At 50.9% G+C, this 57,671-nt stretch carries 37 protein-coding genes (1 of these 37 only partly in view); 15 read left to right on the top strand and 22 right to left on the bottom strand.

Annotated elements, in window-relative coordinates:
* The first annotated feature begins 481 nt into the window (after nucleotides 1-481).
* From AC6I7T_RS20830 to AC6I7T_RS20845, 4 genes are all read left to right on the top strand, one after another.
* Entirely contained in the window at nucleotides 482-3,745 is a 3,264-nt protein-coding gene (locus tag AC6I7T_RS20830) for a TonB-dependent receptor (protein ID WP_497789508.1), read from the top strand.
* A 99-nt stretch (nucleotides 3,746-3,844) separates the two neighbouring features.
* Nucleotides 3,845-5,062 (top strand): tetratricopeptide repeat protein, encoded by a 1,218-nt coding sequence (locus tag AC6I7T_RS20835; RefSeq protein ID WP_497789509.1) that lies wholly within the window; start codon nucleotides 3,845-3,847, stop codon nucleotides 5,060-5,062.
* 296 nt (nucleotides 5,063-5,358) lie between these two features.
* A complete protein-coding gene (locus AC6I7T_RS20840; protein WP_497789511.1) occupies nucleotides 5,359-7,608 on the top strand; it encodes a tetratricopeptide repeat protein in 2,250 nt (749 codons plus the stop codon).
* A 3-nt stretch (nucleotides 7,609-7,611) separates the two neighbouring features.
* Nucleotides 7,612-8,889 (top strand): hypothetical protein, encoded by a 1,278-nt coding sequence (locus tag AC6I7T_RS20845; RefSeq protein ID WP_497789513.1) that lies wholly within the window; start codon nucleotides 7,612-7,614, stop codon nucleotides 8,887-8,889.
* 159 nt (nucleotides 8,890-9,048) lie between these two features.
* On the opposite strand, the gene AC6I7T_RS20850 is transcribed toward AC6I7T_RS20845, so the two are convergent.
* Together AC6I7T_RS20850 and AC6I7T_RS20855 are read right to left on the bottom strand one after the other, a co-directional pair.
* Complete coding sequence (locus AC6I7T_RS20850; RefSeq protein ID WP_497789514.1) at nucleotides 9,049-10,212, bottom strand: hypothetical protein; 1,164 nt, start codon at nucleotides 10,210-10,212, stop codon at nucleotides 9,049-9,051.
* A 137-nt stretch (nucleotides 10,213-10,349) separates the two neighbouring features.
* Nucleotides 10,350-12,248, bottom strand: a complete 1,899-nt coding sequence (locus AC6I7T_RS20855) for an alpha-amylase family glycosyl hydrolase (protein ID WP_497789516.1) — start codon at nucleotides 12,246-12,248, stop codon at nucleotides 10,350-10,352.
* Between the two features lie 205 nt (nucleotides 12,249-12,453).
* Between AC6I7T_RS20855 and AC6I7T_RS20860 the strand changes: the two genes are divergently transcribed.
* The 3 genes from AC6I7T_RS20860 to AC6I7T_RS20870 all read left to right on the top strand — a co-directional run bounded on the left by AC6I7T_RS20860 (nucleotide 12,454) and on the right by AC6I7T_RS20870 (nucleotide 16,852).
* Nucleotides 12,454-14,664, top strand: a complete 2,211-nt coding sequence (locus AC6I7T_RS20860) for a winged helix-turn-helix domain-containing protein (RefSeq protein ID WP_497789517.1) — start codon at nucleotides 12,454-12,456, stop codon at nucleotides 14,662-14,664.
* A 161-nt stretch (nucleotides 14,665-14,825) separates the two neighbouring features.
* Nucleotides 14,826-15,743, top strand: coding sequence for a C40 family peptidase (locus AC6I7T_RS20865; protein ID WP_497789518.1), 918 nt, complete (start codon nucleotides 14,826-14,828; stop codon nucleotides 15,741-15,743).
* Complete coding sequence (locus AC6I7T_RS20870) at nucleotides 15,740-16,852, top strand: dipeptide epimerase (RefSeq protein WP_497789520.1); 1,113 nt, start codon at nucleotides 15,740-15,742, stop codon at nucleotides 16,850-16,852. The genes AC6I7T_RS20865 and AC6I7T_RS20870 overlap by 4 nt, the downstream gene beginning before the upstream one ends.
* Nucleotides 16,853-17,137: 285 nt before the next feature.
* On the opposite strand, the gene AC6I7T_RS20875 is transcribed toward AC6I7T_RS20870, so the two are convergent.
* On the bottom strand, nucleotides 17,138-17,713 hold the full coding sequence (locus AC6I7T_RS20875) for a chorismate mutase (protein WP_497789521.1): 576 nt from the start codon (nucleotides 17,711-17,713) through the stop codon (nucleotides 17,138-17,140).
* Nucleotides 17,714-17,856: 143 nt separating this feature from the next.
* On the opposite strand from AC6I7T_RS20875, the gene AC6I7T_RS20880 reads away from it, so the two are divergent.
* The gene (locus AC6I7T_RS20880) at nucleotides 17,857-20,667 is read left to right on the top strand and encodes a UPF0182 family membrane protein (RefSeq protein ID WP_497789523.1); all 2,811 of its coding nucleotides are present in this window, start codon (nucleotides 17,857-17,859) and stop codon (nucleotides 20,665-20,667) included.
* Between the two features lie 74 nt (nucleotides 20,668-20,741).
* Here the strand turns inward: AC6I7T_RS20880 and AC6I7T_RS20885 are convergent, their stop codons facing one another.
* The gene (locus tag AC6I7T_RS20885) at nucleotides 20,742-23,018 is read right to left on the bottom strand and encodes a nitric-oxide reductase large subunit (protein ID WP_497789524.1); all 2,277 of its coding nucleotides are present in this window, start codon (nucleotides 23,016-23,018) and stop codon (nucleotides 20,742-20,744) included.
* A 239-nt stretch (nucleotides 23,019-23,257) separates the two neighbouring features.
* Between AC6I7T_RS20885 and AC6I7T_RS20890 the strand changes: the two genes are divergently transcribed.
* A complete protein-coding gene (locus AC6I7T_RS20890) occupies nucleotides 23,258-23,617 on the top strand; it encodes a DUF488 domain-containing protein (protein ID WP_497789526.1) in 360 nt (119 codons plus the stop codon).
* 20 nt (nucleotides 23,618-23,637) lie between these two features.
* On the opposite strand, the gene AC6I7T_RS20895 is transcribed toward AC6I7T_RS20890, so the two are convergent.
* Together AC6I7T_RS20895 and AC6I7T_RS20900 are read right to left on the bottom strand one after the other, a co-directional pair.
* On the bottom strand, nucleotides 23,638-24,171 hold the full coding sequence (locus AC6I7T_RS20895) for a hemerythrin domain-containing protein (protein WP_497789527.1): 534 nt from the start codon (nucleotides 24,169-24,171) through the stop codon (nucleotides 23,638-23,640).
* 64 nt (nucleotides 24,172-24,235) lie between these two features.
* Nucleotides 24,236-25,570, bottom strand: a complete 1,335-nt coding sequence (locus AC6I7T_RS20900) for a hypothetical protein (protein WP_497789529.1) — start codon at nucleotides 25,568-25,570, stop codon at nucleotides 24,236-24,238.
* Nucleotides 25,571-25,723: 153 nt separating this feature from the next.
* Here AC6I7T_RS20900 and AC6I7T_RS20905 point away from each other — a divergent pair, with 153 nt between their 5' ends.
* Nucleotides 25,724-26,872, top strand: a complete 1,149-nt coding sequence (locus tag AC6I7T_RS20905) for a TIGR04053 family radical SAM/SPASM domain-containing protein (RefSeq protein ID WP_497789531.1) — start codon at nucleotides 25,724-25,726, stop codon at nucleotides 26,870-26,872.
* A 21-nt stretch (nucleotides 26,873-26,893) separates the two neighbouring features.
* Complete coding sequence (locus tag AC6I7T_RS20910) at nucleotides 26,894-27,205, top strand: cupin domain-containing protein (protein ID WP_497789532.1); 312 nt, start codon at nucleotides 26,894-26,896, stop codon at nucleotides 27,203-27,205.
* Here AC6I7T_RS20910 and AC6I7T_RS20915 read toward each other — a convergent pair.
* Nucleotides 27,193-27,570 carry a hypothetical protein gene (locus tag AC6I7T_RS20915; protein WP_497789534.1) on the bottom strand — a complete coding sequence of 126 codons (378 nt, stop codon included), beginning with the start codon at nucleotides 27,568-27,570 and terminating at the stop codon, nucleotides 27,193-27,195. The two genes, AC6I7T_RS20910 and AC6I7T_RS20915, sit on opposite strands and share 13 nt — an antisense overlap.
* 213 nt (nucleotides 27,571-27,783) lie before the next feature.
* Here AC6I7T_RS20915 and AC6I7T_RS20920 point away from each other — a divergent pair, with 213 nt between their 5' ends.
* Nucleotides 27,784-29,091 (top strand): anaerobic sulfatase-maturation protein, encoded by a 1,308-nt coding sequence (locus AC6I7T_RS20920; RefSeq protein WP_497789535.1) that lies wholly within the window; start codon nucleotides 27,784-27,786, stop codon nucleotides 29,089-29,091.
* Between the two features lie 48 nt (nucleotides 29,092-29,139).
* On the opposite strand, the gene AC6I7T_RS20925 is transcribed toward AC6I7T_RS20920, so the two are convergent.
* From AC6I7T_RS20925 to AC6I7T_RS20940, 4 genes are all read right to left on the bottom strand, one after another.
* A complete protein-coding gene (locus AC6I7T_RS20925) occupies nucleotides 29,140-31,743 on the bottom strand; it encodes a glycoside hydrolase family 31 protein (RefSeq protein WP_497789536.1) in 2,604 nt (867 codons plus the stop codon).
* Between the two features lie 179 nt (nucleotides 31,744-31,922).
* Nucleotides 31,923-33,812: an alpha-amylase family glycosyl hydrolase gene (locus AC6I7T_RS20930; protein ID WP_497789538.1), complete on the bottom strand. Its 1,890-nt coding sequence runs from the start codon at nucleotides 33,810-33,812 to the stop codon at nucleotides 31,923-31,925.
* A gap of 78 nt (nucleotides 33,813-33,890) precedes the next feature.
* Nucleotides 33,891-37,316, bottom strand: a complete 3,426-nt coding sequence (locus tag AC6I7T_RS20935) for a TonB-dependent receptor (RefSeq protein WP_497789539.1) — start codon at nucleotides 37,314-37,316, stop codon at nucleotides 33,891-33,893.
* A gap of 608 nt (nucleotides 37,317-37,924) precedes the next feature.
* Nucleotides 37,925-41,425, bottom strand: a complete 3,501-nt coding sequence (locus tag AC6I7T_RS20940) for an outer membrane beta-barrel protein (protein ID WP_497789540.1) — start codon at nucleotides 41,423-41,425, stop codon at nucleotides 37,925-37,927.
* 280 nt (nucleotides 41,426-41,705) lie between these two features.
* On the opposite strand from AC6I7T_RS20940, the gene AC6I7T_RS20945 reads away from it, so the two are divergent.
* Complete coding sequence (locus tag AC6I7T_RS20945; RefSeq protein WP_497789542.1) at nucleotides 41,706-43,901, top strand: winged helix-turn-helix domain-containing protein; 2,196 nt, start codon at nucleotides 41,706-41,708, stop codon at nucleotides 43,899-43,901.
* A 569-nt stretch (nucleotides 43,902-44,470) separates the two neighbouring features.
* Here the strand turns inward: AC6I7T_RS20945 and AC6I7T_RS20950 are convergent.
* The 3 genes from AC6I7T_RS20950 to AC6I7T_RS20960 form a co-directional block, all read right to left on the bottom strand.
* Nucleotides 44,471-44,782, bottom strand: coding sequence for a hypothetical protein (locus AC6I7T_RS20950; protein WP_497789543.1), 312 nt, complete (start codon nucleotides 44,780-44,782; stop codon nucleotides 44,471-44,473).
* Nucleotides 44,783-45,071: 289 nt separating this feature from the next.
* Nucleotides 45,072-45,257, bottom strand: a complete 186-nt coding sequence (locus AC6I7T_RS20955; protein ID WP_497789544.1) for an RNA polymerase sigma factor — start codon at nucleotides 45,255-45,257, stop codon at nucleotides 45,072-45,074.
* Between the two features lie 36 nt (nucleotides 45,258-45,293).
* Nucleotides 45,294-45,623, bottom strand: a complete 330-nt coding sequence (locus AC6I7T_RS20960) for an RNA polymerase sigma factor (protein WP_497789546.1) — start codon at nucleotides 45,621-45,623, stop codon at nucleotides 45,294-45,296.
* Between the two features lie 71 nt (nucleotides 45,624-45,694).
* On the opposite strand from AC6I7T_RS20960, the gene AC6I7T_RS20965 reads away from it, so the two are divergent.
* Nucleotides 45,695-46,528, top strand: a complete 834-nt coding sequence (locus AC6I7T_RS20965; protein ID WP_497789547.1) for a Tn3 family transposase — start codon at nucleotides 45,695-45,697, stop codon at nucleotides 46,526-46,528.
* On the opposite strand, the gene AC6I7T_RS20970 is transcribed toward AC6I7T_RS20965, so the two are convergent.
* The 5 genes from AC6I7T_RS20970 to cobG are packed head-to-tail and all read right to left on the bottom strand — an operon-like array spanning nucleotide 46,484 to nucleotide 50,881.
* The gene (locus AC6I7T_RS20970) at nucleotides 46,484-47,575 is read right to left on the bottom strand and encodes a YeiH family protein (protein WP_497789548.1); all 1,092 of its coding nucleotides are present in this window, start codon (nucleotides 47,573-47,575) and stop codon (nucleotides 46,484-46,486) included. The two genes, AC6I7T_RS20965 and AC6I7T_RS20970, sit on opposite strands and share 45 nt — an antisense overlap.
* A 36-nt stretch (nucleotides 47,576-47,611) precedes the next feature.
* Complete coding sequence (locus AC6I7T_RS20975; RefSeq protein ID WP_497789550.1) at nucleotides 47,612-47,746, bottom strand: hypothetical protein; 135 nt, start codon at nucleotides 47,744-47,746, stop codon at nucleotides 47,612-47,614.
* Between the two features lie 11 nt (nucleotides 47,747-47,757).
* Nucleotides 47,758-48,534 (bottom strand): uroporphyrinogen-III C-methyltransferase, encoded by a 777-nt coding sequence (cobA, locus tag AC6I7T_RS20980; RefSeq protein ID WP_497789551.1) that lies wholly within the window; start codon nucleotides 48,532-48,534, stop codon nucleotides 47,758-47,760.
* Nucleotides 48,531-49,184 (bottom strand): precorrin-2 dehydrogenase/sirohydrochlorin ferrochelatase family protein, encoded by a 654-nt coding sequence (locus AC6I7T_RS20985; protein ID WP_497789552.1) that lies wholly within the window; start codon nucleotides 49,182-49,184, stop codon nucleotides 48,531-48,533. The genes cobA and AC6I7T_RS20985 overlap by 4 nt, the downstream gene beginning before the upstream one ends.
* Nucleotides 49,181-50,881: a precorrin-3B synthase gene (cobG, locus tag AC6I7T_RS20990; RefSeq protein WP_497789554.1), complete on the bottom strand. Its 1,701-nt coding sequence runs from the start codon at nucleotides 50,879-50,881 to the stop codon at nucleotides 49,181-49,183. The genes AC6I7T_RS20985 and cobG overlap by 4 nt, the downstream gene beginning before the upstream one ends.
* Before the next feature lie 370 nt (nucleotides 50,882-51,251).
* On the opposite strand from cobG, the gene AC6I7T_RS20995 reads away from it, so the two are divergent.
* Nucleotides 51,252-52,406, top strand: coding sequence for an XRE family transcriptional regulator (locus AC6I7T_RS20995; protein WP_497789555.1), 1,155 nt, complete (start codon nucleotides 51,252-51,254; stop codon nucleotides 52,404-52,406).
* Between the two features lie 120 nt (nucleotides 52,407-52,526).
* Here AC6I7T_RS20995 and AC6I7T_RS21000 read toward each other — a convergent pair whose 3' ends face one another.
* From AC6I7T_RS21000 to AC6I7T_RS21010, 3 genes are all read right to left on the bottom strand, one after another.
* Nucleotides 52,527-56,186 (bottom strand): alpha-amylase family protein, encoded by a 3,660-nt coding sequence (locus tag AC6I7T_RS21000; RefSeq protein WP_497789556.1) that lies wholly within the window; start codon nucleotides 56,184-56,186, stop codon nucleotides 52,527-52,529.
* A gap of 507 nt (nucleotides 56,187-56,693) precedes the next feature.
* A complete protein-coding gene (tadA, locus tag AC6I7T_RS21005; RefSeq protein ID WP_497789557.1) occupies nucleotides 56,694-57,143 on the bottom strand; it encodes a tRNA adenosine(34) deaminase TadA in 450 nt (149 codons plus the stop codon).
* Nucleotides 57,140-57,671, bottom strand: the 3' end of a protein-coding gene (locus tag AC6I7T_RS21010) for an agmatine deiminase family protein (RefSeq protein ID WP_497789558.1). The gene runs 554 nt beyond the window's last position; only the last 532 of its 1,086 coding nucleotides appear in the window; its start codon lies off the right edge, out of view — the gene reads right to left on this strand; its stop codon occupies nucleotides 57,140-57,142. The genes tadA and AC6I7T_RS21010 overlap by 4 nt, the downstream gene beginning before the upstream one ends.

Here is a 57,671-nt window from a genome sequence, read left to right on the forward strand (position 1 = left end):
CTGTCGCTTCGCCGGCGACAAGGCAAACATGCGGACTACCGCTGTAGTAAGAGATTCAAGTCACGCAAAAAAGCAATAGCTCCAGAAGAGGACCGATTCGCCCCCGAGCTAGAGAGATAAATTTTGCATAATCGATTGCGCAAAGGATTTTTACACTTCCAGGTGGTCAATCGTCAACTCATTTGCGCCGCCTCTTCGTTGCGCAATCGATTTCTACAAGCTAAGCCTCGAAACGGGTGCACGGGATGAAGTAGACCGAATGCGGAATCAAATTGGGAACGTTTCTGTAATCCATTTAATATCAATGATTTGACGGTGAGGGCGAAGTGGATATTGTTAAGCGGATTAGATCGTGAAAACAAACGGTCAACGAAATTCTTGACAATGCACATGCGTGGCAAGTTAAATGTTTCCGCTTGCGCAATCGATTGCGCAAACCCTGGCGAACGATAGGATCGCCAGGTAAACGTTCGGAGAGAACATGAAAGAACATCTAAAAAGAGGGTTATTTGTTGTAGCGCTTTTGCTCGCCATTAGCTTGAGAGGTTGGTCCCAGAACGCAAATTCAGGAGACATTCGGGGTGTCGTTACAGATACGACCGGTGCCATGATTGCAGATGTAACCGTGACACTGACCGACCTCGATAAGGGGGTAACCAAACAGTTCCAAACGAATGAATCCGGTATGTACGATACAGGTCCGGTTGTCGCCGGTGTTTACAAGATCAGCTTCAGCAAATCAGGGTTCAGCCCCTATACCCGTAGTTCCATCACCTTGGGTGTCGGCGTTACAACGATCAATGCCGAGCTAAAGGCTGGTTCCGTAACCGAAGAAGTCGTTGTGAATACTGACGTGCCGCTCGTCCAGATGGAAACTGGCGAACGTTCTACGACATTGGCTTCGAAAGAGCTGCAAGACCTCCCGAATCAAGGGCAGGACTGGCAGAACTTTGTGAAGATGATTCCCGGTGCCGCAGCTCTGGGCGGTAATGCAAATTCCACAGGCCAGGTTCTCTCTGTGAACGGTAACCTGCCTTATAACGCAGTCTTGAACGACGGAGCCTCCTCCGCTCTCTCTCACTCCGGTAATGCCGATGTCTCGATTCTGGAGACGATTCAGGAAGTTCAGGTCAACACTTCGGCATTCTCTGCGCAGTACGGTGTTGGCGGCGTGGTCTTTAACCAGATCACAAAGGGCGGTTCAAACACCTGGCATGGTTCTTTGTACGAGTATGCGCAGAACGATTTCTTTAATGCTCGTAGCTACTTCCAGACATCGACTCCCTACGTGCGCTATCACAACTTCGGCGGCGCGGTGAGTGGTCCAATCCTTCGTAACAAGGCATTCTTCTTCTTCGATTACGATCACACCATCAATCAGTCAGCTTCAACCGGAACTACAACGGTTCCGACGCTCGCGATGCGCCAGGGAAATTTCGCTGGCATGGCTCCGATCTATGATCCGACAACCAGCGCGTATCAGACGGCAGGTGGAAAGACCTATGTTTCTCGAGCCAAGTTCACAGACAACAAAATTGCAAACATTGATTCTGTGGCTGCGGCTATCCAGAAGTTCTATCCACTTCCTAACCTGGCTGGTACTACGGACCCGGTCACTGGAGTAACCGGCAACAATTATTACTACGCATATCGGAACTCAAATCCGTATGACAAGTTCTTCGGTCGTTTGGATTACGATGTGACTCCCAACAATCGCGTCACGGCGTCAGTGACAAAACGAGATCGGCCGGCACAGATCAACAGCCCTATGGGATGTCCTGTTAATTGCTACGCAGGTGATGTGGATAGCGTTAACTCTCAGCTTACCGATGTTTGGAACATCAGCAACAAAGTCATCAATGAAGCACGCCTGGGTTATACCAATCAGCTCAACTTCTATAAGGCACAGAGTACGGGGAAAGGGTATCCCTCAATGTTTGGGCTCAAGTTCTCCCACTCCGATACCTTTCCTACGGTCGATGTAACCAATATGAACGAGCTTGCTCCTGGCTATAACGCAACCTACAAGGAGCACAACTTCGATCCCTCCGATGTTGTCACTATGATTCTTGGCCACCACGTGCTGCACTTCGGCGGTGAGTATCTGATCTTTGAGGACAACTCAACGGCTTGGGGCAACATGAATGGTGCCACAGTAGGCTTTACGGGTACCTACACCCAATGCACCTACTGCGTTGCCACCGGAGCAGCCAGTTCGACCGGTAATGCATACGCCGACTTCCTGTTAGGTGACATCCAGAGCTGGTCTGCCCAGTTCACTCCCGAATATGGTGCGCGTCAAAAGGCACCGCAGATGTTTGTTCAGGATGACTGGAAGATCACTCCGAAGTTGACCCTAAACCTCGGTCTTCGCTACCAGATTATGGAAGGTTGGACCGATGCGAAGAAGAACCAGCGGACCTTCGATCCTTTGGTGACAAACAGCGCAACGGGAACTCTGGGTGCGATGTGGTATGCCACCAATGGTGATCATGGCCGCAAGCAATTGCAGGACAATGTATACGATACTTTCCTGCCGCGCGTCGGCTTTGCCTGGCAGGCGAATAACAATACAGTAGTCCGCGGCGGCTATGGTATTTATGCCTATCTCTGGAGTCTCGATACTTATGGCAACGGTCAAGGATCTGCATTTGAGTACTCGGGATCTTTGACGGATACAAGTAACGGATTTACGCCGATTGGGTCATTGTCAGGCACGAATCCAAACTTTAGCTATGTAGCCAAGTCTTCGAACAATGCTGCTTTCAATGGGCAGAATGTTTCCTACAACCAGCAGAAGACACCAGTCGCGAAGATTCAAGAGTATAACGTAGCAATCGAGCGCACAATTGGTGCCAACATGGCTGCCTCCATCGCGTATGTCGGAAGCCATTCTTCGAACCTGATCTTCAGCCGCGATATTAACCAGGTTCCACAATCAAAGCTGTCAGTAAACGACCAGAGTTCGCGGCCTTACCCACACTATCTGAAGATTTCAGGTAGCACGTACAACGGGTATGCAAACTACAACTCTCTTCAGATGACTTTCCAGCGCCGTATGACGAACAACGTTTCTACGCAAACGAGTTATGCGTGGTCCAAGTTCCTCGACATCTACGACTCTTCAGGATGGGGTGGTTCCGGCGGTACGCAGACCTTCCAGAACTCCTATGACGCACGTTCGAACTATGGTCCTTCGAACTTCGACGTCCGCCACTCGTTCAAGACCAGTGTGGTCTACCAGCTTCCTTTCGGAAAAGGACAACGCTTCCTTAACCGAAACAGGTGGATTGACGAGGCGGTAGGGGGATGGAAGTTGTCATCGAATCTTGTGGCGCAATCGGGACACCCGTTCACGGTGGTCATGAGCACTAACAACTCCTATGCTTTATCGGGAAACTGGTATCCGAATCAGGTAGGGAATCCGCGCAAGTCGAATCGTACCATCAACAGCTGGTTCAACACTTCTGCATTTGCGGCACCAGATCCGGGTACTTTTGGAAATAACCATCGCAACAACGTTTACGGCCCCAAGCTGTTCTTGCTTGATATGTCGATGGGTAAGACCTTCAACGTGTACAAGGATCTGTATAAGTTCCAGTTGCGCATCGATGCGACGAATGCACTTAACCATCCGAACTTCGGACTGCCCGGTGCCACAATCGGATCGGGTAGCGCTGGAGTGATTAACAGCACTTCAACCAATGGACGTAACATTCAACTGGGCGGTCGCTTCTCCTTCTAGTCAGCGAACCCCACAATCTGTAGTACCCTAAGGCGCGAGTGGCTCTGTTTTGGCCACCCGCGCTTTAGCGTAAAGAGCAAAAAGGAAGGAAAATGTACCATGTTGTGCCTCTCGGCTCGTTTTCGTAGGACTGCTGTGATGGCGGTAATGCTGTTCGCTCAAGGTTATTGCTTTGGGCAAAGTACCCCTTTGTCCGTAAAGGATCATGAGCGTCGCGCAAACGAGTATCTGGTAGCCAAACAACCGGAAAAAGCGATTCCAGAGCTACAGGCAGTTGTGTCTGCGGAACCGGGCAATCTGGATGCGCAGGCTAACCTCGGTGTCCTGCTGTACTTTCAGGGACGAACCAGGGAGGCGGAAGATCACCTTCGTGCGGCGGTGCGACTGGGGCCAAATGAGGCAAAGATTCAAGCACTGCTAGGTCTTGCGGAATACCGGCAGGGAGAAATTCCGGCGGCGCATAAGGATCTGATGGAGTCGGTTGATAGGCTGAGTGTAGGCACTTTTCAGAAAGAAGTCGGGATGGTGCTGGTGCAGATTGGGGTAAGCCAGCGAAATCTGGCGGAGGCCTCTGCCATGATCGAGAAGCTGCGCGTTAGTAATCCCACCGATCCGGAAGTGGAATATGCTGCTTACCGTATCTACAGCGATCTGGCCAACGAGGCGTTACTGAGCCTTTCGCTCACAAATCCGAAGTCCGGCCAAATGCAACAGGCGATTGCTCATGAGATGGTGCGTATACGAAACTTGACCGACGCAACAGCTCGGTTTCATCAGGCAATTGAGATCAATCCGAATCTTCCCGGTATCCACCTTGAACTGGCTGAGGCTCAGCGCAATTCAAATGATGAGAGCGAAAAGGCCCAGTCGGAGAAGGAATACCGAATCGCGTTGGAAAAGAATCCCGGCGAGGTCTTGGCAGCTACCCGTCTAGGCGATATTCTCGTTCAGCGTGGCGATTACAAAGGTGCAGCAAATTACTATAAGCAGGCTTTAGCTATTCAATCTACAAATCTTGATGCTCAACTTGGGATGGCTCGCATTCATGAAGAGCAGGGCGATCTTGAGCAGGCGCGACAGGCACTCAAGGGCGTCGTGCAAAGCGACCCCTGGAATCTCATGGCACATTATCGGTTGATCGGCATTAATCGTAAACTGCATAGGCCGGATGATGCGAAAAGCGAATTGGCAGAATATTTCAAGCTTAAGGAAATGAAAGACCAGCTAGAGAAGACCTATAAAGCGATGCGTATTCAGCCGCCACATATGGCGGGTGAGGATCTTCCGGAAAACCAGAGCACAGACAAAAAGCAGTAGGCGGGAACGCGTCCGGAGTCCTTCGGCGAGGAGTTATCGATTCCGGTCAGTTCGGAGCGCTCAAGTCTTTGGGGTTTGAACGCATAGCTTATCTATGGGATTTTGTGCTTTTGACGCGGGGCAATCGGCGGAAAGCAGGTACCTTCCCTAAAAGACTCATAAACAGCTCCTCTACTTGAGAACCCCTCGATTCTCTTTCCGACACAAAGTGATGGATAATCTATCTGTAATTTCGACGTTGATTGCTGACAGGGCGGGGGATGTCTCCTGCCAATATCACACTATGGGTCGGGTTCGTGAAATACAAGCATCTACTCTGGGTTATCGCGGCGCTGTTTATCGTTTGTCTGACGTATGCGAATTCCTTTCACAATGATTTTCATTTTGATGATTCGCATACGGTTGTCGAGAATCCTTACATCCGCAGTCTGAAGAATATTCCCAAATTCTTTTCCGATGCCACGACCTTCAGCGTGCTTCCTGCCAATCGTACCTACAGGCCAGTGGTATCGACATCGCTTGCTATTGACTATTGGCTGGGCGGAGGATTGAATCCGGTCTACTTCCATTTAGGAACCTTCCTCATCTTCCTCCTGCAGATCGTTGCGATGCAGAGCCTGTTTTACGAGCTTTTTGAACGCACGATTCCCCAGGAGCAAAATTTCTTCGTGGCCCTCTTCGCCGCAGCTTGGTATGGGGTCCATCCCGCCATGGCCGAAACCGTGAATTACATTATCCAGCGCGGAGATGTATATAGCTGCTGCGGTGTGGTTGTAGCCATGGCCCTTTATGTACGCTTTCCGCGGCTCCGCAAAACTGGAATTTATCTGCTTCCCTTTTTGATGGCACTTCTGAGTAAACCTCCCGCCATTGTTTTTCCGGCGCTGCTGTTTGTCTACGTTGTACTTTTTGAGGCTCAGGATGGAAAGCGGGTGCAGCGTGCGGCAGTTCAGATCATTCCTGCCGTGGTGCTTGGCATTGCAGTCATGGCTTTTTCTTCTGCCATGACGCCTAAGAGCTTTGCTCCATCAACACTGTCAAATTACGCATATTGCATCACTCAGCCATTTGTTCTACTGCGTTACTTCGGGTCATTTTTCCTGCCGATACACCTGAATGTCGATACCGACTTGCAGGCATTTGATTCACTTACGGCCAATGCGCTTTGGGGCTTTCTGTTCCTTGCAATTTTGCTTGTCATTATTGTTCTGCTGATCAGAAGAAAGCAGATACGTCCTATTGTTTTTGGGCTGCTGTGGTTCCTGATTTCCTCGATACCGACCTCGATCTACAAATTGTCTGAGGTGGAAAACGATCATCGGATGTTCATGCCGTTTGTCGGTCTGGTTATAGCTGTTACCTGGGCTGCTTATTTGGTTTTGAAGGAAGTTGCGGTTATGAAGCCATGGAGACAGATATGGCGAGCAGTGTCGGTCGCCGCAGTGCTTCTTCTATCCTGCTATGCGTGGGGTGCTCATCTGCGCAATCATGTATGGCGATCCGAAGAGAGTTTATGGCTGGACGATGTAGAGAAAAGCCCACATAACGGCCGGGGCTTGATGAATTACGGACTCACCCAGCTATCACTGGGAAAGTATGATGTTGCACAACGATACTTCGAAGAGGCACTGCGCTATACACCCGCCTATCCGACGCTCGAAATCAATCTGGGCATAACCTACGATGCGATGGGAGAAAGCGGTCTTGCCGATCAACATTTCAGACGGGCGATTCTGCTGGATCCGGCGAACGATCAGGCGCATTTTTACTATGGGCGCACGCTCTACCTGAATGGGCGGCTCACTGAAGCGCTGTCTCAGTTGCAGCTTGCTTATCGGATGAATCCTTCCCGTTTGGATACACGCAGCCTATTAATGCAGGCATATGCAGAAAATGGGGATATTGATTCCGCGCGGCAACTGGCACAAGAGACTTTAGCTGCATTTCCGGGAGATGCCGCAGCTACAAACTTTCTGCATAATACGTTGGGTCCGAAGGTGGATTACTGGATCGATGTCTCCCTTCGTCAATACCAGCAAAAGAACTATAGCGCGAGTCTCGATGCTGCTCGTAAGGCAAAGGCGATTCAGCCAAACTCAGCAATTGCAGCGAATAACATAGGGGCGGCGTATGCAGGCTTGGGTCAGTGGGATCTAGCCATACAGGCGGAACAGGAGGCGCTTCGTCTGCAACCGGACTTTGTCGTAGCTCGTAACAATCTTAATGCCTATACCGAGCGGCAGTTGCGTGAGAAATCTTCTCCCGTGGAAAAGACACCTGAGGACTTCTTAACCGATTCTCTCCATTTGAATCAGGCAGGTAGATACAAGGAAAGCATTGATGCAGCGCGATCTGCACTGCGGCTTCGGCCGAATTACGCTGAAGCATGGAACAACATTGCGGCTGGTTATGCCTCACTCGGTCAATGGGACGAAGCTATTGCTGCTGCGAAGGAGGCAATTCGCCTTAAGCCCGACTTCCAGCTTGCCAAGAACAATTTGATGTGGGCAATGTCAGAAAAACAAAAATCGAGTGGGAAGCGGTAAATAATGGCGACGACGAAAAATGGGTCTCCTCCCGGCCAGAGAAGGATGCAACGATTCTACGTTGCGATTTTTGTTTTGTTGATTCTTCTAGGAGCCGCTCTACGCATTACGGATTTAGACGGAGTGGTTAATCGATCCCCCGATGAGCGAATCTACGCGTGGGAGAGTGCCGAAGTTGTCGATCATGGAGAACAGGGGATGCTTTCTTTGGTGGATCGATTTCGAAAAGATCCCTCGCTCTTTACTTGGCCCTCTCCCGCACGCGTCGGCTATCTTCGGCTCCTGAGCTGGATGCAACAGATCACAGGACATAAAGATCCAATGGCTGGTGCCATTCTCTCCTGTATCTCAAGCATTGGAGCTCTTGTTGTTCTTGGCATGATTGGCTGGCGTTTCCTTCATCCTTCAATTGCATGTATCGCGATGTTGCTCTATGGCGTGAGTCCTCCGGTTTTGGCAATGGCTAGACGTGCTTGGCAGGAGTCACTAGTTGAGTTTTTAGCTTTGCTCCTTCTTTGGTGTGTGTTGGAGTTCATGCGGAAAGAGGGCTTCTTGTGGTGGGCCGTTCTGGCTGGAGTTCTTACCGGGATTAGCATTACGATCAAAGAAATTGCGTTTGTTCATGCCACGCTTGTTCTTGTTTTAGCCGGGATTGCATTGATACGGAAACATGATTTGTGGCGGTTCTGCCTTTTAGCTGGTGCTGCAGCAATACCAGTAATTCTGTCGTGTCTCTGGTTGGCTCAAACTCTTGGAAGTCTTTCTACGTTTCTCGAATTTACACGCCAAAATGTCGCCGTAGCTGGAGCTACCGAATACGCGCGCACATGGGAATCCGGTTCGATGCTTACTTGGTTCTCCGCTCTTTGGTGTTGTGATCCTGTAATTTTTACTTTGGGAATTGTTGGACTTGGTATAGCTATCAAGTCTGTATTTCTATCTCGCTTTTCAGAGGAGAGCTATGTGTCGATTGCCGCGTGTGCGATTGTCATAGCTTTTCTGGTAATCCCAATTACGGGTGCCAATCATCTGAATGTCCGGTTTATCTGCCCTGTATTTGGTCCGCTGTGTTTGCTTTCAGCCTTAGCCATTCGGGAAAATTCCGTTATGATCGGCCGGCATCTCGAGAGCGGCGAGCGTCAGTGGATTAGCCGAATAGCTCTGGCAATCCTGATTTTTGCAGCTTTCATTAACTATCGTTCCTTTGAGGAGCGCTTTGTTCATGCTGATCTTCAGGATCTATCATTGCGAATGGTGCAGGAGGAATCAGTCCATCCCTAGAGGAGATCGGGATGGACTGCACAATGTTCAGCGGAAAGATGCTCTAGAGCGGAATCAGGGTTACTGTGTCCGATCCGGCAATGGTTAAGAGCAGCTTTTCTTGGCGGAAAAACTGCGCGATCCTCCGTGGCTTGCGGATACATCTACCCTGATTCCGCTCTAGCGTACGTCTTTCAGTTGTTGCTTCATGTCGACAAATTGGCGGATGCGGCGCAAATACTCTTCAGCGCTCTTGGGACGTCCATTCCAATCTGGATCGGGAACTTGTCGTTGTATCTTCGCCCAGTCTCTTCCTGTAAAAAAGTTTTCATCGACGGTACATCCTTCGTATTGGCTAAATGGTTTTTCGTAGATGTACCCGTCGGCGATTGTTGCCAACGTGAAATGTGGATACCCAGTGGCATAGTAGCTATTGCTTTCTACAAGGGAATCGAACGGCGATCCCTTCGTATCGAAACCGACGCGTTTGTTTCCGAAGGCTTCCATGGTTTCGTCTATGATTCCTCCCAGAGGACGGACCATCTTTGTCTTGTCCATTGAGTCCCAGGGAATATGAAGCATGATGGTGAAGTTTCGACCAGGGTGGCGTTTTTCGAGGAGATTCCCAAAGCCAACAGGGCGCATCAGGACAAAGCCGGGGGATAGATAGTCGTATTCAGGCGTGAGGTATTTAGTGAAGGCGTGAACAGTTCCCGTTAATATCAGTATCTTCTGTTGCTTCTTATAAATTTCCTCTTCAATTACGTTTGCTCGAAAGCTTTCGGTATCCCCTTTTATAAAGACTTTCTGCATCGTATACGGAGTCCGTGGTCCGTTCATGTTTTCCCATCGGTACTGATAACTCAGATTCAGGATTCGAAAGCGGGGACGTCCCGCTGGCAAGGAATGATTGAACTCCCAGGCTTTTCTATAGACATCTCTGTATTCTCTGTAAGCCCAGCCCACGTTATAGCTCAGCATGAGTCGCCGGGCGATTGCGTCATCGTACACGGGAGCATTTACCAGACGGTCAAGCTCCTGCTGGTCCTCTTGGGCTCCGAATTCCATGCCAATGTTGTATATGCCAGCCTTGTAGAGCAAGGGAATCATCCTCTGAACAAGTTCGAGGTTGTGTTTAATGCCATGGTGTTCTGCCAGTAGGACCACTTCGTGATTCTGGAATTTGCTCAGGATGTAGTCTTCAGGTGTTTGCCCATTTTGTTTTAGGTATTGGATTATTTGAGCCTTTTGCTCAGGCGATACCGACGGCTTTTGTAGTTGCTGTGCCGCTAGATACTGAACACAAACTGCAAGCAGAACGAGAGAGAATACAAACTTGCGCATAGAGATTGCCTTTGAGATGTAATTCGTCGAGAGGGAAGTGCGGGAGTTGCTTTCCGATAGCTACTCCCGCGGTTAATGAGAGAAACTTTTCCTAAATCCTTCGTCAGCTTCTGGATCTACATCCAAACCTGAATGCTCTAGCGAGCGCGATAGATGGTCACACTTCCCGGAGCCAGATGGAAAGAAACCTCGCCGGAGACAATCTGTGCTGGTTCGTTTCCTCCAAAAGATGGTTCCAGAACTTTGCATCCTTCCAGTGCCGTTTCATTTGTCGGGATGGTCAACTTCCGGTCCTTCTCTGAGTTGTTGGCGATGATAACGAGCCTCTCTGAGGCGGACGAATCGCCAGTACATCCTAGCGATTTGGAGGTTGTACGAACGAAGAGATAGGACGAGTTGTCAACAAAGAGATTTTCCTGTCGTCCACCCTTGAGCGCTGGATGCGTACTCCGGTATTTGACTAAAGAAATTAGATAATCGTGGATCTCTTGTTCCTGTGGAGTTCTTTGTGACGAATCGAAGGCATTTCGCGGATCACCGGGAAATCCACCGGGGAAGTCCTTGCGATTATCGGGATCGTCTCCTCCGTACATGGCTATCTCATCGCCGGTATAGAGTTGGGGGATTCCTCTGATCGTGGCAAGCAGTCCAAACCCGAATTTGAGCTTTTGTGGATTGTCGGATGCAGTGGCTAGAATCCGCTTGTTGTCGTGATTGCCAATGAAGGTTACTAGACCCTCGGGGCGAGGATAAAGCCAATCCTGGCGGAGGACATCCCGAATAGACGTCATGGGAGAGCCGTCACTGAGTATGGAGCGGATCGCTCCTGCCAGAGGATAGTCCAGCAGATTGTCCAGGTGTGTGTCTACACCTTCATGAGTCAATCCTCCTGCAAAGTAAGAGGTGATGCGCGGGTCAAGGTTGAGTGTTTCCCCAAAGGTAATGAGGTGCGGATAGATAGCGTGCAGTCTAGTATGAAAGTCGCTCCAGAAGGTCCGCTTCACATAGGGAAAGGTATCCAGTCGGAGTGCGTCGATGCCTGCGGATTCAATCCACCAGATTGTGTTCTGGATGAGATATTCGGATACCAGAGGATTTGCGGTGTTCAGATCAGGAAGGGTGTTCCCAAACCAGCCTTGGGTGATATCTCTCCTATCGAGAGGAGAGGCATAGGGATCCGTAAGTGGTGCAAAGTCTCCCTGTGCTTGCGTGTGATTGGCGACTGTTCCATTGAACCAATCGGGTGTTGGAGAATCGGTGGCCCAGGGATGATTGGGGCCAGTGTGATTCGGAACTGCATCGAAGATCAGTTTCATGCCCCGCCGGTGGAGTACATTCGAGAGTCCTTTGTAATCGTCTAAGGTTCCAAAATGATGATCGACTGCGTAGAAATCTGTTGTTCCATAACCGTGGTAGGATTCGTCTCCTGGAGAATTGTCATACACGGGCGTTAACCATATGGCTGTAGTTCCAAGCTGCTGGATATAGTCCAGATGGTTTTCGACCCCCTTCAGGTTTCCGCCATGCCATCCTCTCGGTTTCACACGCTCCTGCTTCATCTCGTCCGTTAGGGCAGGCTGGGAACTTGCGAAGCGATCGGGCATTAGCTCATAGATCACGTCAGCCGGGTTCACCCCTTTCGGATCGGAGGTCGCCTTGGACCGCTGACTCAGCTGGAAGGCGCTCTTGGCTACTCCCTCCTTTGAACTTGCTACGATCTGGATCGTTTGTGCCTTGGCGTCCTTGGTCTGCAGCCAGACGAAGGCCCAGTGTCCGTTCCGGGAAACCTGCACCTTTTTGACGGCTACACTTTCGCCCTTGATCGTAAGCTTTGCATCATTCAGGTTTTCACCACGTATGAGCAGCATGGGATCGGGAAGAGACACCCACCAATTCGGCGGGTCTACTTTCAAAATCTTTGGTGGGGCGGCTGCTGCGGTTTGACCCATTGCGGATAGGCCAAAGAGCGAAGCAACGACTATGATCAATGCGCAGAAAAATGTGCGCGAAATTGCGGCAGATCGCGAAATGTACATGCAATCTCTCCTTCACTAAGCCTCAAAATTCACTGTTCGGCATTGTGTTTGGGAGGGGATTGCAGTCGCAATACACCGAAGAGCAATTCCGTATCATTTTTCTCTCATCTGACTTAAGCCTTTTATTATCATTTTGTTGCGGTGGTGTGGGTGAGTCGGAAATCTACCGATTCGAAGATTGTTGATACCTTGATGATGAATTGAAATGAACAAGATCGACGGTAGGGATACGCCTGAACGGAAGAAAGGTGGCCAACGGCTTTCCTTTGGCGACTTTGTGGCCGATTTGCAGAGTGAAGAACTATGGAGAGGCGATGTCCAAGTCAAAATCCAGAGGCAGCCATTCCAACTGCTGGCTGCGTTGCTTGAGCGTCCCGGGGAGGTTGTAACCAGGGAGGAGCTTCAGCAGCGACTGTGGGGAGACAACATAAATGTCGATTACGATCACAGCCTGAGCGCAGCAATCAACAAGATTCGTGAGGCCCTTCAGGATTCGGCAGAGAATCCACGCTATATCCAAACTCTGGCGCGTCGGGGATACCGGTTCCTTCTTCCGGTGAAAGCTCTAGATCCTCCAGAATTGATTCCCCTTGCCTCGGATCAAGAAGAGTTCATCTCGGAGGTGTCCATCCCGGAGGCCTCTTCTCCTGCCCGGAGAGATCTTTCCCGCCTTATCCCGAATGCAAGAGTGACTGTGATCGTCGGTCTGGCACTGGTGCTCCTCATTTCTGTCTTTATGTACTGGATATCGAGCCGTGCAGATCTGAAGATTCCGAAGGTCGTTCAGCTTACCTTCTCGGGGAGAGTCTCCCCGGGGGCGGTGGTCTTTGAGAGCTTTCCGTCCATATTGACCGATGGCGCGAGGATCTACTATACGGAAGCGCGGAATGGGCAATCGGCACTAAACGAGGTCTCTATCTACGGAGGCGAAGAGGTGAAGCTGCCGCTTCCTCCCGAGGTGGTGGCTCCGGCATTAAGCGATATCTCCAGAGATGGAACGAAGATTCTTCTCCGCAATCATCTTTCTCCGGATGCAGAACAGGTTCTCTGGATTGTCCCGACCACGGGGAACACCGTGAGGCGTTTTGCAAATATCCGGGCTCACGATGCGACCTGGATGCAGGATGGTCTCAGAATTCTCTATGCGGCGGACAATGATCTCTACATCGCTGGCGAAGACGGTAATGACGTCAAGAAATTTGCCAGTCTGCCTGGTAGAGCCTTTTGGCTGCGCTGGTCTCCGGATTGGAGATGGCTGCGGTTTACTCTCGAAAACCCACGTGATCATACTTCGTCGTTGTGGGAGATTGAGGCAAACGGGAGAAATCTGCATCCGCTATTGCCTAACTGGTCCTCGCCCGCATCGGAGTGTTGCGGCAGCTGGACTTCAGATGGCAAGCAATACATTTTCCAGTCTGCGCATGATGGGCTTACCGCGATATGGAGAGTGGAGTCGAAATCCTTTTTCTCGTTGCGCCGCAATTCTGTGCCTGTAAAAGTCACGAGTGGCCCGCTTACCTATATCGCGCCCACGACCGGAAAGCTAGGACATAGAGTCTTTCTGTTGGGCATGGATAACAGATCTTCTTTGTTGTCGTACCAAGCAGAACAAAAGAAATTCGTCCCATTTCGCGGCGATCTTCGTCTGACCGGGAAAATTGAATATTCAAGGGACGGGCAATGGATAGCGTGGATCAGGCCCGAGGATGGAAGCCTATGGCGCTGTCGAGCAGATGGAACGGAGCGCATGCTGCTTGTTGCACCGCCGCTCGAAGTCTTCATGATGCAATGGTCACCGGACAATTCTCAAATCGCCATTATGGCTCGACAGCCCGGTGCTCCATGGAAGATCTACTTGTTGCCCTCCTCCGGTGGAGATGTGCGGCCTATTGCTACTGAAGAAGCGAATGAGGGCGATCCGGATTGGTCACCAGATGGTAAATCTGTCGTCTTTGGCAGGGTTCCGGATCTGATGGCTCATGATTCTTCCCCGAAATTCGTTTATCTGCTCAATTTGCAAACGAAAGAGATTTCTCCTTTGCCAGGCTCCGCGGGATTCTTCAGTCCTCGTTGGTCTCCAGACGGAAGATTCATTGCGGCACTCTCCTCCGACCGAAAGCTGATGCTCTTTGATACTGTTTCGAAGACATGGAGACTGCTTGCAGATAAAATTGCGACAGATCCTGCCTGGTCACGTGACAGCCAGATGCTCTACTTCCATGCCTATATGGATTCCGGATCTCCTATTTATAAAGTAGCAGTCAAAACAGGCGTCCTTGAGCGTATCGCCGGAGCAGAGCAGCTTAAGGATTTTGATATTGCAGATTTTTTCTTTAACGGGCTTGCCCCTGGAGATACTCCCCTTGTGCGGGCGCGTACTTCGACAGCGAATATTTTCTCTCTCGATTTTGATTGATTTCACGGAGAATGAATTTTTAAGAGAGGAGGTTGGTGGAATGCTTTGGGTATCGCAATTGGGTATTCAGGTTTATGCCGAAACCTAAATGCTCTGAGGGATAACCCAAGCGGCGAGAGCCTATCGTGGCGGTAGCACGAAATCCCACCCCTTAGCCAAAGATGCAAATTCATGTAAGAGCTTTTCGTTCAAAGGTCCTGGTCGTTTGTCTTTTACTTTGCATTTCCTCGCCCTTTGCACTTTCGCAGATCGCGCGTTTCGTGGTGAATGCTCCTGCAGTCAACATGTTCTCGAAGCCCTCTCATGACGAAGAGGTCGTTTCGCAGGCGCTTTATGGGCGGACGGTGGACGAGCTTGAGGAGCGCGGGGAATGGTTGAAGATCCGCACGCCAGAGGATGCCTATGAGGGATGGGTGCAGAAAACGAATCTTGTACCACTCAACTCCGGTAAGAGCTACGCGTCCGGGGGATCTCTTGTGGAGATCAGATCTTTACGTGCAAATCTCTATCGTGAGCCCGATGTCACCAAGCACGAGCCCCTAATTGTTCTGCCTTTTGAAGCTCGTTTGGAAGTTCTGCAATATAAGGAAAATGATGCCCGGTGGGTGCAGGTCCGGTTGCCGGATGGACGAGCAGCCTGGGTTCAACGTGGCGATATTGCCGTTTTACCTGCCACCGTTTCTGCCACTGATCCGGTTGCAAAGTTGAGCATTGACGAAATGGTCGTCTTCAGCCGGCAGTTTCTGGGTCTGCCCTATACGTGGGGAGGCCGTTCAAGCTTGGGCTACGATTGCTCCGGCTTCGTCCAGATGTTAATGCACGAACGAGGATACTCTCTGCCTCGCGACGCAAATGTCCAGGCTCGTTGGGAAGGCTTTGCGCCGGTAGATGTCAATTCATTAAAAGCTGGCGATGTCCTGTACTTTGGGCATAATGGAAAGATTACCCATACCGGAATGTTTATCGGCAATGGCGAGTTTATCCATGCCACCACACATGAACATCCGGTTATTCAGATCAGCAAACTAGATGAATTTTGGCGCAAGGCCCTGATTACCCAGAGGAGAGTGAAAGAGTGAATCGTCGCGAGTTGCTAAAAATGGCTGGACTTGCCAGTCTTGCACCTGCAGTTCCTTCCAGCTTGTGGGCTGTTGAACCCTCTGCATCTGTAAAGGCCGAAATTATCCGGCTGAAGTTGCGGCATACGTGGACAACTACGATGTCGGCAAGCGACTATCGCGATACGCTGCATGTTCAATATCAGCGGGACGGTATTGTCGGTTACGGCGAAGGAGCTCCTATTGTCCGTTACCATGAGAGTGCAGAAAGCGCTAAAGCAGCTGTTGCCTCTGTTGAGAAGAAGCTTGTAGCTGGCGATCCTGCTGCTTTTGACAAGGTTTTGTCAGGGGTGCTGAAAGATATCTCCGGCGAGTGGGCCGCAAAGGCAGCCATCGATATCGCCATGATGGACTGGATTGGGAAGAAGCTAAACGTTCCTTTGTACCGCTATTTTGGCCTTGATCCTCACGATGCACCCATAACTACCTTTTCGATTGGCATCGATAATCCTGAAGTTACCCGGCAAAAGACACGTGAGGCCGAGGCTTTCCCCGTCTTGAAGATTAAGGTCGGACTCGATAGCGACGAGCAGACGATTGCCGCCGTTCGCAGCGTTACTCAAAAGCCTCTTCGTGTCGACGCAAATGAGGGCTGGACCGATCGTGAGGTGGCGATCCGCAAGATCGAGTGGTTGTCGAAGCAGGGCGTTGAGTTTATCGAACAGCCGATGGCAGCAGCTCGCCTTGACGATATCCGCTGGCTGAAAGAGCGTTCTCCTATCCCAGTTATTGCCGATGAAAGCTGCAAACGGCCCGAAGATATACCGCAGTTGGTTGGAGCCGTCGATGGTGTCAATATCAAGCTGGATAAAGCCGGTGGCGTTCTACAGGCCTATCGAATGATCCAGATTGCCAAGGCGCTTGGGTTGAAGACAATGCTCGGTTGCATGGTGTCCAGTTCTTGTAGCGTCACGGCTGCTGCACATTTGTCCCCTCTAGTCGATTACGCCGATTTGGATGGCAATCTTCTTATTGCGAATGATCCCTATAAGGGCGTTACGGTCAAGAATGGAAAGCTGATACTTCCCGATGGTCCCGGACTCGGTTTAACTGTATTGCAGAAGTCCTAGAGCAAAACCAGCGTAGGTGTATCCCGAAGCACAACTCCCTACGCAGGTTTTCCGTCGAGAAAACCTGCACATCGCCGAATTGGGATGGGACATAGTAACGCTGGTTTTGCTCTAGTCTGCAGATTCACGAATTGCAGGACGGAAATGTCGTCTACTGCGTAACGTCAATGTTTGCAGATGCTGGTTGTGAGGCACGGTTGGAAGCCGTGCCTTATTATCAACATCATTTTCAGCTGTAGTGTGGCTCTATCAAAGCGCCGCGAGCATTTCTCTAGATTCCGCCGTCTAGAAATTGCAGCTACCTGCAACTGCCCGATCCAGGGCAATCGTAAATAATGGTGTTGCATTCTGGGGATGAACAACTACATATTCTCCCACTGCTTTTGCAACTTCATTCTTGCAGCTTGCGCCCATGCGAAGCTTTTGGGTTGCGGCCAGTTCGGAGAGCAGTGTCGTTTGAATGCGGTCCAACTCCGGCCTGATGGTCTTTACGAGATCGATAGAACTATGATCGGGAGCTTTCCCGGCCCTGCGCCAATCTGCCAGTAGAGAATACTGGATGATCTTGTTAGCCTCGATCTGGGCTTTAAAGAAGTCTTCTGTCGATTGCCGACTTAATCCGGAGGCTTCTCCAGCCTTAGCTGCACTTTCAATTACCTGTGCTTCTCGTTTTGGATCTTCAACATTGGCGTTGCTGTCCCACTTGGCAAGAGCAACTTCCTTTGCGAGGGAGAGCCTTTGGGCTGATGTTTCGATAAGTGGTCTCAATTGATCTGCGGCAGATTGTGCCTTGAGCGCCGTGGTGCTGCCTAGGAGAAATATAAGTCCTATATTGCAAATCCTACGGATTAAACCAGCCATCTTTGCCTCCCTAGGAGAATTATAGGTGTCATTGGGGAGCGATCTGGAGCTGCCGTAGCGAACTGCAACTTGCGCCCTAGGCGAACGGCGTACAATTCGGCATGAAAGTTCAGGAGTAGTCCTGGAGAAGGAAGGATAGATAGATGCCCGACATTATTGAATTGGAGACACGTCCGCCACGGTCTCGGCATCCTTTTCTGATTGTTGTTATTGTTCTTCTGGGAATTTTCATCGGAAGCCGGACAGCAATCTCATATTATGTAGATGCCCTTTGGTTCAGTTCGTTGGGATATGGAGAGGTCTTTCGCCGGACACTCGGATTCCAATGGGGTGTTCTCGCAGTTTTCTTTATTGTCAGCTTTCTTCTCTTGTACGGATGGATTCGTGCCCTACGACATGCATATCGTGCAGATTTGCCTGCTGATCATACGATTCTGATTAATGGACAGCCCGTCAAGCTTCCGGTTGCCCGCTTCCTCAATCTGGCTGGTTTCCTGGTTTCATTCGTGATTGCGGTGCTAATTGGTATTGCGATGATGGCGCAGTGGCAGGTGTTTGCGCTTTATCTGAAGGCTCCGCAATCCTCTACCGGTATCCAGGACCCCATTCTAGGTAAGTCACTCAATTTCTATTTGTTTACTCTTCCGGCCTGGCAGTATCTGACAGGCTGGCTGTTGGTTTTGGCTGTGATTACCAGCATTATTGCGGCTCTTTTTCTGCTCATAACTGGAAGCACGAGAGCTTTTACCCGGGGCAGAAGCGGATCGGATCCCTCTCCCTGGCGCGGGTTTTCAATCTCCTTTTCCTTCCTCTTATTAGTCCTGGCTGCACGTGTCTATCTCAGCCGGTTCGAACGGATATTTGAAGACCATACGATCTTTACAGGAGCTTCCTACACCGATGCACACGTGATGCTCATAGGGCTGCTTATCGTCAGCATTGCATTGGTGTTGGGTTCACTAGTGGCTATTGTGAATGCGGTGTCCCGGCCCAAAATTCGCTGGCTTGTGGCCTCTGTTGTCCCTGCTGCAGTTTGTTATCTGGTGTTACAGCTTCTTGGCTGGTATGTCTCCAGCTTTATTGTTAAGCCGAATGAGTTGGTTCGAGAGCGGCCGTTTATCACACACAATATCGAATTGACGCGTCAGGCCTTTGCTCTTGACCGCGTTACGCGGCATGAGTTTCCCGCCGAGAATACGGTCGAGGCAATTGATGCGGCGAACAATCAAGCCACACTGGAAAACATCCGCCTCTGGGATTGGAGAGCACTACAGGATACATTGCGCCAGATCCAGGAGATTCGCACTTATTACGACTTTCCTGGAATCGATATCGACCGCTATCGGATCGACGGCGCCATGCGTCAGGTGATGATCGGTGTTCGGGAGCTTAGTATCGAGAAGCTTCCCGAGAGCAGCAGAAACTGGATTAATGAAAAGCTCATCTATACCCATGGTTATGGCATCACCATGAATCCGGTGAATGGCTTTTCTCCTGAAGGGTTGCCAACTCTCTATTTGAGCAATATGCCGGTGCAAAGCACCGTGAACAGTATTGTTGTGAAGCGGCCGGAGATCTATTTCGGAGAACTGACCAACAATGATGTTTATGTAAAGACACGTCAGAAGGAATTCGATTATCCGCAGGGACAGACGAATAGCCTGGTTTCCTACGAGGGCACAGGAGGGATTCAGCTCGGTGGTTTTTTCCGCCGTCTTCTGATCGCCTTCGACCGAGGAGATCTCACCAAGCTTCCCTTCAGCGATGACATCAATGAGCAAAGCCGCTTGTTGATGCGGCGTAACGTGAAGGAGCGAGTGGCAGAACTGGCTCCTTTTTTGACCTATGATTCGGATCCGTACATCGTGGTCGGTGAGGATGGGAGATTGTGGTGGATGATGGATGCCTTCACCTCCTCGGACAGCTATCCTTATTCGCGCCATTATCGTTTTGGAGACAATTCCGTTAACTACATTCGGAATAGCGTTAAGGTGATGGTCGATGCCTACAATGGAGACACGACATTCTATGTCTTCGACTCTCAAGATCCGATCATTGCGGCTTATCGCAACATATTTCCGAGCTTATTCAAAGATGCATCGGCAATGCCGAAGGCACAGCGCGAGCACGTACGCTATCCAGAACAGCTACTAAAGATTCAAGCGGCTGTTTACGGCCTCTACCATATGGATAATCCCGAAGTCTTCTATAACCGCGAGGATCTTTGGACGGTAGCTTCTGAGGTGGGGATGGGCGACTCCGGAGAGCAGAAGACACTGGCAATGGATCCGAATTTTGTCCAGATGAAGTTACCCGGTGATAGTTCAATGGAGTTCGTCTCTATCCTGCCGTTTACTCCCGCAAACCGTAATAATCTGATCGGGTGGATTGCGGGACGAAGTGATGGCGCCAATTACGGCACCCTAGTCGCATATGATTTTCCCAAGACGAAGCTGATTGATGGGCCTTTGCAGATCGAAGCAAGAATCGATCAAAATGCTCAACTCTCAGGACAGCTGACACTGTGGAACCAGCAGGGCTCCCATGTGCGGCGTGGGGCTTTGCTGGTGATTCCCTGCGGACGTTCTCTCTTATATGCAGAGCCCATTTATCTTCAGGCTGAGCGCAGTCCAATGCCTGAGCTGCGTCTGGTTGTTCTTGCCTTGCAGGACAAGTTGGCATATGGAACGACATATGCCGCCGCCCTGAGTTCCCTCTTTGGAGGAGAAACGTCTTCCTTGAACGCAGTAGCTTCTTCAGGGACAGTTCAGAAAGTAACTGAAGCAACTACACAAATGAATCCTGCGGAAGAACAGAAAAGATTGATTACCGGTGCTGCCCGGGATCTTACCGATTATCAAAGATTAACAGCGGAGGGAAAGCTGGCAGAGGCAGGGCAAAAGCTCGAACAATTGAAGCACAAGCTTGAGGAGCTAAACACACGTCAAAAATAGTCAGTTGACGTGTTTGAAAAAGAATGGGGCTGCTGATCGATCCAGCAGCCCCATTTGCATGTAGGCGAAGGCGGTTAATCTGCGAAGGTCAAATCGTGAGATTCTTCTTTCTTTGCCTCGATTTGGTCTTTGTCAAAGGAATGACCTGTAATCAGCCCGATAACAAACCATCCTAGAATGGCGGCTCCGATAGAGAAGAGAATATCTCCCGGAACCCTCATCCAGCGCAGAATATTCATGCTATTTGTCTGCATGAATTCAGCGGAGCGTGCGTACCAGGTGCCGTGTTCTACGGAGGCCCAAGCTTGCAGCAATCCTATCGGAAGCATGCTGAGGACCACCATGAAGATCAGTCCGATGTTAATCATCCAGAAAGAGATTTTCAGTGGACGTTGTTTCCAGGGCATCTCCGGTTTTAGGGCACGCAGGCAGAAGAGGGTAAGTCCCAACCCAAGCATGCCGTAGACTCCGAAGAGTGCCGTATGGCCATGCACTGGAGTGGTATTCAGTCCTTGCATATAGTAAAGCGCAACCGGAGGATTGATCAGGAAGCCGAAAACACCTGCACCCACCATATTCCAGAAAGCTACGGCAACGAAGAAGTAAATTGGCCACTTGTAGTTACGGATCCATTTTGATTCTTCGGTACCACGGCTCAGGCGGAGGTTCTCCCAGGCCTCAAAACCGACGAGGGTAAGAGGAACCACTTCCAATGCGCTGAAGACGGCTCCGAGAGCAATCACAACAGGAGAGGAACCGGCAAAGTACAGGTGATGGAAGGTTCCAATGATGCCGCCTGCCAGAAAGACCGATGTGGAGAAGAGAACCGCTTTCGTGACGGATCGGATTTCGATCAGCTTCATCCGCGTAAAGAGGAAGGCAATCACTACAGTTGCAAATACCTCGAAGAAGCCTTCGACCCAGAGGTGAACTACCCACCAGCGCCAGTATTCGGCAGTGACCATATGACTGCGTTGCCCATACATCAAACCTGCAGCATAGAACAATGGAATCGCAATACTGGAAAGCAGGAAGAGGATCAGCAACGGACGGCTCTCATCGCGTTTCAGCAGTGCGGGTTTCAGCGCTCGGACCATGAGGAAGAGCCAGAGCAGCAGGCCGACAAAGAGGAGAATCTGCCAGATGCGACCTAGATCGACATATTCGTAGCCCTGAGTACCGAACCAGAACCAAAGATTTCCAAGCTTCTGCTGAATGCTCAGCCATTCCCCGGCAAGCGAACCTCCTACGACCAGAATGAGTGCGCCGAAGAGCAGGTTGACTCCTAGTCTCTGCCCCTTGGGTTCGTAACCGCTTACAGCGGGAGCGACATAGAGACCTGTGGCCAGCCAGGAAGTTGCGATCCAGAAGATAGCAATTTGCAGATGCCAGGTACGGGTTACAGCGTAAGGGAGAATCTTGTCGAGAGGGATGCCGTAAAAGCCTGCACCCTCGACTCCGTAATGGGCCGTGATGCCTCCCAATACAATCTGCACGATCCAGAGCAGAACTACGACGAAGAAGTACTTCATCGTTGCACGCTGAGAAGGAGTGGGAGTAAGCCCTAAGAAAGGATCCTTCGTGGGATAAGTTCCATGCGAGGCAATCTTTTCCTGTGAGTTGTACCACCAGACCAGCGCTCCGATTCCAGCCAATAGCAGGACCACGCTGATCACGCTCCAGAGAATTGCTCCGGCACTAGGTTCGTTGCCAACCAGCGGCTCATGGGGCCAGTTGTTTGTATAGGTAATATTGCTGCCGGGACGATCGGTGCTTGCAGCCCAAGCGCTCCACCAGAAGAAGGCGGCCATTTTGTGCAGCTTGACTGGATCGGTTAAAGCGCCTTGCGGAATCGCATATTCTTTCCTGCCACTAGAAAACACATCGGCATAGTGTTGGGAAAGCTTTTCAAAAGCTGCTGCTCGCTCCGTGCTTATCGTGACGCGATTGGTGGCTGTATCGTAGGTGTTGGTGTGAGTCTCGCGGATGAGTCTGGATTGAAGTGCTGCCTGTTTGTCCTGGTCGAGAGCTGCAAAGCTGGCGGCTCCTGCTTCTCTTGCCCAGCTATTCAGGACAAGCTCGGATTCCCGGTGTATCCAATCGGCGCTCCAGTCTGGAGCAACATAGGCGCCGTGTCCCCAGACTGTTCCGACCTCCTGTCCTCCGATGGACTGCCAGACATTTTGGCCGTCCATAATAGAGCTGCCACTAAAGAGCAGCTTGCCATCCGAGGTTTGAACGTCGGGGAGTGGTGGTGCCTGGCTGATCATCTTCCTGCCTACGCCCCCAAGGACGAGGAAGGAGCCCAGGATCACAATCGCTAGCGCGATCCAATGGCGCTTATAGGACATATATTCTCCTTGAAGAGGACCGGTGTCCAATGACGAACGGAGAAAACCGATACAAATCAGGAACACTCCGGAAACTGTCAGGCACCTTGTTTCATCCTTCTAGGAGGTACGTTAGTGATCGCGTCGTGTTCATGCAGGGACTTAAGTCACAGATTTTGTGATTTGAAGCACTAATTGTGTTGAGCGAGATATTCCTCTGGAATCATGGTGCAGAGGAAATTGGCGGTAAAGGAAGGCTTATGACCATTCGATTGAAGAGAGCGTATGAAGAGGTTTCGCAGGAGGATGGCAAAAGGTATCTTGTGGAACGGCTATGGCCCAGGGGAATCAAAAAAGAAGATCTTCCTCTGGAAGGATGGCTCAAGGAAGTAGCGCCGAGTACGGAGCTGCGAACCTGGTTTTCTCACGATCCTGCGAAATGGACAGACTTCCGCAAGCGCTACTTCCGTGAGCTCGATCAAAATCCAGATGCATGGCAGCTGCTTCTCGTGGCGCAGAAGAAGGGAGCCGTTACGCTGATCTATACCTCAAAAGATGAAGAACACAACAACGCAGTCGCCCTAAAGGATTATCTGAAGGAAAAGAGCTCTCACAAATGAAAGCTTCTTAGGTGACAGGATTACTTCCGGCGCTGTTGAAACTCTTGCCCGATGGCCTTGATGGCTTCCGGGGAAAGTTGGCGTGCGGCAAGCGGAAAGACAACACTCTCTTCCAGCTTGATGTGTTCGGTGTAGATCGACTGAAGTTGGTCGAGATTATCGCGAAGAAGCTGTTGATCCTTCGGTCTCAACTCATGGTTGGCAATCCAGGAAGTGAAGAGCAGATCCACGGAGTCGTGCAGATGCTCTGCATGATCGTGGTCTTTCTTCAGTCTATCGACATGAGCTAACTCTTCTGCCGCGGCATTGTTACGAAGCCGAGGGAACACAGATTCCTCTTCATCGGCATTATGTCTTGGGCCGGAGGTACGGAAGTAGCCGAGAGCGGCTTCAACGGCTTGCACTTCATCGTGCGTGAGTGCACGTTCTGCGACCGATCTTCCAATCTGGCAGAGGATGTCTAAAAAGTGTTCGATTCTCCGGTGACAATCCTGAAGCATGCCCAAAGGGTTATCAAATCCACTATCTGGTTTCGCTCCAATTTGTACTGCCATGCTTCGTTTCCGCCTCGCTCTTCAATTGAGATGATATTGCTGTTTGAAAGATTCTATGGACGTACTACTTTCTGGCGGCCAATTCCTTTACTGGAATCAGGGGAGATCCGAACAGAAAAGTCAGTCCAATATTAATCGCGAAAAGAACTACCGCCGTCAATTCAAGAACTCCAGAGAAGGGAAGTATATTCCATGCTGTTTGCGAAAATCCTTCGTACGCCAGGGGTTGCATCGATACTCGCAGGCTGCATCCCAGCAGAAGCGCTATTAACGTTAGCAGCATTAGGTGCTTGCTGAAAAGTTTACGGACACCACTGAAGTGTGGCAGAATACGGGGCCCCACAGACATCACCATCGTTGCTGCGAATCCTACCGTGAGGGCGTGTCTTGACGCTCCCCAGATGCCTCCATGCACATCGCTGGTGCTAGCCCAAACACTCATCGTTGCAGCAATTACCAGCCATACGTATGCAAGACGAAAGAATATCGGGTATTCGATATTTGCGGGATTGCGTTGGGGCGAGCTGGCAAGTTTTTCGAAAATGTGAATGCTCTGTATGGCGATAATCGACCCAGATACAAAAAACATCGTGGCGAGCAGGGGGTAACCGCTCACTCCCGCAAGTACTCCGCAGATGTTCAGAATCAATGCGTTACGAAGAGCTTTCGGTGTTACCGGTTTGCTGTGGATGAAGCCCGGCATCCAGCGGGCAGAGAATCCCCAGACCATGGGCACCAGAAATCCCCAGCCTAAAAGCACCAGATATCGTTGGTCTACATGATGGGGGAATGCTGGTCCCGTTCCATACAGAGCCAGACTGCTACAGACGATCAGATTCATGACCAGTGCAACCAGAAGAAAGGCGTTTCCGGTAAGAACGCAAATCATCCATGGTTCAATGGCTTGCTTGACTTTTTGGGGCGCTGCCGGGTCTGCGGTTTTCTTATGCGTTGCTGCCATGCGCAGAAAGATCAGAATTGCGGCGATCTCAAAGAGCGCGGTGAGAGGTAGCAGCAATCTCCAGTGCCAGAGATAGACATTGGCCGTCCAGCGCAATGCAACGGCAGAAGTCCAAAGCGCAAGTGCAACCCAGGGTAGAGGTCCGCTGCTCAAACGATTCTTCGGAAAGGAATAGAAACCGATCCCGAGAATGAAGCTTCCCATCCAGCCAAATACTTGGGCATGTCCATGGCCTTCAATCCACGCGGCCGAGAGTGCAGAAAGTCCATGATGGCTGCTGATTGCAAGTAAATTTGAAAATCCAAGAAGTGTTCCCGGCAGAACCATGAAGAATAGGCCGGAAAGAATCCATGCACGCAGCAAAAGACTTTTAGAATGCTCAAGTTGAAGTGGTTGGGAGATTAGTGTTGGTGCCGGTTGTACTGTGGCGGCGGCCATGGGGTTAGCCCTCCTCGGTTCCTTTCTTCACGGTAGAGCCCCTGGTGAGCGTCCAGCTATAACTTATGTCACTCGCCGAATCCTTTTCTTTTTAGGGCTGTTGACGACCAAAGTCACTGCAAGGTTTTGTGTCGAAGCGTTCTTATCCTAGACATGAACCCTCTCGTGAACACTATCGACTTCAACGAACGCCCGTTCATCGCCATCTGGGAAGTGACACAGGCCTGCGATCTGGCTTGCGTTCACTGCCGCGCCTCTGCACAGCCGGATAGGAATCCCCTGGAGTTGAGTACGGAGGAGGGGAAAAGGCTGATTGATCAGATCGGGATGATGAAGGTGCCGGTTTTCGTGTTAACAGGAGGCGATCCAATCAAGCGCCCCGACCTCTTTGAGCTAATTCGCTATGCCAATCAGATTGGAGTACGTGTCTCCTTGACCCCGAGCGCCACCCCGCTGCTGACTCGTGACGTGGTTGCACGATTGAAAGAGGCCGGATTGGCACGAATGGCTGTCAGCCTGGATGGGGCTATGAGTGAGACTCACGATGCCTTTCGGGGAATGAGCGGATCCTATGCGCGCACTCTGAGTGCAATCAAGTGGGCTAATGAGGTTGGTATTCCCGTTCAGATCAATACGACCTTCAGCCGTAGAAATATCGGGGAACTTGAGGCAATTGTCGCTTTGGTAGAACGACTGAAGATTTCACTATGGAGTGTATTTTTCCTCGTGCCTACGGGGAGGGGAAAACTAGCGGATCTGCTTTCGGCAGAGGAGTTTGAGGAAGTCTTTGCTCGTCTCTATACGCTTTCCAAGACGGCCAGCTTCGATATCAAGACTACAGAGGCACAACACTACAGAAGGTTTGTGCTTCAACAGCGAGTGGCGGAGAGGAAAGCCGGTAAAACCGAGCTTGTTCAGCCCGGGACTTCTCTCGATTCCATCGGAAGAGCACCTCGCGGGCTGAACGATGGAAAAGGCTTCATGTTTATTTCCCACACAGGAGAGGTCTTTCCCAGTGGATTTCTACCGCAGTCGGCAGGAAATATACGGCAGCAAGAGCTGGCTTCGATTTATCGTGAATCGTCACTCTTTCGCTCTCTTCGCGATACCGCGAATCTTGAAGGAAAATGTGGCGCCTGCGAGTTCAAAGAAATCTGTGGCGGCTCCAGGTCCAGGGCCTATGCTCTTACCGGTAATCCTTTTGGCGAAGAACCTTGCTGTGCCTATACTCCAAAGGGCTATGTGCGGCCTGCGGAAAAACCAAAACAAATAACCACGCTTCACGTTCTGCAGGGCGCATAGAACTGAGAGAGAAGGACAGATATGAACTACATGTATATTGAGAATCTTGTCAAAGAATTTGAAATCCCCGAAAAGGGAATCTTGAGCCGTGTGCTGCAGAAAGATGAGCATGTAAATATCACGCTCTTCGGCTTTTCTGCTGGACATGAGATTGCCTCTCATTCGGCCTCAACTCCGGCAACAATTCATGTGCTTGAGGGAGAGGCCGAGATTCAGCTGGGAGAGGATACGGTGCGAGCTACGGCAGGTGCATTGATCTACATGCCGCCTCAGTTGCCACATGCTATTTCAGCGAAGACCCCACTTCGTATGCTGCTTACTCAAATGAAATAGGCGATTAAGGGATTCGGGGCGGGCCAGCAGAAGCTCGGCCTAGAGCCTTTTCCGCAAAGATGTGGACGAAGACGTGGAGGCATATGCATCTTTCCGCCAAAAAGCTGCTCCTCGCTGTCCTCAGCAAGTCTATTCCTATGTGGGAAATGCTCTAGCTTGATCGGATTCAGCGAGGTGTCGTAATTGGTATGAGCGAGCCACGAATCGCTGCTTGTTGCAAGTAGATTGCAATAATAACCGTAATATGGCGAGTCGGAGTTGATGACAGAACCCTTGCAGTTGTCTTTTTGGCGAAGCACTGCAAGGGTCCGGAGATCGACAACTCGAAAGCTGACGATTGCTGTCAGAGTACAGTCAATTGGCATCCATATTCAAGGAATTGGCTGGAAGAAATGGATAAGCTCGTAAATTCTTCAGGACAATAGCTCTATGATGGCTGTATTTACATTCGCAGGCCTTCTTTCCTGGGCGAAAGATTCCTTATCTCTTTGTTGATCTCAGGCTAGAATTTCAGCAATCGCCTGAGATTTGCGAAGAGCAAGTCCTGCCTACGAAGGTAGACTGAGAGCAATAGTTCTATGCGTCCCTTCCACGTCATTACCAAGCCCATCGGCCCCCTCTGCAATCTCGATTGCAAGTACTGCTTCTATCTCGAAAAAGAACAACTTTATCCCGATACAAAGAAGTGGAGTATGCCGGAGGATGTTCTGGAGTCCTATATCCGGCAATACATCGAGGCTCAGGATGCTCCGGAAATTCATTTCGCCTGGCAGGGTGGTGAGCCAACGTTATTGGGTGTCGGCTTCTTTGAAAAAGCTGTTGGGTATCAGCGGAAGTACGCCAATGGCAAAGTCATTCATAATGCCTTTCAGACAAACGGGATTCTTCTGAATGACGAATGGGCAGCATTTCTGGCTGAAAATGAATTTCTGGTTGGGCTTTCTATCGACGGTCCGGCGGAACTGCACGATCTTTACCGCGTCGATAAAGGACAGCAGCCGACATTTCCACGTGTGCTTCACGGTATTGAATTTCTGAAGAAACATCAGGTTGACTACAACACATTAACGGTTGTCCATCGCAAGAATTCGTATCATCCGCTAGAGGTTTATCGATTCCTCAAAGAGATTGGAAGCGGCTTCATGCAATTCATTCCAATCGTCGAGCGGAAATCGAGTCTTGTGAACATTGCAGGGCAGGACAAGGCTCTGTCGTTCCCCGAAGATGCCGAGGTTACGGAGTGGTCTGTTGAGCCGGAACAATACGGGAAATTCCTTATCAATATCTTTGACGAGTGGGTGCGGAATGATGTTGGAGAATATTTCGTACAGCTCTTCGATGTCACGCTAGAGAGTTGGATGGGGCTGGATCCTTCGCTTTGTATCTTCCGTCAGACTTGCGGCAGCGCGATGGCTTTGGAACACAATGGTGATCTATACTCCTGCGATCATTTTGTCTATCCGGAGTATAAGCTTGGCAATTTGATGGAAACACCACTTACGGATTTGGCATCTTCGTCACAGCAAAAGAAGTTTGGTCAGGACAAGCACGATGCTTTACCTGCATATTGCCGCAAGTGCGAGTTCCGATTTGCCTGCAACGGGGAGTGTCCAAAACATCGCTTCCTGAAAACACCGGACGGAGAGCCGGGACTAAATTATCTATGTTCGGCGTACAAGGCTTTCTTCCGCCATGTGGATCCCTGCATGCAGTTTATGGCTAGAGAATTGAGGGAGGATAGAGCGCCAGCGAATGTGATGGCGTGGCTGGCAGGTAAGACGGATATCGCCCGAAAGACATCGGCTATCGGTGCCGAGCTGGGAAGAAACGATCCTTGTCCCTGTGGAAGTGGAAAGAAGTTTAAGAAGTGTTGTGGAGTTAATTGAATGAAACTCAATCGAGGTGGCCTCTTGCGAAGAGGCCACCTCGACTTGTTAGTTGGACTTCACTAACTCAAGATCCACGCCCGATCCTGAGTCATCGATTTGCATCGATAGGGAATGTTGTAGCGGGTTGTATTGAGATGCAATCTGTTGCTGCTTCCCGTTGAGTAGCACCTTTGCAGGGCTGGCTGTACCCCAACCATAGACTTCGACGCTGAACATCTTCCACCAGGGCTGATAGCTGCCTTGGTGATTACCAATATGAATCTGAAGATTTCCGTTCTTCTTTACTTCACAAGTGAAGTTCATCCGCAAGAAGTTTCCTTGCTGATAGCTCGTTGTTTCTCCATCATCCTGATAAAGAGTTCCTGCACAATTCTCGCCAGGATAAACGCGTAAGGTTAGCGGTCCAGCAGGTGTTTCCATGGTGCTCTGTACGAGCGGCTGCATCGGTAGAATCGTCCCTTCCCTGACAAAGACGGGCAGTGTGGCGAGAGTGGGATGAATGATGAGCGGCTGCTTCGATCCTACTTCCGGAGCATCCTTCATCTGTTCTTTGTCCTTGCTGCTGATTTGTCTTCTTTGAATCTCTTCGCCGGTCCAGTAGTTATACCAATTGACCGGAGGCAGGACGACTTCGTAGTCGTCCAGTTCGTCAGGATGCGGAGACGGAGCTACAAGCATATTCGGGCCAAAGAGGAACTCGCCGTCGGCATCAAGATCGACAGGATGTCCATCGGGAGTGGCATGGGGGAATTCCAGAAAGAGAGGACGCACAATAGGGAGACCTGTGCGTGACATCTCTTCTGCTGTCGTATAAAGATACGGCATCAGGCGATAACGCTCTTCAATATACTTCCGCCGAATTGCTTCTTGTTCCGGTCCATGTACCCAGGGCTCCTGGTTACCGGTTCCTTTGGCGGTATGGTCGCGATCGATAGGCTGAAATGCTGCGACTTCAAGCCATTTGGTAAGGAGATCTGGTTGAGGTGTTCCAGCGAATCCTCCAACATCGGCTCCACTCATTGCAAAACCGCTTAGTCCCAGGTTGAGCAGCATCGGCGTTGTTAAGCGCAGATGGTTCCATGTGGAGCTGTTATCTCCCGTCCATGTGGCGGCGTAGCGTTGTCCCCCGGCATAGGAGGCGCGCGTCAGCACAAAGGGACGAAGATTCGGATAGAGCGTTTGGAGTCCTTCGTAGGTGGCACGAGAGTTTTCCATGCCATAGAGGTTGTGAATCTCTCGATGGTTTGTGGTGCGAGTTTGAAAGCCGGGTTCTTCAATTCTATGTTGAACCGTATCCGGCATGGTCTTGTCCGGTCTTTCAAAGATAGCCGGCTCGTTCATGTCATTCCAAAAACCTGCAACGCCTTCTGCCGTAAATTCCTTATACAGAGTTCCCCACCAGTCGCGCGTAACCTTGCGTGTGAAATCTGGGAAGACCGAAGGGCCAGGCCATACCTTTCCCACATAAGTTGAGCCATCCGGGTTTTTTACGAAATGATCTCCCTTTGTTCCACTATCGTATGGAGCATATCCGGCATTAGACAGATGTGCGATATGCAGATCCGTGATGGCAACAATGCGAAACATCTGCTTCTTTAGGTCGGAAACCATCTCTGCAAAATGGGGGAACTTTTGTTCATCGACAGTGAATGGACGATTGTCCTTCTGATAGTCGATGTCCAGATAGATAACGTCGGCGGGAATCTTGTCGGCTCTTAGCTTATCTGCAACTTCGCGAACTCGTGATTCCGGGTAGTAGCTATAGCGAGATTGCTGGAAACCGAGCGACCAGAGCGGCGGAAGTGGTGTGAAGCCAGTCAGCCATGCATAATCCTGGACAACCTTCTTGGCATCGGGACCATAGAGGAGGTAATAGTCGAGTGGCCCGGCCTCCGCTCCAAAAGAGTAGGTGCTTGCCGACTTCTTCCCAAAATCGAAGCTCGATCTCCACGTGTTGTCGAGCAGTATCCCGATTGTTTTGTCTCTGCGTACTGCGAGGAAGAAGGGAATGCTTTTATAAATGGGATCGGTCGATTCCTGAAATCCAAAAGCATCTGTATTCCAGAGTGAGAAAGCCTGGTTCCTTCTATCAAGCGGTCCAACTTTGTCGCCCAAGCCAAAGTAGTGTTCATCCTCTGGCATGGTTGCGGTCACTTGAAATGATTTGCCATGGAAGGCTACAGGATCGGCAATAGAACTCTCTTGCAAGATGTTTCCTTGCAGGTCGGTGACTGTGAGTTGCATGGTCGATTTGGCAATTTTCACCTTGAGCTTTGCGGTGTGGAAGCCAACGCTGTCTTGTCCGTTATCCGGAGTTACCTGTACATGTTGTGTGCGTGCTTTGTCCAGGACCGCCCAGGAAGCGTCTTCTCCGAGATTCCCCTTGGGGCTGATACGAATGCGCAGGACATCGTCTCGCAACGCGAAGATATTCATCACAGCACTTCCACACCGGACTTCAATTCCGTACTCTATGGCACGGCTGGATGTGATTTTGTTCAACAGGATGACAGAGTCACTAGAACTTACTTTATGGCTTTCAACGGCAGGAGTACCAGATATTGGCTGTGCCGCGAGATGCAAGGGCCACAAGGAAGAAGCGAGAATCAGGGATGCAAGGAATTGTAACTTTGGTCGAGTCGATTGCATAAAGACTCCATGTGAATTCTTGATGGATGAAACCAGTTCAAGTGTGAAGAACGGAAGCCGAGACGAACCTGTTCAATTGTATGACCAGGGAACACTCTGCATTTGCAGCATGATGAAATTGGTGTGTTGGTTTGAAAGCGTAAGAGCCCAGCCTCAATGGTAGAAGCTGGGCCTTTTTCTTACTTCAGTTTGTATAGTTCGAAAGATTCTGGTGCCAGAGGGATATCGATGGCATTGCCATTCTGCGCCGCAGAAGCGGAGCTAAGTAGAGACTTTCCATCAATTCGGCAGCCATTTAGCTTCGTTTCTTTCAGATCGAGGTGAATAGTGCGTTCCTTCTTTGAATTGTTTAGCGCAACCAATATTGGACCATCACTCTCACTCGTTCCACTGGCGCATTTGTAGTCGCCTTCGATACGGGTAAAGATAAATGCCGAATCATCGACGAACAAATCCTGGAGCCCGCCTTCTCTAAGTACCGGATATTGTTTCCGCAGATGCAGCAAAGTGCTGACCCAAGTTACCATCTCCTGCTCGGAACTGGTGCGTCCGGTCTTGGTGTAGGCGCTGGCAGTGTCGCCAGCGAAACCGCCCGGGAAGTCGTGGCGATTGTCAGGATCCTCGCCTCCGGTCATTGCGATTTCATCACCCGAGTAGATCTGGGGCATTCCTCTGAGTGTCGCTATCAGTCCAAAGCCAAGTTTCGTTTTTTCAGGAGTTGAACCCGGCTCAGAAAGGAAGCGCACTGTGTCATGGTTTCCAAGGAAAGTCACTAATCTTTCCGGATGCGGATAAAGCCAATCTTGGCGTAAAACTCCGGCGAGCTTTGTCATCGGAGCATCGTGAGCCAAAGTCTGTCGCAGGGAGTTGAAGACAGGAAAATCGAAGGGAGTATCGAGTCCTGTATCGATTCCTCCATGCGAAACACCGCCTGCGAAAAATGCCGTAATGGTTGGATCTGGATTGAAGGCTTCTCCCACGGTCGTCAAGTGTGGATAGACAGCATGAATCTGGGCGTGAAAGTTATGCCAGAATTGACGACCTACAAAGGGAAAAGTATCGATTCGCAGACCATCAAGCCCTGCAATCTCAATCCACCAGATTGAGTTCTGAATCAGGTACTGGGAGACAAGCGGGTTTTCCTGATTGAGATCGGGCAGGATATTGGCAAACCACCCATTCGTCGTCTCCTGAATGAGTTCGGGCGAGGCATGCAGGTCGGCATTAGCAGAGAAATCGCCTTTTGCCTCGTGATGCTGTGCCAGCGTGCCATGAAACCAATCTGCGGTCGGAGGATCGAAGATCCATGGGTGGCGTGGGCCTACATGATTTGGAACTGTGTCGAGCACAATCTTCATGCCTTGGCGATGAAGTGCCTCGGCGAGATGCTGATAGTCTTCCATGCTGCCAAAGTGAGGATCGACTGCGTACATGTCCGTTGCACTATAGCCGTGATAAGACTCTAGCGAGGGGACATTCTTATAAACCGGAGTCGTCCAGATAGTCGTGACACCGAGTCCCTTCAGATAATCGATGTGCTTCTCGATTCCGCGAAAATCGCCGCCGTGCCAGCCACGAGCTTTGGTGCGGTCATACGGTGTTCCGGTGGAATTTTCTGTAGGACTGTTGTTCGATGCGTCTCCATCGGCAAATCTGTCGGTCATGATGAGATACATCACATCGGAACTATTAAAGCCCTGATAGCGTCCGGCTGCGGGCTGACGTTGCCGCAATTCGAAATTTGCGGAGGCTTCTCCTGCAGCATTCTTCGCATGGATCTTCAGTGTTTGAGCTGCAGCCTGCTTGGAATCGAGCCAGAGAAATGCCCAATGTCCATTCTCAGAGATAGAGGATTTGGTGATCGAAACTCCGTTTCCTGTAACGGAGAATTTGGCGCCATCAAGGTTCTCTCCATGAACGAGGAGCATAGGAGAAGGCAGTTCCGGCCACCAGTTCGGTGGATCGATTTTGGTAATGTGAGGCGAAGAAGATTGGGCGTAGAGGCAGACTGAGGACAGTAAGGAGACAACTAGGGCTAAGAGAAGGAATCGGCACGTACGCATCGTCATTACAGCTCTTTCAGAAGGATAAAGTGTTCAAAAGGGGCGGCATGACACGTTGCGTGTCATGCCGCTTTCGAGGGTGGATTAGAACATGAAGCGAACAGCGAGCTGCAGCTGTCGTTCAGTGGCTTGCCGTGTTCCAGTAATACGTCCAGCGGTAGACGTGTAGTTAAGCAGGTTACCGTCTGGGTTCTGGAACTGCGGGGTATTCGCGAGGTTATAGGCTTCCCCGCGGAGTTGGGTCTGTAGTCGCTCGGTAAGATGTATGCTCTTGAAGATCGAAAGATCGAGCTGAGCAGTGCCAGGTCCGAAGAATTGGTTCCGGCCTACGTTCCCAATTCCGGTGGATGGTCTTGCTGAAGGACTCAGGAAAGCAGTCGGATCGAACCAGTATCCGGAGATGCTTTTCGATTCCTTATAAGGACTAGCCAAGAAACCGCGCTGAGAGTAGTTGCCATTCCAGTCGTTGTATTGAACTGTGAATGGAGATCCGGTTTGGAATTGGAGCAAGGTATTAACCTGCCATCCTCCGGCTACTGCATCGATGGTGCGATTCCAATTCGCTCCAATCATCTTGCCTTTGCCAATAGGAAGCTCATACAAGCTGCTGAATACGAAGACGTGCTTTTGATCGAGTGAAGAGTTTCCATAACCAAGCTTGGTATCTGCAAGGTAGAGGGAGTTCGGTGTGAAGTAACCGAACATTCCGTCAGAATTGTCACGAGTGTGGGACCAAGTGTAAGAAGTCGTGAAGTTGAAGCCATTGGAAAAACGCTTATTCAGCTGCAACTGCAGGCTATCGTATTTGGAAACACCGTTATTGAGGTCGTAGTTCACCTGTCCTAATTTCGGGAAAGGTGCTGGTCCGCCCGTCAGTGTGCGGGTGTTGTAGTTGTAGGCCGTCGTTAGGTGGTCGACCTTGTTTCCAACATAACCAATGGTGAAGACATACTCTTTGCCAAGCTGTTGCTGGATCTGAAGATTATATTGCTGTACGGCTGGGATCTGATTGTGCCGGTTCGTCGCGATAACGTTCAATCCCGCTGGTGGGTTCTTGGGATCGAAGTTCGGATAACCGGGAAGTGGTAAAGGTGCGGTGGCCACTGTGTTGTTTGCGGTGTTCAAAGGTGCTTGCCCCGAGAAGGTTACGCGGTAACCATTGGCTGCTGTGTAGCCTACGCTGCCGCCATAAGGAGCCTGCTGTCCGAACTGGTTGTCAATGCCACCACGATCGAGGAAGTAGAAGATGCCATAGCCTCCGCGAAGCACTGTGCGGCCTGTTCCATAGACGTCATAGGAAAAGCCAATACGAGGTGCAAAGTTGTTGTAGTCGGTATCAACCAGACGACGGGGAACTCCGCCTACACCAGCTTGATCGATATAGCCGGTGAAAGGATTGAGTGCGGCCTGCCGGTTGTGCTCTTCCAGTGGGTAAGCAAGGATGTCGTAACGAATACCAAGATTAAGGACAAGGCGATTGGTGACTTTCCAGTCGTCCTGGCCAAACATACCAACCTGGAAATTGCGAGTTCCGAAGAATCCGGTTTGCGCACCGATATCGTATTCGTCCATGAAACCTGCAAGAAGCTCAGAGACGTCGTGTCCGGTGAAGTCACCACCACCCAGGTGGAAGTAACCCTTTCCGGAGATAGGACGGAAGAACGCTACGTCGCGGCGAACCGCCTGTTCTCCGAACTTGAAGGCATGGCGTCCGTGGATCCAGGTCAGAGCGTCTACGATTTCGTAGGTGTTCTGAGGAACAGCATAAGTGCCGTAGTCGCCGGTATATTCGAGCTCATTGCCCCAACCACCGATGAGAGCTCCACCACCCAGTTGAGCGGTGCGGTTGGCATTGACGATTCCCAGATTAGAGGCAATCGGCCGGTCGCTATAGACCGGAACGTTTGTCAACGTATAGCGGTTGTATCCAACGCGCAATTCATTAAGCAGGTCAGGCGTAATCGTGCGGGTGTAGCCGAGGGCGATACCACGGCCATGAACATTATTTGATCCGGAAGCAAAGCCAGCGGGCAATGCCGCGAATTTCGATGTTCTTACGAATTGGCTCTGGTCATAGGCAAAGCGTGCAAAGATTTGGTTCTTGCTATCAGGAGTCCAATCGACGCGGGTATCGAAATTGTTGTAGTGAGTAATGTCCTTACGAATCGTGCGGTAGTTGTTCTGAGTACCGTTGACAGTTCCTGTCAAATTGGGAAGAGGATAAGCCGAAAGGTATTTGACCGCGGCAGAATTCAGACGCGCCGGATTAATAACGTTCGGTTGATTGTTGTATGCGAACTGGCTGCAGGTAGTCGGATCGAAGATGGCACCGTTGGCCGGATTGGAAGAACTGACCACTGAGCCGTTGGCGAGTCTGTACTGCTGGCATCCGGTTACTGCGCTGCCGGCCGGGTTGATGACATCACTCTGCCCTAACAGTTCAGAGAAGTTTCCTTGCCGCATGAGGGCGGTTGGCACTGTGACGATTTCGGCGTTGAGAGGCTGATCTGCCCGGGTTCCTTGATAATCCCCAAAGATGAAGAGCTTATTGGGGATTATGGGCATTCCGAGAGAACCACCAAACTGGTTTCTCTTGAAGGGCAGTGCTTTTTGCTTCGATGCTCCCAAGAACTGGTAGTTCGGATTGGCATCGAAGGCGCTGTTACGGTGGAACTCAAAGGCAGATCCGTGAATCTGGTTGGTTCCGGATTTGATCGAGGACTGGACGACAGCTCCACCCGCCTGTCCGAATTCTGCGGGAGCTGTGCTGGTATTTACACGAAACTCTTCTGTCCCTTCGATATTCGGGAAGAAGACCAGTGTATTGACCAGGGCTTCGTTATTGTCGATGCCGTCGAGAATGTAGTTGTTCGCCTGTGGACGTAGACCGTTGCTGGAGAGAGAGCCGCCACCGCTGTCGCGGTTACGGAAGGTTTCTGCGTCACCGTTTACACCGCTAGCACCGTTGCCATAATTTCCACGGGTTACGCCAGGGGTGAGAAGAGCCAACTGGGTGAAATTGCGTCCATTCAGAGGTAATTCGGTTACTTGACGGCCTTGAATGACCTCTCCGGTTGAGGAGGTTGAAGTATCCACTAGTGGGGCGGCATCGGTGACCACAACGGAGGTGCTTACCGAGCCGGGATTGAGTTTAAAGTTGAGGGCTTGAACTTGTGAGACCTGAAGTGTCAGGCTCTGGACCTGGGTCTCGAATCCGTTTGCCTGGACCTGGGCCTTATAGCTTCCACGGACCAGAGCATTGACGACGAAATTTCCAGCTGCATCGGTTGTTACGGTTTGAGCAGCATTGGTGTCGACGTTTGTAATGGTGATCGTCGCGTTGGGGATTGCGGCGCCGGTGTTGTCGACTACAGTTCCCTGGATACGCGCGGTATCGGTCTGCGCGCTGAGATTTGTTAGTCCAAAGGAAAAGAGAAACATCAGGCAAGGCAGAAGGAGCCGGCCTATGAATCTCAGAATTGAACTCTGTTCTTTCCTATGGTTCTGCATTCTGGTCTCCACTAATTACTTCTCGCTTTCAGGAACTCTTTAGTTGGGGCAAAAACCCGAGTTCTCGTTAAGCCGAGACATACCCTGATCTTTGAATTGTGTTCAACACAATACACAGTCGTTCCTTTGTGTATCAATTTCTCATCTTCTACTAAGTAGTTTATATTTCAGCGATTTAATAGATCCCTTAACCTGAAACATGGAGAGAAACGGCGATGGAAACAAGGGGGGCAGGTCTTTTGGGCAAACGGATAATTCGCCACAGAGAGGATTTCCCCGGGATCAATTGATTCGACCCGGATTTTTGTAAAGACGTGATCGGGTTCCGGTGGGTGGGAAGGAAAGAGTTTTCCCTTGATGTCTCGGTCTATATCTTTACCTTTGCGGGAAGTCTCCAGGTCCTCAGCTGGTTCGTATCCTTAATGTCTTGTTCGTTTGTTCTATGCATACTTTAGATAATTTACCAGGGTAAAACAGAGTGTTGTGCTCGTGAATGATTTGGATCTTTCAGACACTCTAGACTCGGCATCTACGAAATCTCATTGAAATTGAAGCGAAGGATTTTGCCACGTGGACTTTCCAGTCCACGTGGCCGGAAGTTGTAGGGTTTAGAACTGCAACCGGAAAGCTAACTGCAATTGGCGTTCCGAGTGCGTCCGAGTGCTGTTGATTTGACCGAAGCTTCCGTTGTCTGTTCCGGACGTGCTTGTCTGGCATACTGCAACGGCTGAGCCGGGGCAGCTGTCGAGGTTGCCGTTCGGGTTGGCGAATGCTGGGGTGTTGGTCAAGTTGTACGCTTCTGCCCGGAATTCGGAGCGGAGGCGTTCTGTGATCTGGAAGTACTTAAAGAGGGAAAGGTCGACATTGCGATAGGAGGGTCCAAACAGCTGGTTGCGTCCCAAGGTTCCCGGACGTGTGAAGGTGCTTGTCTGGCCGTTGGGGGTAAGTACCGGTGGACGTACAAAAGATGTTGGATCGAACCACTGGTGCAGACTCTTGACGTAATGGACGGGTTTCACCAGGTCAGCGCGGTTATTGATACTGGCGCTGAGTTGAGCTGTTGCTCCATTGGGAGCGGTATAGAAATAATTGCCCGTTGTTACATCGAAAGGGGTTCCCGTCGACAGAGTGGTGACGGTATTCATCTGCCATCCGCCAATCACCTGATTGAGAGCCGTTGGGATACTGGATGCAAATTTCTTGCCCTTGCCGAAAGGAAGTTCGGCGAGTGCGCTAAAGACAAAAACACTCCGTTGATCTTGATCGGAATTTCCGTAGTTTGCCTTGAAATCCGGTCCCGTAGGCAGAATGAAGATGCGGGAACCTGCTCCGCTAGCCCCGGTTGAAAAAGCTCCGTTGGAATTGTCCATGGTATGCGACCAGGTGTACGCAGCCGTGTACTGGATGCCATGTTTCATTGCACTGTTCAGGTAGACCTGGAGACCGTTGTAGTTGGAGTTGCCGTTGGCAAGCCCCCGATTGATAGCACCGAACTGCTGGTACAACTTCGTATTCGGTGCTGTGTTGAGGATCTGATTATTTAAGTTGAACCACGTTCTCTGGTGCTGCGCCGAGGTTCCAACGTAAGCGATATTGATCGAGGTGTTGGACGTCAATTGCTGCTGAAGTTGTAGATTCCATTGCTGGATCATCGATGTCGGCAGGTGGGTATCTATGGAAATCAGATTGGAATTAATCGGATTCGCGCGATTGACGGTATTGCCAAAGGTTGGCAGGGGAAGTGACCCCGTTGCCGCTAGATTGTTGTTATTGCCAGGAGTCGCCTGACCGGTGAAGTTGATGCGATAGCTGCCATTGGTTGGAGAGTCAGAGTAGCTGACCGATCCATTGAAATCTGGGTTATCGCTTAGCTGATTGTTGATACCGCCACGGTCCTGGAAGTAGAAGATGCCGTATCCACCTCTGACAGCAGTTTTGCCCGTGCCGAAGACGTCATAGGCAAATCCGAAGCGAGGAGCAAAGTCGGTTTTATCCGTATGGACAATGCTGCGTGAAAGTCCATTGGTTCCAGCTACCTGAAGCGTGAGGGTAGTCAGATCGAAGTTGGACTGGTAGTTGTGGTCTTCATAAGGGAAGGTATAGAGGTCGTATCTGAGCCCGAGATTCAAAGTGAGCCGACGGCTGACCTTCCAATCGTCCTGAGCAAAATATCCGGTCTCCCAATTTGAGGTTTTGAAGTAATTGCTGGCGACACCGACGCTGTAGTTGTCTACAAATCCGGCAAGCATGTCAGCCATTGAGAAACCAGTGAAATGCTGGGCACTGTAATCGAAATAACCTTTAGCGTTACTTGCGCAGCAGAATGAGACTTGGCGCTTTTCGATGCTGGTACCGAATTTCAGAGCGTGAGCACCCTTGGTCCATGACACCTCGTCTACAAATTGGTTGCTGGATTGGGGAACCACATACGGTCCGCCATCTCCCGTATAAGCAAGATATCCACCGTTGATTGCTGCGCCGCCTCCAAGGATAGCGTTGCGATTTGCATTGGCTATCCCGAGGTTGGCTGAAACAGCTATACCCTCCATGGGCGGTTCGTATCCATAGAAGGTATACACATGGCCATAGCGGAATTCATTCACAAGGTTGGGTGTGAATATGTGCGTGTAGCCGACGGTTTCCCCGCGCGGGTGCACAGGGTTGCTACCGGAACCATAACCTGCTGGGAGATTAGGGAATAAGCTCTCTTTGGTTTGGACGTCTTGTCCATAGCTGTAGCGAGCAAACACGTTGTCCCGCGACGTGGCCTTCCAATCCAGTCGAACATCGAAGTCATCGAATCTCTCGGTGAGCGAGGGACTTGCATAGTAGTTGTTTTGCAGTGTGCCGTTTGATCTGTTGGGAAGAGGAAAGGCATTCAGATACGCGAGTCCTGCCTTATTTCTTCGATCTGACGGAACGATATTTCCTTGGAAAGGAGCACAAGTAACCGGATCGTAGATGGTGCCTTTCGGTCCGGCAGCTGTGGAACATCCGGTAACCGTATGATCCGGTGTCGTGGTCGTAATGGTACTACCATTCGACAGCAACTCCGAAAAGTCTCCGGTACGCATGAGTGCCGTTGGGACGGTTTGGAAGGATCCTCCTACTGGCTGCTTGAGTCGCAGTCCCTGGTAATCGCCAAACATAAACAGGCGATTGCGAAGGAGAGGGCCTCCGAGGGTTCCCCCGAACTGTGTGCGATGGAATGAGGGAGCGGGAGTTGTTGGGCTGAAGTAGTTAGGGCTGGCATCGAAGATTTTGTCGCGATCAAAGAAGAAAGCCGAACCATGAAATTCATTGCTTCCGGATTTAATCGAGCTTTGGACGATTGCTCCTCCTGCCCTTCCAAATTCTGCAGGAGCTACCGAAGTGTTTACGCGAAACTCCTGTGTGGCTTCAACCGGAGGGAAGAAGATAATCGTGTTGACCAGGGCTTCGTTGTTGTCCAGACCATCTAGTTCGTAGTTGTTTGCTTGAGGACGAAGGCCATTTACCGCTAATGCAGCTCCGCCCGTCTCACTATATCTCCAGGTTTCGGCATTTCCGTTTTGACCTGCTGCATCGCTGCCATAAGCGCCACGAGTAACGCCCGGAACTAACAGCGCAAGCTGGGTAAAGTTGCGACCATTCAGCGGTAATTCCGTGATCTGCCGTCCCTGAATGACAGTCCCTGTGGAAGAAGTGGCTGTATCTACAATTGGTAAAGCGTCAGTTACCGTTACCGTTGTATTGACAGCTCCAGGCTTCAGATGAAAGTTGGCTGCTCTTACCTGGGAGACTTCAAGAGTGAATGTTTGCTCGGCGCTTTCAAATCCGTTGATCTGAACCCGGATCTTGTAATTGCCGCGTACAAGCGCATTGAAAGTGAAATTTCCGGAATTGTCGCTCGCCTGGATGCTGGAAACCCCAGTGTCCAGGTTTGTTAAAGTGATGGACGCGCCGGATACGAGTGCTCCCGTATCGTCCATAACTACTCCTTGGACCCGTCCTGTATCAGTTTGTCCAAGAATTTTCACCGGCACAATAATTGCTAACAGCATTAGCACAAAACAGCCAATGAGAGGAAAGATCCTCCCATGAGGTCTTAGAAGTCTTTCTTTTTCCATTTGTCTTCTGTCGTCATTGGAATTATTTGTCGGCTGGCAGCCTCAGAAAAAGCTACTTTTGCGATGCCTGCCAGTGACCGGGACGAACGATCAACCCTGGAGAAAGTTCACCGCAATGCACAGGCTTTCGTTTGTAGGTCAATTTCTCTTCTTCGGGCAACCTATAGATAATTAAAGCGGTTACTTGATTCGTTAAACCGGAATGTGGGTAGAAACAGGGCTGGGATGAATGTCACCGACGCTTTTGCGGTATCCTTGAATTCGCTTGAACAGGATTTCCGTGGAGCAGCTAGAATCCAGATCTTCTTCCAAAGTCAGTTTCGGGGTCTTTGAAGCCGACCTTCAGACTGGCGAACTCCGCCGCTCGGGGATCCGTATTAAGATCCAAAGCCAGCCCTTCAAAGTTCTCTCTATCCTTCTAGAAAAACCCGGGGAGATTGTTACTCGGGAAGAATTGCAGCAGAGGCTTTGGGGAGATAAAACTACTGTCGATTTCGACCATAGTCTTGGCACCGCTATTAATAAGATCAGGGAAGCACTCGGAGATTCAGCCGAGAATCCTCGTTTTGTCGAGACTCTAGCCAGGCGCGGGTACCGATTTATTGCTCCTGTCACAGTTGTCGAACCTTCTCCGGTGCCTGTCCTACCACCCGCAGAGAGTGATTCCTCAAGCAAGCTTTCTCTTGTTGAAGGTCCAACCACTTCGGAGAAAGAGGATCAAAGAGAGTCCTGGAAGATAAAACTTCTTTGGACCTTAGGCGTTTCTGTACTGCTTCTGCTTATTGCTTCTTTAGTCTTGCTGGGACGCCTTCGCCGATATCCCTCTCCTGTTCGCATAACTCAAGTGACCTTTTCTGGAAGGATCTCCCCAGGGGAACCACTACTCGAGAGCTTGCCTGGAATGGTGACGGATGGTGCCAGAATCTTCTTTCTGACGATCGAGAGAGGAAGAGCTGTTTTATCCCAAGCTTTGATCGGGATGGGGGACATCCGTACTCTGGATGTGCCCTCTTCCATCGCAGCGCCTACCATCTGTGACATTTCCCCGGATGGTTCCAAGCTGCTGGTTCGTAATCATCTGGCTCCGGAAGTAGAACAGCCGCTGTGGGTAGTTCCCGCTATCGGTGGCACTGCACGCCGTGTCTCCAGCATTCTTGTGCACGATGCGACCTGGCTTCCCGATGGCAGCCGAATTCTCTATGCCGCAGGAAACGATCTATGGATCTCGCGTGAAGATGGAGGAGAGAGTCACACCTTTGCTCATCTGCAAGGTCGTGCCTTCTGGCTACGCTGGTCTCCAGATGGAAAGAGGCTGCGCTTTTCTCTTCTGAACTCGCAGGATCATTCCGTATCGCTTTGGGAGCTTCGTGTCGATGGCTCGCATCTTCATCCGTTGTTGCCACATTGGAGCAATCCCGAGAGTGAATGCTGTGGAAGCTGGACCGCCGACGGAAAGTATTACGTATTTCAGTCCACCCACGATGGAAAGAGCAACATTTGGGGAATGGAAGATGGTCGCAGCTTTTTCCTGGCGCCTTCGGCTTTTCAGATTACAAATGGGCCAATGAGTTATCAGGCTCCAGTCCCGGCACGGGAAGGGCATGACATCTTTTTTCTCGGCTTGGAAACTCGTTTCGAATTGCTGCACTACGATGTCGGACTCAAGCAGTTTGTGCCATATCGCAATGAGCTTGAATCTGTAGGCCGGACCGAGTTTTCTCGCGATGGAGAGTGGGTAGCCTGGATTAATCCTCTAGACGGATCGGTCTGGAGAAGTCGTGCAAACGGTAAGGAGCGGCTGCAATTGACTGCGCCGCCAATGCAGGTCTTTCTGATGCATTGGTCTCCCGACAACAAACAACTTGCTTTGATGGCGAAAATGCCGGGACAGCCCTGGAAGGTGTATATAGTCTCTGCCGATGGTGGCAGTCCGAATTTGCTTCTCAATGAGAACCGAAACGAAGCTGATCCCGATTGGTCGCCGGATGGTTCGTCTATCGTCTTCGGGCGTTTGCCTGAACTGATGTCAACCGAGCCTGCACCCAAAGAGATATCCGTCGTTAATCTTCAGACAAAGCAAATAACAACCTTGCCGGATTCCAAGGGACTATTCAGTCCTCGGTGGTCGCCGGATGGTGCGCATATTGCAGCAACGCCTCTGGATCAACATAAGTTGATGATCTTTAATGTCGCACAGAAGAGCTGGACAGTTCTGGCCACGCAAAGCGTTGCAGATCCAGTCTGGGCTCATGACAGCAAATCAATCTTCTTCCATTCTTTTATGGAAGAGGGGCAGCCGATTTATCGCGCATACTTTTCTCCCAATCGAGTGGAGAAGGTAGCAGGTTTAGGAAACCTGGAATCGGCAGATATCGTTGATTACTCTTTTTCAGGACTTGCTCCGGGAGATGTTCCCCTGGTTAAGGCTCGCCGCTGGACAGCGAATATCTATTCCTTGAATCTCGAAAAGAGATAGACCTCAAAAAGATCTGGCAGACCAGGGGAGTCGGCCTGCCAGATTACGCTAGAGTGCGCAGGAGAAACTTGCTCAAACCATTGACTGGCGGAGTTTGCAACCTCAACGCCAAAGATATGCCTGAGCCCAAGCTAATCACGCTGGAAGATAACAGACGCTTGATTGAGTACGAAACTAACATTGGACTCCAATAGATGGCGATACTTCACATGTTGACGAATCGTCCTCAGTAAAAGACCCCACGAACTATTCGCAATCTGTGCTCGGACCAGTTCGCGCTTCATTATGGCTGAATCTGCCTGTTCCGTTTATCTTGTCTTATTGGAATTCCTAGAATGTGAGATATAAGGTGGTGTAACTGAGATGCAGATAGTAGCGGTTTCTTTCTGGAAAAGGTAAGCAAAGGGGTGAATGTTATCGTTGTATTCGCCTAAGAGTCATTATATTGGGCAGTTATACCATTTTCACAAATACTGTGTCCGGACGAACGAATGTTATGGGGTAGACCCAACATTGCTGTTACCAGGGGCAATTTGATCCGTCTCACCGTCGAACTGAAAGCGATGAGCTCAATATTTTGGCTTCTGTCCCTCGTCAACTAATGCATCGATCTCGAATTGAAGTTTCCGCGCCGCCTGTTGATTCAGTTTCCAAATCACTACGAAGATGCCGATCATCCCGGCGATCATGAGGCCGAAGAATGCTGCGGCAGCTCCAACATGAGTCGGATATGCGGCTAATTGGGCGAGAAACAGACCCAGAACAAACACAGTCAATCCGGGTACGATAGGCAAGAGATACCACGACCATACGCGACGTAGAAGATCGCGTTGCCGCTCAAGCTCTTTTAGATGGAATTCAAGACAAGTGTTTAGCGCCATTCCGAGGGGTTCCTCTTTTGGCGACCCCTTCTTGTAAAGCTGATATGCAACACACAGAGTACCGGCCACCGTGAGGCAAGATCCGAGACGGACGACCGGGGCATGAAATTTCCAAAAATAGTATCCGAAGATACTGACTACGAATGCCAAAGCCAGATACTCCCTGAGGTTTCTCCACTGAAAATGTCCTTGAAGTGTTCTTGCTCTCTGACGAACTTCTTCTGCTGATATTTTGATTGGCTCCGATGTCTGATTTTGCCAAGCACCTCTCATATCATTAGACATAGGTTCATTTGTCACAGCGTGCTCCTTCATGAAATTGGCGGCTGAGGATGTTTTTGATTCGGTGAATTTTAGTGGCGACGTTTCCAGGAGAGATGCCGGCAATCTCTCCAATGGATACGGCATCCAGATCCTCGAGATAGAGGAGAATGATCTGGCGGTCTAGCGGTTTAAGTTGCTGGATCAATGCCAAGAGTTGATCCAGCGCTCTTTGCCTGTCCAGGTTTGGTTAAGCCTCGTTTCGGTTGGGCAACGTGTCGAGTTCGTCGAGACTGACCAATATCCGCGATTTTGTCCGGCGATCTCGGATAACGTGCGAGGTTGCCACATTGTGTGCCACGCGATACGCCCAGGTTCTTAATGAGCATCGCCCGTCGAAGCTTGCGAGACTACGCCACAAAGCAATATGAATATCTTGCAGCAGATCACGGCAAGCTTCCCGGTTAGCTTCATAGGCCCGTGCCACTCGATCTAGAGCCGCGCCATAGCTCGTGGATATTTGTTGATAGAGGTCGTCCTGCCTGGGATCTGCAGCCGAGATGGGTCCGTTTGTGTCCATTGTCTTGCTGTGGCCTTTACCTAGATAGTCTTTCGGCTGAGACTTTTCTTACAGGTGTGGTTGGAATCTCGATGCGCGAGGCAATGTCACATGCTGCGGTGCTTATCCCTTCTCAAGAATACCTATTATGCTGCCATCAAACCGGTAATCTCGCCGCCCTCAAGACTCGGATGCTCGAACGCTGGCTGATGACAAGCCTGCTTGATGTCTTCAAGGAGGCTGACCTCCGCATCCGGTTCACCGATGCGTTCCGGAACGCCACCGCTTGGGAGAACATGGACCGCGAAATCATTCAAGAGCGGCTGCTCCTGGCACTCTATGGCCTGGGTTCGAACGCCGGCATCAAGCGCATGAGCGTCGGCCAACAGCGAACCAACCACAAAGACCCGCTCTATATTCGTCGCCGCTACATCACCAAAGACCAACTCCGCGCGGCCATCCGGGAAGTAGTCAATGCCACTTTGCGCGTGCGTTCTCCAGAGATTTGGGGAGAGGGCACGGACAGCCTGCGCCTCGGACTCGAAGAAGTTCGGCGTCTGGGACCAGAACCTGATGACCGAGTGGCCGTCAAGACTATCTTCTTGTGCCGGCATCTGAATTCGATGGAGCTGCGGCGGGAGATCAACGAAGGGCTGCATGTCATCGAGAACTGGAACAGCACCAACGACTTCATCTTCCTTGGCAAAGGCGGGGAAATGGCCTCGAACCGTGCCGACGAACAGGAGATAAGCATGCTCTCCCTGCACCTGGTCCAGCTCTCGCTCGTTTACGTGAACACGCTCATGATCCAGCAGGTTCTGGCCAAGTCAACCTGGAAAAACCGACTCAATGCTGCGGTGTACATCTGTGTGGGAATTGCTCTAGCCCAAATGGAATATCTTGTCGGCTCCGTAGACCAAGCCTAATGTCAATATCGCGATAACAATCTCTCCGATTGCCCCAACGGCAAAGGGCTTCCAACCCTGCTTCCCCAGTTCCCGCACATTGGTGCGTAAGCCAACTCCAGCAAATGTGAGGAGAAAGGCCCATCGTGAGAGATTCGCTAAGCTGGTTAGCTGCGGCTTTGTAAAGACACCTACGCTGGCTAACAATGAGATCAGCAGAAACCCCAGGACGAACTTAGGGAACTTCTGCCAGAGGAAAGCCGCTTTATTGCTCACTGCTGTCCGCTGCCCGCGGGAGGTCCAATAAAGGGCATAGCCCAGCACGACAAAGCCGATCATGGCGTTACGTGTGGTTTTTGCCAGGACCGCAACTTTGCCTGCAAGATCGCTGAAAAGGGCGCCTGCTGCTGTTGCCTCAGCAGTGTTATCGACTGCCAGTCCTGCCCATAGTCCGTATGCATGATCGCTGAGGTGCAGTGTATGACCTATCAGTGGAAATGTAAAAAGGGAAAGTGCTCCGAGAGCCAGAATCGCGGCGATTGCGAAGGAGGAATCTTCTTCATCTGCCTCGATGGCGCCCTGTGCTGCGATGATGGCAGAGACTCCGCAGATAGAAGAACCGACGGCGAGCAAAGCCGCTAGTTTTGGTGAGAGCTTGAAGGTTCGGCCCAGCCAGTGCATGAAGGTGAGAGCCAGCGCAATTTCCACGGCAACCAGCAAAAGGCTCACGCCTCCAAGATGAAGGATATCGGCCAACAGAAATCGTGAGCCAAGCAACACGATTCCGGCCTTAAGCCAGAACTCGTAAGTTGCCACTCCTGCACGAAACACTGAAGGAATTCCAATAGTATTGGAGATGACAAAACCTATCAGAATTGCCCATAAAACATACTCAATATTAGGGAGGGTGAGGTGATGTGCTTTCCCATAGTGAGAGATAAACTGTTCGATAAGCTTGCCGGAATATCCAACTGCAGCCAAGAGCAGTAAACCAGGAAGCATTCGGATGAAACCTACAGGCGTTTCGGTAACTGATGGCGACTGAGGCAGGGCGGCAGAGGATGCCATGATGTCGTCTCCTGTGCAGAGCTTAGGATTACATTCTTACCATTTGATAGTGGGGAGGATGCCGAGTCGCACGACTGCGGCAAGACCGAGGGCCAGCACTACGGCCCAAGTATCGATAGAAATGCGCGATCTTCTGGGGCTTGCAGAAGAAGCTTTGGTAGAAGAAGACATCCGGTTTCTCCTTAATTACGTATCTGTTCCAGAGACAGTTCTGAATCGGACTGTGGCGGTCTATCTGTCTCCAGATTGGAATTTTCTTGCAGCGTCCATCCCGCAAGGAGAATGGAGGGCGCTGAGATGGGGTGTACCTCTGACAGCGCTCCAAGCGTTGTACGCAAAATCGCCTGATCACGCTGTGAAGCGCGGCTTACGACGACACACGGAAGATCTGGAGATTCTCCTTGCGTCAGCCATGCTGCGGCAAGTTCATGGAAGTCTTTGCCTGGCATGTAAATCGCGCGCGTACTCGTCTCAAGCCTTTCTGTTGCAGTAACTCCATCTTCTGCTTTGTGTCCTGTTACCAATGTGACGGAAGAGGCGGAGCGACGGTCGGTAAGCGGACGTTGAACGGCTGCGGCTGCAGCGAAGGCGGCAGTAATTCCTGGAATAACTTCGAAGGGAATCTCTGCAGCCCGCAGTGCATCCATTTCCTCACCTGCGCGGCCGAAGACCATCGGATCGCCACTCTTCAGGCGTACGACACTCTGTCCGATTTGTGCGGTGCTGACCATCAGGGAATGAATCTGTTCCTGCGTTATATGCTTTGTCCCGCAACGCTTACCAACACTTATCAGCAGAGACTGCGCGCTGCAAAGGGCCAGCACCTCTTTACTGACAAGATCGTCATGGAGTACCACATCTGCAGTGGACAGTAGCGATGCTGCTTTGAGCGTCAGCAGCTCAGGATCTCCTGGACCGGCTCCGACAAGGTATACTTTTCCTTTTTCTGCTTGATTCATGTAAGCCACCAGGATTGCTCTTCTTGCGTCTGCTGCTTCTGTATAAGCTTGCGGGAGGGGCATGTCTCGGAGTCGCATATCTGCCGGTTTGCCAAATTGGCTAAGAGACGATTCCTTTCCTCTCCTGCCGGATGCGTTTGCAGTACCTCTCGCCGCAACTTACCGAGATTTTGTAGCCATTCGCCAAGATCTTCCGGAAGAGTGGCATCGATCTCCCTGCGAAGCCTCTGTGCAAAGGCAGGACTTTCGCCAGCTGTAGAGATTGCGACTTGCAGGTCTCCGCGGCGCACGACGGAGGAAAAGTAGAAGTCACAGTTTGGCGGATCATCGACGGCATTTATCGGAATATTTCTCGCATTTGCATCGGTGAATACAGCCCGATTCACTTCCGGACGATTGGTAGCAGCAATTACCAGGAATGCTCCCTCCAGATCTTCCGGTGCGTATTCTTTGAAGTGCAGGCGAATGGAGCCTGATCGCGCGAGTGCCTGTAATTCTTCGACGGCTTGCGGCGCGACGATCTCCACTATCGCTTCATATTGCAGAAGACTCTCGACCTTCTGTAACGCAACACGCCCTGCTCCTACAACCAGGCAACGACGTCCTGCTAGCTTCACAAAGATGGGAAGCAGTGGAGGATGATTACTCATTCTGCTACTCCAACCGGAGGCCGCGACGAGGCTTCATCGCGAGCAACAGATTCAACCACTGTTCCTGCCAGAAGTGTCTTGATCTCTTCATTGTTGTGCCGAGCAAAGTAGCTGCGCAAATCTTCGTTGATAGAGCGGTTACCCAGATATCCACGAAGCAGCCGTTCGATTGCATCAGGGACTTCTGTCGCGGGGCAACGATATCCGACTGGCCGGGAAGTTCCAGCATGCTTACCGAGCGCTCCGCCTACGCAAAAGTAGTAAGCATCAATCATCTTGCCGTCCTGTTTGATCTTTTTGCCTTCCATGCCAATGTCGGCGATCCAGTGCTGACCGCAGCTATTGGGGCAGCCGGTGACATGTAACTTGAGCTGCTGATCGAATTCAGGCAGTCGCGTTTCCAACTCATCGACAAGCCAGCGTGTAAATCCTTTCGTTTCGGTAATGGCCAGCTTGCAGAATTCCGTGCCGGTGCAGGCGACAGCTCCACGCCAGAAGGGAGAACCGTCGATCCGCAGTCCAGTGGCTTGCAATTCTTTGGCGAGTTCCGCGCTTTTGCTCTTAGGAACATTCGGAATAATCAGGTTTTGCATGACGGTCAACCTGACCTGTCCTGAGCCGAAACGGTCGGCAAGATCCGCTACCTGCTCGAGTTGTTTTCCGGAGAGCCGTCCGCGAAGTACTGCTGCCCCAACGTAATGAAACTCGGATTGTTTTTGCGGATGAATACCGACGTGATCTCTATAAACTTCTTCGGGGACAATTTCTGGTACAGCGGAATCGAGACGATAGCCCAACTTGCTTTCGAGCTCTTCAAGAAAGCGCTCCGGAGTCCATCCTTCCTTAAGGAAGAGATACTTCAATCGTGCCCTATCGCGGCTCTCGCGAAGTCCTTGTTGCTCCCGAAAGATCTCTGCAATGGCGAGAACAACGCTCAAGGCCTTCGATTGTGGAATGAAGGCATTCAGCTTCACTGCGATATGTGGCTCGTTGGATAAGCCGCCCCCAACCCGGATCGAGTATCCGATTTCGTCTCCGCGCTTTACTGCCGTTAATCCAATGTCGTTGATTTCAGGGTGTGAACACCACACCGGGCAGCCTGTAACGGAAATCTTGAATTTGCGGGGCAAATTATAGAACTCAGGATTTCCGGAGAGCGCACGGGATACCTCAAGAGCAAGAGGAGAAGCATCAACGATCTCTTCAGCGTCGAGTCCTGCCAAGGGGCATCCAGTCACATTGCGGACAACGTCACCACAGGCACCTTTGGGGGATAGGCCAATCTGGTTGAGCGTTTCTACGATTTCGGGAATTGATTCAATCGTGAGCCAATGGAACTGGAAATTCTGTCGAACAGTAATGTCGGCAAGATCCTTCGCGTGTTTTTGCGCAACCTGTCCCAAGGTCCGTAACTGGTGAGCGCTGATGATTCCATTGGGGATTCCGACTCGCATCATCAGATAGTCGGTAGACAGTCCTTCGCCACCCTTTCCTCCAACTGCGCCGACACCGTCGCCCTGAGTATAGATACCCCACCATTTGAAGTAGAAACCTGCCCATTCCGGCAATACACTACTGCGGCCGTTACGTGCAAATTCACGTATTTCGGCAAAAGCATCCCAGGGGTTCTTCTCACGTTTGAGGCGTTCCGCCCGCTGTGCTTTTGTTTCCTTAATTGAAGTAGATGCTTCGCTCATGGATGGAAAGTTCCTTTAAAAACGAAAACCCCGGCTGGAGATGTACTCTGCCAACCGGGGTCTCGGGTGATTAATCTTTTCGATTATGTTTCACACGCAAACACCGGCTCGGTTGCAACACAGACAGCACATGCAACAAGAAGAAGCCGGGTTGGTGATCTGAAACACTAGGGAAAGGATATTTCCAGGTATCCGGGAAGTCAATCTTCATTTGTAGTGACACGGAGCTGCCGGGAGTTTCGATCTTTTACTAGCTCTTTAGAAAGATTGGGTTTAGCTCTCCTGCAAGAGAATTTGTTCTCTTGCGGTTTTGATTGGAAGAACGTTGAGCACAGTTGACCCCTGTCGTGTTTAAATGACAGCAAGTCCGATGACGAAATCAATTTCAGTGAGCGTTGTAACCGCCGAGACTGAAGTCCGGAACAATCTGGCGGAGTTGCGACAGAAGCGTGGTATTTCGGCTGCTCAATTGGCATCTCTGGTTGGGGTTAGTAGACAGAGTATCTATGCCATGGAATCGGGCAGCTATGTTCCGAATACGGTGATTGCCCTGAAGCTTGCGAAGGTGCTCGCTGTAACCGTCGAAGAGATCTTTGTTCTTCAAGAGCGTCCTGCTTCCATCCAGACGGTTGAGGCGGAACTGCTTCTTCCCTCCGGTAGCCGAAAGGTGCAATCTGGCCAGCCGCTGCATCTATGCGATGTTCATGGACGTTTAATTGCGATGCCGGCCGAGTCGGATTCCTGGAGCCTGCCGTTAGCGGATGGCGTGGTGACGGCTTCCTCGGGGACGAAGGTGCAAGTGGAAATTCTGGGTGAAGAAGAGAAGGGCCTTGATCGCCGTCTTCTGCTGGCCGGTTGTGATCCCAGCGCACCTGTATTAGGACGTCACCTGGCAAAGCAGGGAATCGATCTCGTCGTGGTCTATCAAAATAGCTCTCAATCACTGGAATTGCTCAAGCAGGGAGTCGTTCATCTTGGCGGAATGCATATTACTGAGGGAGAGAAAGAAGCTTCAGAGCTGGCAGCGATTCACAAGATATTTGCGAAACAGCAGGTTGAAGTAATTCGTTATGCATTGTGGGAAGAAGGCATCCTTGTTCCAGAGGGGAATCCCAAAGAAATACGCGGTATTGAAGATCTTACGCGGCGGAATATCAAGATTGTGAATCGGGAATCGGGTGCAGGATGCAGGTTACTCCTGGATGTTCATCTGAAACGGCTTGGAATTTCTCCCAAATCTGTTAAAGGCTACGACCACATTGAGCTCGGCCATATCCCTGCTGCGAAACAAGTTCAGGCCGGAGAGGCTGATTGCTGTATCAGCACCCGCGCTACGGCCAGAGGTTTAGGACTTGGATTTATACCACTCGCGAGCAAGTGGTATGACTTAGTTCTATACAAGAAAAGCATGGAGTTACCGGCTATCCAGATCCTGTTACAGATACTGGGCCAAACTTCTTTTCGTAGAGAGATGGAAGGGCTCTGGGGATATGACATGCATTCCGCCGGAACCCTTCTCGGATGAACTAAAGCATTTCCCGAAATACTGTGAACTTTCCAAGTAAGGGGAAGAGCGGCTTTCTTTGGTGGAAAGCCGCTCTAACTTCTATTGCTTCGGTCTACATCTTTTCGGGAAATGCTCTGCCTAGGCAGACTTATCTGTCAGAGTCAGAGCGTCCTCTTTTGCTGGCTCTATCTCTGGTTTGTTGTCTGGAACTTCTGTTTCGGAGCCGTCCTGTTCTTCGGGTTCTTCCTTGAGGCAATAGCTCGCAATTCCAGCTTCTCTGAGTCCTATTGCGATTCTGGTTTCGAGCTCATGGAAGGCTTTGGCCTCTGTCTTGGGGGTACAAGCGAAGTGAAGCAGCTCAGGAAGCATAGTCCACCAGACAAGCTCTTCGTGAGCCTCTTTGATGAAGTACCGCTCCCCATCAGCATCATGCACTCCTGCCAGCCAACGTAGGTCGGGATCTTGCCAGAGCATCTCCGGGAGTCCCAGCTTCAACGTCAGAGGTTTCTTCTCCTCCTCGATTGCTTGCAGGATTCCAACCTTTACCCGGGCAGCTGCTTGCCAGCTTTCATCTTCCGATAGTCCGAGGATCGAGAAGCTTTTTGCCAGCGGTTCTCTCAAGTGCAGCTTGTCGAAGGCGAGCAGCGAGGCCTGTGCGCAATGATCCGGATCAATGTATTTGCCTAACAGCTTCAGCATACTAAGCGCCAATACCGGTCCCCAGACAGCTGTTGCACTAAGTGTCGGGCTGTGACTTGGCAGGACATTACGGGCTTCCGTTGACCAAACGGTAGTGAAACGACTCTCCAGATGTGGCAATCGATGGATTGCTTCTAGGTCTGAAGTAAAGAGGGTGAGAAGTTCTTTCTCAGAGGCAACGTCACCGTCGGTTTCCTCGGCCTTGCCAGCCCTCTGCAAGTACATCTTGTAGGCTTCCTGCAAGAACGTTATTCCACGTTCGGCAAGAGGTTGGAAGAACTCCTCTTCTTCCATCTTCCGCTCTCTACGCAAAGTGCTGTCGTGAGGCTGGTTTTTGGCGATATTGATGTGTTCGGAAGACTCTTCGAGCTTTCGTATCAAATCAACTTGCATGAGAGCTATCAGACTATCGTGTACCGGCTGTAACTCCAGTTTCAGGAGAGCTTCATTCAGGTCCCTTACGCCTTCCCCTCGCAAAGCATCGCAGAGCCGATCCCAGGGATGTTGTGCGTCGGCGACTAATTGTCTCCAATTCATGAAGACAGCATGTTTGTAAGCATGCAACTCCAGAGTCAATCCGCGAGAGACCACATCGGTTGAACGATGAAGATACTCAAGCCCGGAAACGATATCGCGGCAGGCGACGATAGAGTGATCGATTGGAATCTTCAATCCATCATGTAAATCACGCTGTCGCAGTATGCCGCGTTCTTTGTCCTGATATGCGGCGGAGTGATGGATGGTTCCTCTCGTCGAGGCGTAGCGGTTGTGATAGATGACCAATGCGCGATCATCGCCCCGGCGATTCGAGTATGCGAAGACATTTTCATCGACGGTTCCGTCTTCCCTCCAGAAATCGTAGAGCAGGAAGTTCTCACTCTCGGCGAAAAGAGCGCGGTTATGGAGGAGGGGCGCTACCTCCCGTTGATGCTTTTCAACGAGCCATTCGTTCGGATTTTCTTCGTAGCGCGGACGGTAGTACTCCATGCCGTACTTTTCTGTGAAGCCTTCGATCTGACCGTGGCCAAACATCGGCAATCCAGGAAGCGTTGCCATCATGGTACAGACGCCGAAGTATTTGTCTCCGGTACCGAATTGGTCGATTGCGGTGCGCTCATCGGGATTGCTCATGAAGTTGACGTAGCGCTTCAGAATACCTGGATCGAATTCCAATGTATTCTTCAAAACCAGGCGGTATTTCGCGTTCTCTTCATCGCGCAACATGTTCATGAATGCGCTGTTATAGACGCGATGCATACCCAAGGTCCGGACAAAATATCCTTCCAGTAGCCAGAAGGCTTCAGCTAGAAGGAGTGTTCCGGGAACCTCTGCGGCTACGCGGTCGACAACCTCACGCCAGAATTCATTTGGTATTGCAGCGTCGAAGTCTGCAGTAGACATGCTGCATTCGACTCGGGAAGGAATTGAATCTCCTCCACCGCCCGGGACCGGGAACCATAACCTCTGGATATGTTTTTTCGCCAGAGTCATTGCGGCGTCGAAACGAATAATAGGAAAGAGGCGAGCCACGTGGAGGATCGTCTGTATTACCTGTTCGCGAACCGCACCGCTGAGATAGTTCAGCTGGGCGGTATCATTCCATGGAAAGCTGGTTCCGTCGTTGCCGTGGTAAATGTAGCGGACGTCTCCCGTCCACTTGTCTCTACGGCGGAAGACTACGGCTGCGTCGCTTTGCTCGTAGTAATGATCCTCGATCTTAATCTCGACTCGATCATCGCGGGAGAGGTCTGGACCTTCAAAACTGTAAGCAGGGTAGGGTGCGTCTGGACGAGAAAGGAACCATTCCGGATGCTGAATAACCCAGCTGGAATCGATGCCCATATGGTTAGGCACCATGTCGCTGGCCAGGCGTATTCCATATTTTGCGGCTCGATCACGCAGATTGATATATGCCTCTTCTCCCCCGAGATCGTGCGCAATGGCGTAGTCATAGAGCGAATAGGCAGAAGCAACAGCATCCTCGTTTCCGCAGAGACGCTTGATTGTTCTTGATGCCACGCTGCGTTCCCATACACCGATCAACCAAAGGGAATTAATTCCTCTGCGGCGGAGTGTATCCAGTTCTTCGTCCGGAATTTGATCTAGCCGGTGAATGTGCCGCTGATGGTATCGCGAAAGCTGTGCGAGCCAGACATATGTGCTTTTTGCAATCAGAACGGTTGTCGGCATCCAGTCCTGGTCCGGACTGAATTTTTCATATTCATGAACCGCCGTAGAGAACTGTGGTACTTCCGAGTGGTGAGTATCGGGAAAGCCCCAGCGTGAACGGGAGCGGCGGATGCGCGCCAATTCCTCCGGTGAAGGTGGATGAAAGAGCTTCCAGATAGCTAGTTCTTCCTCTTTGAGGATGTCCGATCCGAGCACTAACCGTTCAAGGATGCTCCCCAGATAAGGGGCCCATTTGTTGCGGATAAAGGCTAACTGGTCACTCAAGGAGTTGGGTGATGCCAGGGCGGGAGCCCTGAGCATGTCCAGCAGATTTTGGTTTTCGATAAGAGGCTTGGTTTGCAAAAAAGGCCGAAGTTTCTGGATTACCCGGGTGTATTCCGTTTTTTCGGAGAGCTCGGCATCCCTAAACAGCTCTTCAAACGGCCGAAAGGCAGGATTGGCATTTGCCAGCCAGAGCAGAACCAGCTCCTCAAATGCTGCCTCTCGATGGGTAAGCTCGGCAGTTTTCCCTTTTAGCCACTCCTCTGCTGATTCTGCGCCCTGATATACGGAGGTTCCGGGAAAATGCTCCACGAAGGTGAGCAGAAGGTGATCGAGCGCTTTGGTTCCTACCTGTTGCTCATACCAGGACAGGGCATCGTGTATTACGCGGGGATCGAGTTGCTTCCGATAATAGGCAACTAATGCATGGCTGGCCTCATCGATGAGGCCCATTGCAAAGAGAGCTCCGGGCTGGAGCGAATTCTTGGGATCGCTCTCGGTGCCACGTACCTTGTTCATCCGATGAGCTAAAGCGCGGCTGGCAGATGGATTAACAAAAATGGCATTTCCATTGAATGAAAACAGCACTTCCTGAACCTGGTAACGGTTGCGTGCTTCCCGTGAGATGTGGAATTCCATCGTCGCCATGAATCTATTTACCTTTCTGCTAGTCCATTCGCGTTGCGATTCTTATACAGTTTTTTCTGGCTGGTGTGCGAGTCGCTCTAGAGATTAATGAGAATTTGAGATTTAGTGCTCATCGGTATGTGTCTCTCCAGTGATGTTCCGGAAATATTTGTTCGAGCTGTAAGTCGAGTCGCACTTTAAAGTTGGCTCTCATTGTAGTCGACCTCTGGAATAGACCAGATGTTGTCTCGGCAATTTCGTTCTCGCTGTGGAATGCTGACGGACGTTTGTTCACATTAAAACCTGGAACAATTTAGGTTCGGATGCGGATCAGGAACTGATAGTTGAGTGGCTAAGCACTGGATTCAACGATTGTCATTATCTGAAACGGAAAGCAGAGCCACTTTCACGGTTCTTTGCCAAACCATACTCGAATCTAAAATGCTCACCCCCAAACATCGGCATATGTTTCTTTCGATGTTGCATAGTTGCTCAGGGGACGTCCGCGGTGGGAAAAGTTAGGCTCTTTTAGGCGCGACGTTCGCGGAAGAAATTCCGGAGAAGTTCACTGGATTCTTCGGCTACCAGTCCGGAAGTAACCAGCATCTGGTGATTCAGTTGTGGATGGTTCAGGACCTGCAAAACCGATCCTGCTGCACCGGCCTTGGGATCGGGAGCAGCATAAATCAGCCGTTTCAGCCGCGCGTGAATCATGGCTCCGGCGCACATGGCACAGGGTTCAAGGGTTACGTAGAGTTCGCAATCGTTTAGGCGGTAGTTCCCCAATTGCCGAGCTGCTTCTCGCATGGCGACAATTTCAGCGTGGGCTGTCGGATCCTGATCTCGGATCACCCGGTTTTGTCCGCGAGCCAAAATGGTTGTCTCGCGGACAAGAACCGCACCTATAGGAACCTCTCCTGCTCGGGCAGCAGCCTGGGCTTCTACTAGAGCTTCGCGGAGGAAGATTTCGTCCGTCATTTTGCCGCCGGCTGTTGCTGGGTCATGCAGTGGAGGGCTCCCAGTCCCCAAATGAAATCTCCACAGTGGATTCCGACGACTCTGCGATCAGGAAACACGTCAGCCAAAATACCGAGTGCCTTGCGATCGTTTGGATCATTGAACGTTGGTACCAGAACCAGCTCATTTGCGATGTAGAAGTTCCCATAGCTGGCTGGCAGTCTTTGTCCAGAGAAGATGACTGGCGAGGGCATCGGCAGTTCGATAATCCGAAAGGGTTGGTTCTTCAGATTGCGCGCCTGGCGAAGCCGCTCCAGGTTTTCTTGAAGTGGTTTGTAGTTGTCGTCTGCGGAGTTTGATTCAACAACGGTGACAATGGTGTCCGGAGCGACAAAACGGGTGATGTCGTCCACGTGTCCGTGTGTATCGTCACCGGCTATTCCACGATGCATCCACAATACCTTCTCGATTCCGAGATATTGGCGGAATGCTTCTTCTAGCTGCTCTCGGCTGATACCGGGATTGCGTTGCTGCACTTCGCTCAGCAGG

The sequence above is a fragment of the Humiphilus diazotrophicus genome, from assembly GCF_059726315.1.

Bases quoted from the DNA above. Each gene is read 5' to 3' on its own strand.
- AC6I7T_RS20830 (WP_497789508.1), top strand. From the start codon at position 482: ATGAAAGAACATCTAAAAAGAGGGTTATTTGTTGTAGCGCTTTTGCTC.
- AC6I7T_RS20835 (WP_497789509.1), top strand. From the start codon at position 3,845: ATGTTGTGCCTCTCGGCTCGTTTTCGTAGGACTGCTGTGATGGCGGTA.
- AC6I7T_RS20845 (WP_497789513.1), top strand. From the start codon at position 7,612: ATGGCGACGACGAAAAATGGGTCTCCTCCCGGCCAGAGAAGGATGCAA.
- AC6I7T_RS20850 (WP_497789514.1), bottom strand. From the start codon at position 10,212: ATGCGCAAGTTTGTATTCTCTCTCGTTCTGCTTGCAGTTTGTGTTCAG.
- AC6I7T_RS20855 (WP_497789516.1), bottom strand. From the start codon at position 12,248: ATGTACATTTCGCGATCTGCCGCAATTTCGCGCACATTTTTCTGCGCA.
- AC6I7T_RS20860 (WP_497789517.1), top strand. From the start codon at position 12,454: ATGAACAAGATCGACGGTAGGGATACGCCTGAACGGAAGAAAGGTGGC.
- AC6I7T_RS20865 (WP_497789518.1), top strand. From the start codon at position 14,826: ATGCAAATTCATGTAAGAGCTTTTCGTTCAAAGGTCCTGGTCGTTTGT.
- AC6I7T_RS20875 (WP_497789521.1), bottom strand. From the start codon at position 17,713: ATGGCTGGTTTAATCCGTAGGATTTGCAATATAGGACTTATATTTCTC.
- AC6I7T_RS20880 (WP_497789523.1), top strand. From the start codon at position 17,857: ATGCCCGACATTATTGAATTGGAGACACGTCCGCCACGGTCTCGGCAT.
- AC6I7T_RS20885 (WP_497789524.1), bottom strand. From the start codon at position 23,018: ATGTCCTATAAGCGCCATTGGATCGCGCTAGCGATTGTGATCCTGGGC.
- AC6I7T_RS20890 (WP_497789526.1), top strand. From the start codon at position 23,258: ATGACCATTCGATTGAAGAGAGCGTATGAAGAGGTTTCGCAGGAGGAT.
- AC6I7T_RS20895 (WP_497789527.1), bottom strand. From the start codon at position 24,171: ATGGCAGTACAAATTGGAGCGAAACCAGATAGTGGATTTGATAACCCT.
- AC6I7T_RS20900 (WP_497789529.1), bottom strand. From the start codon at position 25,570: ATGGCCGCCGCCACAGTACAACCGGCACCAACACTAATCTCCCAACCA.
- AC6I7T_RS20905 (WP_497789531.1), top strand. From the start codon at position 25,724: ATGAACCCTCTCGTGAACACTATCGACTTCAACGAACGCCCGTTCATC.
- AC6I7T_RS20910 (WP_497789532.1), top strand. From the start codon at position 26,894: ATGAACTACATGTATATTGAGAATCTTGTCAAAGAATTTGAAATCCCC.
- AC6I7T_RS20915 (WP_497789534.1), bottom strand. From the start codon at position 27,570: ATGCCAATTGACTGTACTCTGACAGCAATCGTCAGCTTTCGAGTTGTC.
- AC6I7T_RS20920 (WP_497789535.1), top strand. From the start codon at position 27,784: ATGCGTCCCTTCCACGTCATTACCAAGCCCATCGGCCCCCTCTGCAAT.
- AC6I7T_RS20925 (WP_497789536.1), bottom strand. From the start codon at position 31,743: ATGCAATCGACTCGACCAAAGTTACAATTCCTTGCATCCCTGATTCTC.
- AC6I7T_RS20930 (WP_497789538.1), bottom strand. From the start codon at position 33,812: ATGACGATGCGTACGTGCCGATTCCTTCTCTTAGCCCTAGTTGTCTCC.
- AC6I7T_RS20935 (WP_497789539.1), bottom strand. From the start codon at position 37,316: ATGCAGAACCATAGGAAAGAACAGAGTTCAATTCTGAGATTCATAGGC.
- AC6I7T_RS20940 (WP_497789540.1), bottom strand. From the start codon at position 41,425: ATGGAAAAAGAAAGACTTCTAAGACCTCATGGGAGGATCTTTCCTCTC.
- AC6I7T_RS20950 (WP_497789543.1), bottom strand. From the start codon at position 44,782: ATGGCGCTAAACACTTGTCTTGAATTCCATCTAAAAGAGCTTGAGCGG.
- AC6I7T_RS20960 (WP_497789546.1), bottom strand. From the start codon at position 45,623: ATGGACACAAACGGACCCATCTCGGCTGCAGATCCCAGGCAGGACGAC.
- AC6I7T_RS20965 (WP_497789547.1), top strand. From the start codon at position 45,695: ATGCGCGAGGCAATGTCACATGCTGCGGTGCTTATCCCTTCTCAAGAA.
- AC6I7T_RS20970 (WP_497789548.1), bottom strand. From the start codon at position 47,575: ATGGCATCCTCTGCCGCCCTGCCTCAGTCGCCATCAGTTACCGAAACG.
- AC6I7T_RS20975 (WP_497789550.1), bottom strand. From the start codon at position 47,746: ATGTCTTCTTCTACCAAAGCTTCTTCTGCAAGCCCCAGAAGATCGCGC.
- cobA (WP_497789551.1), bottom strand. From the start codon at position 48,534: ATGAATCAAGCAGAAAAAGGAAAAGTATACCTTGTCGGAGCCGGTCCA.
- AC6I7T_RS20985 (WP_497789552.1), bottom strand. From the start codon at position 49,184: ATGAGTAATCATCCTCCACTGCTTCCCATCTTTGTGAAGCTAGCAGGA.
- cobG (WP_497789554.1), bottom strand. From the start codon at position 50,881: ATGAGCGAAGCATCTACTTCAATTAAGGAAACAAAAGCACAGCGGGCG.
- AC6I7T_RS20995 (WP_497789555.1), top strand. From the start codon at position 51,252: ATGACGAAATCAATTTCAGTGAGCGTTGTAACCGCCGAGACTGAAGTC.
- AC6I7T_RS21000 (WP_497789556.1), bottom strand. From the start codon at position 56,186: ATGGCGACGATGGAATTCCACATCTCACGGGAAGCACGCAACCGTTAC.
- tadA (WP_497789557.1), bottom strand. From the start codon at position 57,143: ATGACGGACGAAATCTTCCTCCGCGAAGCTCTAGTAGAAGCCCAGGCT.